We start from the raw sequence: 57,671 nt of genomic DNA on the forward strand, positions 1-57,671 counted from the left end.
AGGACTTGCCAATGCGCTCTTTCAATCAAAGAACGCCAATGATCTTCACTTCAAACTGTACATTCTGTCCAGCCAGCGGATGATTGAAATCGAACAGTGCCGATTCTTCATCGATCTCGCACAGCATGCCGGCAAATCGGCCGCCACCGGGCGCGGCAAATTCCACCAGATCGCCGATCGCATATTGTTCATGCGGCGTAGAATTCTGCGCCAGCGTCTCGCGCGACAGACGGCGCAACAATTCCGGATTACGCGCACCAAAAGCCTGCTCGGGCGTCAGATGAAACACTGTATGCGCCCCCTCAGCCAGACCCAGCAAACAGTCTTCGAGAAACGGTGCCAGTTGGCCCGCTCCCAGCTGCAGGGTTGCCGGATTATCGGCAAAGGTGCTGACGATATCCTCACCCTGCTCCGACGCCAGACGGTAATGCAGCGTCAGATACGCGCCCTGCCCGATAACGGCCTGCGTGGCCTGTGATACATTCGTCATGCGATTCCCGGTTAGCCAGACTGGCACTATTTTAAGCCAGCTTGAGGGGCACTGCCTCTCGCAACCGTCTGAGAAAACAAAGAAGCGTGATTTGAAAGCGCTCACCTCCGCCGCTTTCCTTGCAAGACAGGAAACCCATGGCAATCACCGACTGGCCCGAAGACCAGCGTCCACGCGAACGCCTGATCCGTCACGGCGCCACCGCCCTTTCCAATGCCGAATTGCTGGCCGTGTTTCTGCGGGTTGGCGTAACCGGCAAAAGCGCCGTCGATCTCGGGCGCGACATGATCACGCATTTCGGCTCGCTAAACCGCATGTTCTCTGCCTCGCTGCAGGATTTCTCAAAATTGAACGGCTTGGGTGCAGCCAAATACGCGCAACTGCAAGCCGTCATCGAACTGGCGCGCCGTGCGCTGGCAGAAGAAATGCAACAAGGATCGATGCTGAATTCGCCGCAAACCGTCACCCAGTATTTACAACTCATGCTGGCCAATCAGCCGCACGAATCTTTTGTCGTACTGTTTCTCGACGTGAAGAATCGCCTGATCGCGTGCGAAGAACTGTTTCGCGGCACTCTGACCAGCGCCAGCGTCTATCCACGCGAAGTCGTCAAAGCGGCGCTCGCCCACAATGCAGCCAGCGTCATCCTTGCCCATAACCATCCGTCCGGCAGTGCCGAACCGAGCGCCGCCGATCATGCAGTCACGCAAACGCTCAAGCAGGCGCTGGCGCTGGTCGATATCCGCGTACTCGATCACATCATCGTGGCGACATCGCAGATTCACTCGTTTGCCGAGCATGGACAAATATAAGACGCAAATAAGATACGACCTGAATAAGCGACGAAAAACAGCGAATCGACTTGTTACTTTAGCTCCCCTAATTGTTAAATTATTTAAATACAACAAGACACAATTGTTTTACGCAAGTCATTGAATAATCGTATTTTTTTCGATATACTCTCGTTTTTTCCAAATCTGGAATCTTTTAGGGAGTACCACCATGGCACGTGTATGCCAAGTCACCGGGAAAGGGCCGATGGTCGGCAACAACGTTTCCCACGCCAACAACAAAACGAAACGTCGTTTCCTGCCTAACCTGCAGAACCGTCGCATCTTCGTTGAATCCGAAAATCGCTGGGTTTCGCTGCGCGTTTCCAACGCCGGTCTGCGCGTGATCGACAAGATCGGCATCGATGCCGTTCTGGCTGACATGCGCGCTCGTGGCGAAAAAGTCTAACTAGCAGAATAAAGAGGAACCATCATGGCGAAATCTGGCCGCGACAAAATCAAGCTGGAGTCGACCGCAGGTACGGGTCACTTCTACACCACCACGAAAAACAAGCGCACCATGCCTGAAAAAATGGCGATCATCAAATTTGATCCCAAGGCACGCAAGCACGTGGAATACAAGGAAACCAAGATCAAGTAATTGGTCTGGTTCGATGGAAAAAACCGCTCATTCGAGCGGTTTTTTTTCGCCCGCACCAGAAACATCTGAAAAAAGTCGGGGCAAAATCGTCCAGCGAAGACCTTGCAACGTTACCAAAACCTGAAATCAAGCCTGACGCATTTGCAACACTTGGCTCATTTGGTGAAAATCCGCAGGCCAAAATGAAAACGCCGCCCAAACAGCAGGCGGCGCAACATGGCATTCACTCAACGATCGGGCCGTCATCACTCCTTGATGAAGTGTTCCCGGTAGTAGCGTAGTTCTTCGATCGATTCGATGATATCGGCCAGCGCCGTGTGTTTCTGATGCTTTTTGAAACCGGATGCCAGTTCCGGTTTCCAGCGTTTGCACAGTTCCTTGAGCGTCGATACATCCAGATTGCGGTAGTGGAAGAAAGCTTCGAGCTTGGGCATACCACGCGCCATGAAGCGGCGATCCTGGCAAATCGTATTGCCGCACATCGGCGATTTACCCGCTGGCACGTACTTTTTCAGGAATTCGATCAAGGCCACTTCGGCGTCGGCTTCGGTCGTGGTCGATGCCTTGACGCGCTCGATCAAACCCGAACGGCCGTGCGTGCCCTTGTTCCAGGCATCCATGCCATCCATGATTTCGTCCGACTGGTGAATCGCAAAAACCGGGCCTTCGCCAATGATGTTCAACTCGGAATCGGTGACCACTACGGCAACTTCGATGATGCGGTCCTTGTCGGGATCGAGTCCGGTCATTTCCATATCGACCCAGACCAGATTGAATTCGTTGGGACGCAAAGGCGTGATGGAGGCCGATTCATTCGCTTGTGACATAATTGATTTCCTTGAATTCCATTAAGCAGTAGTAGTCATAAGCCGCCATTTTCTCACAGGAAAAGAATGACATCATTTGCCTTTACCGTTTTGTTCGTCGGCTTTCTGCTCCTCAGCATCGTCGTACGCTTCTGGCTGGCATCGCGCCACATTCGCCACATTCAGGCAAACCGCGCCGCTGTACCGCCTCAATTCGCCGGCCGCATTCCGCTTGAAGCGCACCAGCGCGCCGCCGACTATACGGTCGCCAAAACCAAGTTTGCCCTCTTCGTCATTCTGCTCAACAGTGCCGTTCTGATCGGCTTCACGCTGATGGGCGGCCTGCAATGGCTGGCAGAAACCTCGCTAGGCATTTTCGGCCCCGGCATTCGCTACCAACTGGCGCTGGTACTGGCCTTCGCGCTGATTTCGGGACTGATCGAACTGCCATTCGACTACTTCCGCCAGTTCCGGCTGGAAGCAGCCTTCGGCTTCAACCGCATGACGCCCGCCCTCTTCTTTACCGATTTGGTCAAGAGCACCATGATTTCGCTGGCGATCGGTTTGGGCCTGGTGTGGATCGTTCTGTTGCTGATGGAAAAATCCGGCGACCTCTGGTGGCTCTATGCATGGTTCGTCTGGTGCGGCTTCCAGTTACTGATGCTGGTGCTGGTGCCGCTGTTCATCGCACCGCTGTTCAACAAATTCAAGCCACTGGAAGATGAAAGCCTGAAATCGCGTATCGAAAATCTCATGAAACGTACTGGCTTCGCCGCCAGCGGTTTGTTCGTGATGGATGGTTCGCGCCGCAGCGCGCACGGCAATGCCTACTTTTCAGGCTTTGGTGCAGCCAAGCGCATCGTTTTCTTCGATACGCTACTCGAACGTCTCGCACCGCATGAAATCGAAGCCGTACTGGCGCATGAACTAGGCCATTTCAAGCTCAAGCACATCGTCAAGCGCATTGCGATGATGTTTGGCGCTTCACTGGTTTTTCTTGCGCTACTCGGCTATCTGAAAACGCAAACCTGGTTCTACACGGGGCTGGGCGTCGATCCCATGCTCAATGCCAGCAACGATGCGATGGCGCTGTTGCTGTTCGCCCTGATCCTGCCGGTGTTCGCCTTCCTGCTGTCACCGTTGACTTCGCTGGGCTCGCGCAAGCACGAGTTCGAGGCGGATGCATTTGCGGCGAAATATACGAATGCGCAAGATCTCGTCTCGGCACTCGTCAAACTGTATGAAGACAATGCCTCGACGCTGACGCCCGATCCACTGCATTCCGCGTTTTACGACTCGCATCCACCGGCCAGCGTACGCATCAATCGCCTGCTCGACCAACCTGCATGACCACGCTGGCAGACCTGCGCACCAGGCAATGCGTGCCGCAACGGCAAGCCTTGCCTGAGGCGCAAGTCAATGCACTGCTCGCCTTGCTGGATGATTGGCAACGCGAAGGAAAAACCATTGTGCGGACTCTCTCCTTTGCCGATTTCCACGCCACGATGGATTTCGTCGATCGTATCGCGGCGATCATCCATGCGCAGGACCATCATCCCGAGCTGACTGTCAGCTACAACCGTTGCGTGGTCCGCTATCACACGCATTCGGTCAATGACAATCAGGGTGGTCTCTCGGAAAACGATTTCATCTGTGCGGCGCGTATCGATGCGCTGTACGCCCCCAATCACGCCCAATAAGAATTACTCACAACATGCAGGGAACCGTCATTGCGGCGCATGGCCGTCACTACCTCGTGCAAACCGACACCGTACGATTGCAATGCGTTACACGCGGCAAGAAAAGCGATGTGGCCGTTGGCGATCACGTCGAGATCAAGCAGACTTCCGACAATCAGGGCGTGATCGAATCAATTGCCGAGCGCGAGACGTTTCTGTATCGCTCGGACCAGTATCGTTCCAAGCTGCTGGCCGCCAATGTCGATCAGCTATTTATCGTGGTGGCAACCGAACCGAGTTTCACCGATGACCTGGTATCGCGCGCGCTGGTCGCTGCCGAAGCTGCCGGTGTGAAGGCGCAACTGATCCTGAACAAGATCGACGTGACCGACAATCTGGCACGGGCGCGCGAGCGCGTCGCGGTCTATGCGGGCATCGGCTATACCGTCCATGAAGTCTCGGCACAAGCAAAACCCGACGCCACACGCGACCTGTTGATGCCGTTGCTACAAGGGCATCGAACCATCCTGATCGGCCAATCCGGCATGGGCAAATCGTCGCTGATCAACCTGATCGTGCCCAATGCCGACATCGCCGTGCGCGAGATTTCGGCGGCGCTCGATACCGGCAAGCACACGACGACCTTCACGCGCCAGTACGCGATCGACGACAACACGACCATTCTCGATTCGCCCGGCTTTCAGGAATTCGGTCTTTACCACCTGACAGAAGGCATGCTGGAACGCGCCTTCCCTGAATTTCGTCCGTATCTGGGTGGGTGCAAGTTTTATAACTGTCACCATGTCAGCGAACCGGATTGCGCGGTTCGACAGGCTGTGGAGAGCGGAGAAATCCCCGCCATGCGACATGCCCTCTACCTGCAACTGCTGCACGAATCCTCGCAAAAGCTTTATTGAGGCGTGGAGGTCATTACGCGAAATGTCGGTATTTGGCTGGCTTTCAAGACAAAATCCCTTATAATTTAAGCAGTTATCACAACCGGCGGCAGGCGCCAACCTAGCCGCCGTTTTTAATTATGGCAATCAAACACTTTCTGCAATTTTCCGATCTGAAGCTGGACGAATTCGAATATCTGATCGAACGCACCCGCACCATCAAACGGAAGTTCAAGAATTACGAACCCCACCCGACGCTGGCCGACCGCACGCTGGTCATGGTCTTCGAGAAAAACTCCACGCGTACCCGCCTGTCATTCGAAGCCGGCATGCACCAGATGGGTGGTGCTGCCATCTACCTGAATACACGCGACAGCCAGTTGGGACGTGGCGAACCGGTGGAAGATGCGGCACAAGTGATGTCACGCATGTGCGACGTCATCATGATCCGCACTTTCGGGCAGGACATCATCGAGCGATTCGCTGCCAATTCGCGCGTGCCGGTGATCAATGGCCTGACCAATGAACATCACCCCTGCCAGGTGCTGGCTGACGTCTTCACCTTCATCGAGCATCGTGGTTCGATCAAGGGCAAGACCGTGGCCTGGGTGGGCGATGCCAACAACATGCTCTATTCGTGGCTGCAGGCTGCGCAAGTATTCGATTTCCACGTCAACGTCTCGACGCCGAAACGCTACGAGATTGATCCTTCGCTGGTAGCCGAAGACAACACGCATTACACGCTGTTCGACTCCCCTTCCGACGCTTGCCAAGGCGCGCATTTGGTCACCACCGATGTCTGGACCAGCATGGGCTTCGAGGAAGAAAATGCCGCCCGCCTGAAAGCCTTCAGGGGCTGGATCGTGGATAGCGAAAAGATGCAGCGCGCCCAGCCCGATGCCCTATTCATGCACTGCCTGCCGGCGCATCGCGGCGAAGAGGTTTCCGCAGAAGTCATTGACGGCCCGCAATCGGTGGTCTGGGATGAAGCCGAAAACCGTCTGCACGTGCAAAAAGCCCTGCTCGAATATCTGGTCCTCGGCAAGCTCGACGCCTGAACCGCCTCCGATTTACTCTCATTCACGCCGAAGTACACATCATGTCGAAGATTCTTCAATCCGTTCCCGTCAATCAGAAAGTCGGCATTGCCTTTTCCGGCGGTCTCGATACCAGTGCTGCGCTGCACTGGATGCGCCAGAAAGGCGCCATTCCTTACGCTTACACGGCCAATCTGGGCCAGCCTGACGAATCGGATTACGACGCGATTCCGCGCAAAGCCAAGGAATACGGTGCCGAAGATGCACGCCTGATCGATTGCCGCGAACAGTTGGCAGCCGAAGGCATCGCCGCCCTGCAGAGTGGCGCATTCCACGTCACCACCGCGGGCCAGACTTACTTCAACACGACGCCGCTGGGCCGTGCCGTCACCGGCACCATGCTGGTCGCTGCGATGAAGGAAGACAACGTCGATATCTGGGGTGATGGCAGCACCTACAAGGGCAACGATATCGAGCGTTTCTACCGCTACGGCTTGCTGATCAATCCTGATCTGCGCATCTACAAACCGTGGCTCGACGACACCTTCATCAACGAACTCGGCGGCCGCAAGGAAATGTCGGAATTCCTGATCAAGTCGGGCTTCGACTACAAGATGTCGGTCGAGAAAGCGTACTCCACCGATTCCAACATGCTGGGCGCAACCCACGAAGCCAAGGATCTGGAATTCCTGAACACCGGCATCAAGATCGTGCAGCCGATCATGGGCGTGGCTTTCTGGCGCGATGACGTCGAAATCAAGCGCGAAGAAGTGACGATCCGTTTCGAAGAAGGCCGTCCGGTCGCGCTCAACGGCGTGACGTTCGCCAGCCTGACCGATTTGATCCTGGAAGCCAACAAGATCGGTGGCCGTCACGGCCTCGGTATGAGCGACCAGATCGAAAACCGTATCATCGAAGCCAAGAGCCGCGGCATCTATGAAGCACCAGGCCTGGCATTGCTGTTCATCGCCTACGAACGCCTGATCACCGGCATTCACAACGAAGACACCATCGAGCAGTATCGCGAGAACGGCCGCAAACTCGGCCGCCTGTTGTATCAGGGTCGCTGGTTCGATCCGCAAGCCATCATGCTGCGCGAAGCCTCGCAGCGCTGGGTTGCACGCGCCGTGACCGGCGAAGTGACGATCGAACTGCGTCGCGGCAACGACTATTCGCTGCTCAATACCGAATCGCCAAACCTGACCTATGCGCCAGAGCGCCTGTCGATGGAAAAGGTCGAGGATGCACCATTCTCGCCGATCGATCGTATCGGCCAGCTGACGATGCGTAATCTCGACATTACTGACACGCGCCACAAGCTCGGCATCTACAGCAAAGCTGGTCTGCTGAGCGGCAATTCCTCGGTCGCCCTGCCGCGCATCGGCAAGGACAGCGACAAATAATTTTTCCCATTTCACTACGCTAAAACCATGACCACTCAATTCGATAACGTTTCCGTCGTCAAGAAGGCCAACATCTACTTCGACGGCAAATGCGTCTCGCACTCGGTAGTGTTCGCCGACGGCACCAAGAAAACCATCGGCGTCATCTTTCCTTCGTCATTGAAATTCAATACCGGCGCTGCCGAAATCATGGAACTGAATGCCGGCAAATGCCGCATTCGCCTCGCCGGTGAAAGCGAATGGCAAGCCTATGAAGGTGGCCAGCAATTCAATGTGCCAGCCAATTCGAGCTTCGATATCGAAACCATCGAAACGCTGGATTACGTTTGCCACTTCGTCTGATCGCATTCGTCATACCCATTCAAAAGCCCGGTTCAGCCGGGCTTTTGTTTGCATAAATGACGATGCTGACATGCGCGAATGCTATACTGCACGCCATGAAAAACGGAAACCAAGACCTCGTTTGCCATTGGTGGCGCGCCTGAACCGGCGGCCCGTTTTCATTCATTTATCCAAAACGTGATGCCGCCCGTCCTGGCGGCATTGTTTTTTGGCACAGCAGGATTGGCGGCAAACTGAACAACCGGAGCACCCATGTCCCTGAATGCATCGTCGAGCAATACCCCTCCCATCGTTCTGACCGGCGATCGTCCGACCGGCCCATTGCACCTCGGCCACTACATCGGCTCGCTGAAGTCGCGCGTCGAATTGCAGCACACGACGCAGCAATTCATCCTGCTGGCCGATACGCAAGCGATGACGGACAATGTCGGCCGCCACCAGCGCGTGACCGAGAACGTGATGGAAGTCGCACTCGATTATCTGGCCGTCGGTATCGACCCGGAGAAATCAACGATCTTCATTCAGTCGCAAGTGCGCGAACTCTACGAGTTGTCGATGGTGTTGCTGAATCTGGTGACGGTATCGCGACTCGAACGTAACCCCACCATCAAGGAAGAAATCCGCTTGCGCGGTTTCGAGCGCGACATTCCGGCTGGTTTCCTGACCTATCCGGTTAGCCAGGCTGCCGACATCACAGCCTTCAAGGCGACGCTGGTGCCGGTTGGTAACGACCAGTTGCCGATGATCGAGCAAACCAACGAACTCGTGCGCCGCTTCAACAATGTGGTCGGCAAGGAAATTCTGGTCGAGTGCAAGGAAATGCTGTCGGCCACTAGCCGCCTGCCCGGCATCGATGGCAAGGCCAAGATGAGCAAATCGCTCGGCAATGCAATCCAGTTGGGTTCGACACCTGCCGAGATCAAGAAAGCCGTCAACAATATGTACACGGACCCGAATCACCTGCGCGTCGAAGATCCGGGCCAGGTCGAAGGCAACGTCGTGTTCTCTTTCCTCGATGCCTTCGATCCGAACAAGGACGAACTCGAAGAACTGAAAGCGCACTATCGTCGCGGTGGCCTGGGTGACAGTGTGGTCAAGCGTCGTCTGGAAGCGCAACTACAGGCAATGATCGAGCCGATCCGCACTCGTCGCGAGGAATTTGCCAAGGACAAGGGCGAAGTGCTGGCGATGCTCAAACGCGGTACCGAACGTGCGCGCACAGTTGCCGCGAAAACGCTGGATGAAGTGAATGCGTCGATGGGCCTCAACTACTTCGACTGAGCAAGACGAAGCATAAGAAAAATAAGAAAAGGCGATGGCATCCATCGCCTTTTTTATTACGTCGACAACCTGCAGCCGCGTTCGTCTACCCGGCAAACATGGCCGCGCGCAATGCCGTGCCATATGAAGAAAAAAGCCAGCAGACCGCCGCCAGGTGCAACAACACCGTGATCTTGTACATCGTCTGGAATGACGATTTGCCCGTTTTGTGGTGCAAGCGCGTCTGCGCCAACAAGCCGGCAGGCCAGCCCCCCATCAGGTCGAACAGGTGCAAACGTATTTCCGGTGTACGCCATGTCGCGTTGCGCGCCGCTTTCTTGTCGAGGGCATAAGCGACATAGGTGAGCAGATTGATGGTTGCCAGATAACCCAAGGCTTTCCACGATACGCCACCGAGAATGACGGCGATGCAGACGATCGTCAGATAAAACGCTCCCAGCCAACCCCATATGCTGCCCTGGCCTGCGCGAAGGGAAAGTCGTGGTGCCCCATGCGCTATCGCATCAGCAAATTGGGCTTGCTGCGCACATTCACGACCATTTTCAAAACCCGGCACATAGGTAACGACATCGCCCAGCGCGGGACGCCGCGCACGACGCGCGAATGCACTGATATGCAGGAACACACGCTTGCCACTGCCATTTTGCGTGATGAAGCCGAAACCCTGTTCGTCACGCCATTCCGTGATCTTGCCCTGATAGCGCATGGTCAGAGAAACACCGGCTCGGGTTCCAGCGTCACGCCGAAACGGTCATGCACGTCCGACTGAATTGCCTGCGACAGCGCGACGACATCGGCACCGGAAGCACCGCCACGATTGACCAGTACAAGCGCCTGATTCTCGTGCACACCAGCAGCACCGGCAATACGCCCTTTCCAGCCGCAGCGATCAATCAGCCAGCCGGCAGCCAGCTTGAACGTACCATCGGCTTGCGGATAGTGCACGAGATCGGGATGCGCCTGCAGCAAGGCTTCGCATTCGAGCGGTGTCACCACGGGATTCTTGAAGAAGCTGCCGGCATTACCGATCTTGCGTGGATCAGGCAATTTGCGTGAACGAATCGCGATGACCGCATCGGCAACCTGCCGTGGCGAAGCGGACGTCGCGGGCCCACCTGTTTCGCGCTCCAGCATATCGTGCAATTCCTTGTACCCTACTACGGGTTGCCACTCTGCAGGATGCGGGCAAAGGAACGTCACCGACAAAACCAGCCAATGCCCGGGATGATGTTTGAAAATGCTGTCACGATAGGCAAAGCGACAATCGCTGGCCGCCAATTGCAGAATCTCGCCACTCTGCCAATCCAGCACTTCAACCGATGCGATACGCTCCATGACTTCCAGACCATAGGCGCCGATATTCTGGATGGGCGATGCGCCAACGGTACCCGGAATCAGGGCCAGATTTTCGAGGCCCGGCACCTGCTGATCAATCAGATGCATGACGAACGCATGCCAGTTCTCGCCAGCGGCGGCCGTAACACGAATGCCGGCCGCATGCGTACGATCGATAGCCACACCACGCAAATCGACCTGAATGGTTAAGCCTGGCAAATCGCGCGTCAGCAGGATATTGCTGCCACCGCCCAGAAAGAATGCACCGCCTTCGGCGCGGCAATGCGCCATCAGATCGTCAAGCTGGGAACGTTGCTGCAGTACGGCAAACCGCTCTGCCTTGGCGTTGATGCCAAACGTGTTCAACGCACCCAGCGATTTCGCGGTTTCTATCGAAAGTTTCATAGCCCGTGATTATAGGCGCGTCCAGGCAAGCTGGCTTGACCCGAGCTGGTCCACACCATTCCACGCCATACGCGATGAATCGCAAGGATTTTGCAGACTGCAACGAACAAACGACGCAGTCGGCACGCTACAATGCGCGCTGCACAAGCAAGCTACAGGAGAAACACCATGCCCTCATTTGACACCGTATCCGAAGCCAACATGGTCGAAGTCCGCAACGCGGTCGATCAGGCAGGAAAAGAAATTTCGACGCGTTTCGACTTCAAGGGCAGCGATGCCCGCATCGAACAAAAGGATCGCGACCTGACCGTGTTTGCCGACTCCGAATTCCAGTTGAATCAAGTCCTCGATGTGTTGACCGGCAAACTGGTCAAGCGCAACGTGGACGTGCGTTTTCTAGATCGCGGCAAGATCGAGAAAATCGGTGGCGACAAGGTCAAGCAAGTCATCAAGATCAAGAACGGCATCGAAACCGAAGCGGCCAAGAAGATCGTCCGTATCATCAAGGACAGCAAGATGAAGGTTCAGGCCAGCATTCAGGGGGATGCTGTACGCGTGACTGGTGCCAAACGCGACGACCTGCAAGCAACGATGGCGATGCTGCGCAAGGAAGTCAGCGATCTGCCACTGGAATTCAACAACTTCCGCGACTGATCTCGCTTCATCCCTCACAGCGAAAGCGGCACAGCCGCTCATCCCGACCACACCGAGGTAATGCGCATGAAATTGCCGCTTTCGTTTCTCCTTCTCTCTCTGAGCCTTTCTGCTGCACAGGCAGCCGATATCAGCGTCGTCGGCCTGTTCCCGGGCAAGGCAGTGCTGGTGATCGATGGCAAGGCACCGAAAACCTATTCGGTCGGTGCCAAAGTCGCCCCAGAAGTAAAACTGGTCGATGTCGATCAAACCACCGCAACTTTCGAGACAGGCGGCAAGCGCCAGCGCTTCGACCTCGGCGCACACGTCAATCGCATGAGTGCCGCCACCAACAGCAGCGTGACGCTGAAGGCGGACGTTCAAGGTCATTTCGTGGTGCAGGGGCAAATCAATGGCGGTAGCATGCGCATGCTGGTCGATACAGGCGCGTCGATGGTGGCCATGCCGGCCAGCGATGCACGTCGTCTTGGCATTGACTATCGCAAAGGCAAACCCGTCTACATCAATACCGCAAACGGCGTGACAACCGCCTATCAAGTCATGCTGGACAGCGTGAAGGTCGGCGATATCACACTCAATCAGGTAGACGGTGTGGTGCAGGAAAGCGGTTTGCCGTTTGTGCTGCTAGGCATGTCTTTCCTCAAGCGAATGGAAATGCGGCGCGATGGCGATGAAATGGTGCTGACAAAGCGCTACTGAAATTTGTCCCGCAAGCACGCACCTCATGCGAAGACTTACCTGCAATACGCTTCGCTCAATTCTCAGTACAAATGAAAAAGGCCGGCAATGCCGGCCTTTTTCGTGATCACTTATCGGATCAGGCGTAGCTGCGCAAACGCAGCGAGAAATCGCGCAAGGCAACAATGCCCGACGATTCGGCGCGTGCGCACCAGTCTTGGAGTTGCTGCAGCAACTGGTCACGGCTGGCGTGCGAACGCTCCCACAGCCCGCCCAGTTCGACACGCATTTCATGCATGGTCTTGAGCTGGTTGCTGTGCTGGAACAGCGTCGTCAGTTGCTGCTTGTGCGGCTCTTGCAACTGGCTCGGCTCACGGCTCAACAACTTTCGCGAGGAACGCAGGAAACGCGATTCCAGCTTGGCTTTTTCCTTCAGATGTTCGACTTCCTCCGCCCAGATACGACGCAGCGATTTGGCATAGGTTGCCGTCACATCGTAGCGATTGGCGATCACCGACTGCAGGGTGTCGAAATCCAATTGTAACTTGCTGCGATCGAACTTCGGTTCCGGTACGACTTTCTTGACCTTGGCCAAACCCACGGCAGACAGCATGCGGATATACATCCAGCCGATGTCGATCTCGTACCATTTGCACGAAAACTTTGCCGAGGTGCCATAGGTATGGTGATTGTTGTGCAGTTCTTCACCGCCGATGATGATACCGATCGGGAACACATTGGTTGCCGCATCATTGCACTCGTAGTTGCGATAGCCCCAGTAGTGGCCGATACCATTGACCACGCCCGCGGCCCAGAATGGAATCCACGCCATCTGCACGGCCCAGACTGCCAAACCGACAGCGCCGAACATCAGCACATCCAGAATCAGCATGATGGACACGCCGAGCGCGCTGTGTTTGGTGTACAGGTTGCGCTCGATCCAGTCGTCCGGCGTGCCGTAACCGTACTTCTGCATCGTTTCTCTATTCTTGGCTTCCTGGCGATAGAGTTCTGCACCTTCGAAGAAGACCTTCTTGATGCCCTTGACGACCGGGCTGTGCGGATCCTCTTCAGTTTCGCATTTGGCGTGATGCTTGCGGTGGATGGCAACCCATTCCTTGGTCACCATGCCGGTGGTCATCCACAACCAGAAACGGAAGAAATGGGCCGCAATTGGATGCAGGTCAAGGCCGCGGTGCGTGGCACTGCGGTGCAGGTAAATGGTGACGCCACAGATCGTGATATGCGTCACGATCAGCGTGAAAAAGAAAATTTCCCAACCGGTAGCGCGGGTCAGGCCATTAGCAAGAAAATCGAGTACTGCGTCCAAGATGATATCTCTCCGAGCGACTGCCAAAATTGGCATGGTCCATATCTGGTGCCAGGATCGCGAATTACGAGAGGCACAAGTGTAAAAGTTACAGAGGGGATTGTAACCGTTTTAAGGCTGCAAGTCCTTGTTTGGAAAGGATTGTTGCGCATTTAGATGATCGCGGAAGCCAATGTATTGCTCTTCCGCCAACCTGATTTCACGCCGGGCAGCCGGCACCTGAATGCCATTCGCCTGAAAGGCTTGCCAGATGGCACGATTGACTTCCGACAATGCACCGCCGCGATGGTCGGGCGAATTGACGAAAAAACCCAGTTGCAGCTCGATGCCGTCTGGCATGAATGACAGCATGGTCGCGCCCGGCAGGCGATCCGGCCCTTTGCGCACGCGCTCCACGCTACGCGCCGCGTCTTCCATCAGGCGCAAGGCCAGCTCGGCATCCGAACGATAATCGATGACGATGCGCGTGGTCGCCTGCACTACGTGGTCAGTCAGTGTCATGTTCTGCACGGCAGCAGACACCAGCATGTCATTCGGCAGCACGGTATCTGTACCATCGCCGCCGCGCAACACCGTATAACGCGTGTTGATCTGTGCGACCTTGCCGCTGAATTTATCCACCGTCACCGCATCGCCAATCGACAGGCTGCGTTCAAGCAAGATCACAAAACCCGACACATAGCTGCTCGCCAGCTTTTGCAAACCCAGGCCCAAACCAACGCCCAATGCGCCGCTGAAGACCGACAACACGGTCAGATCGATGCCGACCATCGACAGGCTGAACAGCAAGGCCAGCAAGATCAGCAAACCCTTGCCCATGCGCGACAGCACGGCGCGCATCGACGAATGCATGCTGTCGAGCTTCATCAGACGCTCTTCCAGTAATGCCGAAGCCCACAAGGCCAGCAACATCGTCACGCTGACCGAGACGATGGCCTGCAATACCGTCAACAGCGAGACGCGGTTACGCCCCAGCGGGACATAGCTCGCTTCCAGCACATGCACGAGCTCCGGCAACAGGCCGGTGATATGCAAGGCGACAACGCACCACACCAGCGTTGCAAAACTGCGTTCGAACAGTACGACCATGCCGCCGACTCGCCCGCCACGCGCGAACACGCGATGCAACAGGTGAAAAGCCATGCGGATCAACGCGAAGGAACCAAACAATGGTGCCGCCAGGCGCAACAAATCGACGCTGTACCAGCGCTGCAAAATACCGCTGGAGACAATCAGCAACAACAATGTCAGCAAGGGCCACAGGATGCGACCGGCCGTTTCCGCAGCCAGATGCAAACGCGTGGTGCCACCACTGTTTCTGCTCTCTTCTGCCCGCGCAGCAAGCGCATTGCGCACCAGACGCGCCAGCAACCAGCCAAGGCCGACGCTGACAATCAGGGCTGCCAGTTGCCAGCGCAATCCCGGATTACCCAAATCAGTGGAAAGGTCCTGCCAGAGCGAAGAAAGCAGATTGTTGTTCATTGCCTGTAGAGAAATTACTTCTTGAAAATCACTTCTTGCGTTCGAGAACCGCAGCGAAGAAACCATCGGTCTGGTGCTTGTGCGGCAACAGTTTCAGATAGTCGCTCATTTCAAGATCGATCTTTTGCTCGGCAAGAACCTCGTGCATGGGTCGCAAGCTAAAGTCTTCACGTGCTGCCAGGAATTGCGCAACGATGCCTTCGTTTTCTTCATCGAGAATACTGCAGGTCGCATAGACCAGACGACCGCCCGGCTTCACGAGGCGCGCTGCCGCATTCAGGATGGACAATTGCTTCTCGTTGAGTTCCGCAACAGCCTGCGGCGTCTGGCGCCATTTGACGTCAGGATTACGGCGCAAGGTACCCAAACCGCTGCAAGGCGCATCGACCAATACGCGGTCGATCTTGCCGGCCAGGCGCTTCACCTTGGCATCGTTTTCATGCGCAATCGCGACCGGGTGCACATTCGACAAACCGCTGCGTGCCAGACGCGGCTTCAACTTGGCCAAGCGCTTGTCCGACACATCGAAAGCATAGAGACGACCGGTATTGCGCATCGCCGCGCCCAGCGACAAAGTCTTGCCGCCAGCACCGGCGCAAAAATCGACGATCATCTCGCCGCGCTTGGCACCGACGATCTGCGACAGCACCTGACTGCCTTCATCCTGCACTTCGATCGAACCGTTCTTGAACAAGGGCAGGTTCTGCAAGGCCGGTTTCTTGATGATACGAATGCCGAGCGGTGCGTAAGGCATCGCTTCGCACAGGATCGGCGCTTCTGCCAGTTCCGCAACCACGGCAGCGCGGTCCGCCTTGATGGCATTGACGCGCAAGTCGAGCGGTGCAGGACGATTCATCGCTTGTGCCAGTTCCAGCGTGGCGGCTTCGCCATCGCGCTCGACCAGTTTGGCAAACAGCCATTCCGGCAGATTGGCACGCAACGCGGCAGGCAAGGTCGTGCGATCGATCTGCATCACGCGTTCCAGCCAGACGCGTTCCTCTTCCGACAAGCCTGCCAGCGCATCGACACCGGCCGCATCTGCCAGACCCAGCAAGGTCATGCGTCGCATCATCGGGCCGACGCCGGATTCGACAAAATTGGTATAGACGGATTTGTTGCGCAACAAACCGTAGACCGCTTCGGCGATTACGCCGCGCTCGCGACCACCAAGACGCGGATGCTCGCGAAAATAGCGTGACAGGGTGCTGTCGGCAGGGCCAGTGAAACGCAAGACTTCTCGCAGGACTTCTTCGGTACTGGCAATGATTGCGGGAGGCAATCTCATAGTAAATCCTTCAACTGATAAAGAGTGATCGTACCCGGAGCAACGATGCTCAAGGTGAAAAAAGGGCTTGCGGCGGCACCGCGTCTACAGGCAATTGAATACGCACCTGCCCGTCGACAATCGTCAAACGCTCTTCGATGAACCAGCGCACGGCCTGCGGATACAAACGATGTTCGCTATCGAGCACGCGCGCAGCCAGACTCTGTTCGCTATCATCGGGCAGTACCGGCACGGCAACTTGCGAAACGATCGGCCCGTGATCGAGCTTTGGCGTCACGAAATGCACGGTGGCACCATGCACACGCACGCCAGCCTGCAAGGCTTGCCGATGCGTCGCCATGCCGACAAAGCTGGGCAACAACGAAGGGTGAATGTTCAGCATGCGCCCCTGATAATGCAGTACGAACGCGTCGGTCAGGATGCGCATGAACCCGGCCAGCACGACCAGATCCGGTGCGAAATCGTCAATCGCCTGCTGAAGCGCGGCATCGAAGGAAGCGCGGTCCGGATAATCGGCGCTGGGCACGACCCGCGTCGGCACACCCATTTCAGCGGCAATCACCAAACCTGGTGCATCGGCACTGTTACTGATGACGGCGGCAAACTCGGCAGGCCATTGTTCATCGGCGGCAGCGCGAAGAATCGCCTGCATGTTGCTGCCGCGCCCCGAAATCAGCATGACGATTCTTTTCATGGCGCGCATTGTACCGCAGGCCCCTCATCAGCCGGAATACAAGCGAGCGCAACGCTGCCCTGCCGACATCCATAACGCTGCAACCGCATAAATGACAACGGCTGCACCGGGCAGCCGTGAAAGAGTCTGACGCCGGGACGGCAATCGTCGCGGAAATTACTGGAAAGAATAAAAGACGCGGAACGCCACCTTCTTGTCAGCCCAGAAATCCGCCGCGTCGCGGAACACATCCAGCAGGGTTTCGCGCGCTTCCTTGTCGAACTTTGGCGTATTCGGCAATTGTTCCAGCACAACGAGGAAACCGGGCTGCGGCCCCGCCTTGTGCGCCAGGCTGGTCAGGCAGTCCGACAAGGCATCGAAGTTCTTGCCGAAATGACGCGGGAAATGAAATGCCTCGGCAATCGCGGCCAATACCTGCTGCTTGGTTGTGGCGTGTGCGCAGTGCGCGTAGAGAAAGTGCTGTCCGAGCGCCGCAGCTTCGGCCTGCAAGTCCGTCGCGCGGAAGGCACGGATCGACTGCACGACATTCGGCGGGACGGTTTTGAACAAACTCATGTATTCCACTCTCCAGCAAAAGATCCTACCGCCATCCTCATTCGATCACCCGGCGGAAGGTACGGTAATGATCGGCCGTGTAATAGATTTCCGCCGTCGTGCGCGGTTCGCCGCCCGTGATCAGGCGTCTGGCGCCACGATTGCGGGCACGTGGGGTTTTCACGGTGAATTCGCGATAATACCCGCGCTTGCGTTGTGGTAAAACCTTTTCGTAGTTGCCGAACACCGATCCATCCTTTTCATAAGGATAGGGGCCACCCTGTCGGATCATTTGCAAAGTAGCAATTGCTTCCGGTGGCAACTCACGATATGTCACCGTGCCGGAAACACCGCTTTCAAACGAAAAAGCGTTAAAAGAAAGTAATAATGTAGCGAAAAACAGCCAAAACCGTGGCATTAATTTATTGCGCATCGTATTCTCTGTTACTTTCAATATCATTCAACTGCGTTCAGGTTGGTAAGCCTTATGCCCCTTTGGCTGCCGGGTTTTCGCCTTCCACCCAGCGCATCGCCGCCTCATTTTCCGGCGGACAGTCAAAAAATGCCAGAATTTCATTCTTGTGCGCCAAGGCATCCTTGCGTCCCAGTGCCATCAACTCTGTCGTGTAGCTGCGTTCAAACAGCAGATAGGAAGCCAGCGCCGCGCCGCGAATCTCCGTAGCACCAATGGCGCTCAACAGCATGCGCACCGGGCGCGGCAGACTACCGACATGCTGGCTGGCGATGGTATCGAGCCGTTCGGACGGCGCGATCGTCAGCATTTCCACCGGCCGCAATGTGGTCAGCGCGCGCTGTTCGGGCGTCAGGACAGACAAGGTCTGGTTGACGCGATTGAGGCGTTCGATATCGGCAGAAATGCTATCGAGAAAAATACTCGACATCGCATGCCCGGCGATTTGCGCCAGACTCGGATATTGCGCATGGATCGCCGGATCGACGGCCGGTTCCAGCAGGCGGCCGGCACCGATCACCAGAATCTTGTCTGCTCCGAGATGAATCGCTGGCGAAATCGGCGCCACCTGCCGCATCGAACCATCGCCGAAATACTCGCGGCGTCCTTCGCAGAACAAGGGCGTCGCCGGAAAAATCAGGGGAATCGCGGAAGACGCCAGCAAATGATCGACACCAATCTGTGCCGGCACCGCAAAACGCTGCGTACGCACCCAAGGCTTGATGTCCGCTTCGGTTTGATAAAACGTGATGTGCCGACCCGCCGTATACGATGAAGCCGTACTTGCCAGCGCATGCAATTTGCCATCGGCGAGTGCCGCATCGAGCCGCGGCAGATTGAGCATGCGATTGAGCAGGCTGACGAGCGGTGTATTGTCGAGCAGCGAAACCGGCGGATTGGCTTTCCACGAGCGCAGCAACCAACCGAAAGACAGGAGCGACAGCCAGCGCGCCCCGCTACGCAACACGCCTAGCGAATCGGCGCGATAAACCTGCTCGGCCGTGATGTGTTCCCATGCACCGACGATGCGCTGCATGCCCTTGCCGAAATCGTCAGCATGACAGGCCAGGGCCGTCGCATTGATGGCACCGGCGGAGGTGCCGCAGATAATGTCATAAGGATTGCGCTCCGGTTGCCAGCCAGCCTCCAGCAACATACCCGTGATGGCGTGCAACACGCCGACCTGATAAGCCGCCCGCGCCCCGCCTCCCGTCAAGACCAAACCGATTTTCTTAGCGTCTCCCATGCGCCCCATTATTCAAGCGTTTGCCATTTGCGGCAAGCTTCGCGACTCACTCGCCCATTGCGATGCCTTCACGCCGCGGATCGGCACCGCCGAACCAGAACGATTCGCCATGCACGCTCATACGCATGATGCCGTGCAAGCCCGAGGTCTGTTCTTCGACTTCGATCTCGTGCCCCTGTGCCTGCAACGCGGCAATCAGCGAGGGTGATACCCGATCGCGCTCGAGTTCGGTCGGACCATTGCGGCTACCGACGTTCGGCAGACTGATTGCCTGCTGCACGTTGAGCCCCCAATCCATCGTACCGATCAGCGTTTTGCTGACGTAGTTGATGATGGCAGAACCGCCGGGCGAACCGATCGCCATCACCAGCTTGCCGCTGTCTTTTTCGAAAACCAGTGTGGGCGACATCGAGCTGCGCGGCCGTTTGCCGGCCTCGACGCGATTGGCAACCGGGCCATGTTCGTCTACCGGCACCGACGAAAAATCGGTCAACTGGTTATTCAACAGAAAGCCGCGCACCATCTGGCGCGAACCGAAGCCGTTTTCAATCGTTGTGGTCATGGCGAGAACATTGCCGTAGCCATCGGCAATCGACATATGCGAGGTGGAAGGCAATTCTGCTGCACGATCTCGCCCCCATGCCAGTTTCCGCATGCCCGGCGGCGTACCGGCTTCTGCCGTTCCCATCGAACGGCTAGTGATCAAGGTTGCACGTTGCGCCAAGTAAGCAGGATCGATCAGCGCTTTGCCACCATCCGGCAACGGTACAAAATCGGGGTCGGCGAGATAACGATTACGATCGGCATAAGCCAAGCGGCCCGCTTCACTGAACAGATGCACGGCTTGCGGCTGCCATGCGCCATCCACCGGCTGTAACTGCTGCAGATCGGTATGCGCAAGAATACCCAGCATCTGTGCAATCGTGATCGCGCCAGACGAAGGCGGCGGCATGCCGCACAAACGCCACAGTCGATATTCATGGCAGAAAGGTTCGCGCAGTTTGGCGCGATAGCCTTGCAGGTCGGCCAGCGTCATGTAGCCCGGATTGCTCGGATGTGCGTGCACCTTGGCGACAATATCCTGCGCAATCGCGCCTTGATAGAACGCATCGGCACCGCCCTTGGCAATAGTACGCAAGGTGGCGGCAAGTTCCGGATTCTTGAGCAGATAACCGACCGGAAGCGATTTGCCGGCGGAATCGTAAAAATAGGCAGCGGCAACCGGATCCTTGCGCAAGGCTTGCTCCTTGCTCAACAAGGTCGCCAGACGCGGACTCACCTGAAACCCTTTGTTGGCAAGCCGAATGGCAGGTTCGAACAACGTTGCCCACGGCAGGCGGCCATGCGCCCGATGCGCATCTTCCAGCATGCGCAGCACACCTGGCACGCCCACCGAGCGACCTCCGATTACGGCTTCGTAAAACGTCATCGGCGTGCCATCGCTCTTGAGGAACAATGTGGGATCGACCGCCGCCGGTGCCGTTTCGCGTCCGTCATAGGCTTGTACAACACGGCCATCGTAATGCATGAGGAAGGCGCCGCCACCAATGCCCGACGATTGCGGCTCCACCAGCGTCAACACCAGCTGCACGGCAATCGCCGCATCGACGGCGGAACCACCCTGCCGCAACATCCGTTCGCCCGCGGCCACCGCCAGCGGATTGGCTGCCACGACCATGTCCTTCTTCGTCAGCCAGCCCTGCTTTTCTTCATAGCCACTCGCACCTTCCGGGGCCAAGGTGATTGGATCGTGTTTCGCTTTCTTGGCGACTGGCTCACCAACTTGCCGAGCGGGTTGCTGCGCGCAGGCCGATAGCAGCCCGGCACACAGCATGGAAAGAAACGCGAGACGGAATCGATACGACATGGCGGCTCCTGCAGAATCACAAACCTGTGCAGTGTAACGGTTGCCAGAAAGGCAAAGGGGAACAGCAGCAGGACGGACATGAAAAAAGCGGACACCAGGTCCGCTTTCTTATCGATGCGTTGCAATCAAACGCGATGTCGATTGCGACTATCGCTCCGATCAGCCATTCAATGCAGCAAATGCCGCATCGCGAATCTGTTCGACCGGCCCGACGCCAGCGATCTTGCGATACTTGGGTGCACCGGGCTGGCCCGATTCGGCCCACTTGTTGTAGTACTCAACCAGCACTTCGGTCTGATTATGATAGATGTCGAGACGCTTCTTGACCGTTTCTTCCTTGTCGTCATCGCGCTGGATCAGTTCCTCGCCCGTCACGTCATCGCGACCTTCGGCTTTCGGCGGATTGAACTTGACGTGGTAGGTACGACCGGAAGCAGGATGCACGCGACGACCGCTCATGCGTTCGATGATCGCGCTGTCTGGCACATCGATTTCGAGTACGTAATCGATGGCAACGCCGGCTTCCTTCATTGCATCGGCTTGCGGAATCGTGCGGGGAAAACCGTCGAACAGATAACCGTTGGCGCAATCGGATTGCTTGAGACGATCTTTCACCAGACCGATGATGATGTCATCCGAAACGAGACCGCCCTCGTCCATGATTTTCTTGGCAGCCAGCCCCAGCGGCGTGCCTTCCTTGACCGCAGCGCGCAGCATGTCGCCGGTCGAGATTTGCGGAATGTTGTACTTGTCCTTGATGAAACCAGCTTGCGTGCCTTTACCGGCACCAGGCGCTCCTAAAAGGATGAGGCGCATGAAATCTTCCTAAATGAGTTTGAATCGATGACCGCAGGACCGTCGCAGCCCCGGGGAAGTCTGAATCATGAATTGGCTTGTCAGCAGATGCCGGAATTTACCATAAAAAGGGGACCAAAGCCGTATTTCATAGCAAAGCGACAATACCAATCTTGCAGCAAACTTACTATGTATCTTCCGGCAGGTACAACCAATTCAGGCGTAATGACGACGCACGCGCGCCAGATCGTCCGGCGTATCCACGCCAGCGGCGGGTGCATCATCGGTGACGTGCACGGCAATCGGTACGCCATGCCATAACACGCGCAATTGCTCGAGCGCCTCGATCTGCTCAAGCGGCGACTGTTCGAGCGTCGGATACGCCTGCAGGAAATCATTGCGATACGCATAAAGGCCGATGTGCCGCAATGGCGCATAACCGGCAGGCAAGACTTGCTGTGTCTGCGCAAAACCATCGCGGTGCCAGGGAATTGTGGCGCGCGAAAAATACAGCGCACGTCCGTCTCGATCAAGGACGACCTTGACGACATTCGGATTGAAGGTTTCGGCCACATCGTGAATCGGATGTGCTGCCGTCGCCATCGGCACTGCCGTACCAATCAGTTTCGCTGTCGCGGCAATCAGTGCCGGATCAATCAACGGCTCGTCGCCCTGCACATTCACAACCACGGCATCCTGCGACAAACCGATTGCCGCCGCCACTTCTGCGATGCGGTCGGTACCGGAAGGATGATCACTGCGCGTCATGCAGGCTTGCACGCCATGCTGCGCGCAAGCCGCCAGAATATCGGCGTGATCAGTTGCAACGATGATGCGCGCTGCCCCCGATTGCGCGGCACGCTCGGCCACGCGCACGATCATCGGCTTGCCGCCGAGATCGGCGAGCGGCTTGTTCGGCAAACGGGTGGAAGCGAGACGAGCGGGAATGATGACGGTGAAAGACATGCAAACTTCCGAAAAACGGGAAACGAAGTGCCTCGGAGTTAGTCGGCAGCAGGCGTCAGTTGCAGATCGCGCGCCTGATCTGCCCACATGATCGGGATGCCGTCACGAATCGGATACGCGAGGCGATCGGCCTTGCAGATCAGTTCCTTCGCTTTCTTGTCGTGTTCGAGCGGACCTTTGCAGATCGGGCAAACCAGGATGTCAAGCAATCGAGTGTCCACGGAGTTTCTCCACTATGCGTTCGGCGAAGGCGCCTTCGATTTGCGCCGTCACGGGAACGACCCAGATACGCGGGTCGTTTTTCAATGTTTCATGTTGGCGACATTTTACTGCATCCTTCTCGGTGATCAGGATGACTTCCGTCTGTGAATCGGCAAACGGATTCGTCGCAAAATCGTGATGATCCGGCAAAGGCAGGCGTTCGAATTGCAAGCCGGAGGCCTGCAACATATCGAAGAACCGCGCCGGATTGCCGATGCCCGCTGCCGCCAGCAACGATGGTATCGCAGCAAATGCAGCAAGCGGCTGTCGCTGTTGCGAATCGCTCAGGCGCTCTGCAAATGCACCATGCAATTGCATCGTGATTGCATGGTCCGGCACACCGGGTGCCGGCAAACCGCCATTGATCACGGTGAAATCGCGCGGGCGCGAAGCCGGTTCACGCAGCGGGCCGGCTGGCAACAGCCAGCCATTGCCCACACCGCGGCGATCAAACAGGATGATTTCGATATCACGTGCCAGACGGTAATGCTGCAACCCGTCATCGGAGATGATGACATCGACGAAAGGATGCGCCGCCAGCAAAGCCCGTGCCGCCGCCACGCGATCGCGCCCGACCACCACCGGACAGGCGGCGCGCTGCGCGATCAGTAAAGGCTCATCCCCGACTTTGGATGGCAAGGCATCCGGTGCCACCGTTTTGATGACGGTATTGTCGGCACCGTAACCGCGCGAAATCACTCCCGGATGAAAACCCGCATCGCGCAAGGCTTGCACCAGCCAGATCGTCAAAGGCGTCTTGCCAGTGCCACCCACGAAGATATTGCCGACCACGACGACCGGCACTGGCAACTTGCCGCTTTCCGCGCTTTCTGCCAAGTCACGCTGGCGACGCGATGCGGCAATGCGACCGAACAGGCAAGCCAGTGGCAGCATCGCATGGGCGAAGACACCACGCCGCATCCAGTTGCGCGTGAGGAAAGCTTCGAGTCGGGAATGTATGTGTGCCACGAGCCTATCCTTGCATTACTGCCAGCGAGCATGCCGGCCGCGCTGGTGGATCGCAAAAGAGCGTATCGAACAACACCAGCGGAAGCCCACGACTACTTCTTGCCGCGGGTCTGTGCAACGAAGGTCACCTTGGCGTAGCCCGCAATGCGTGCGGCATCCAGCACGTTGACGACCGTCTGGTGCGTTGCCGTGGCATCGGCAGCAATCGCAATCACGGGATCGGCATTTTTACGATTGGAAGCATTGACTGCGGCCGTCAATTCAGCCGCCAAACCCTCGGCATTCTGCACCGCCACGCGTTGGTTGTTGATGGTGTAGCGATTTTGCGCATCGATGCCGACATTGATTTGCAGCGGCTGCTCTTGCGCTTTTTCGGCATCGGCCGTCGGCAGCGTGATCTGCAATGCGGTGAACTTGCTGAAAGTGGTCGTCACCATCAGGAAGATCAAAATCACGAGCAGCACATCAATGAACGGAATCAGGTTGATTTCCGGATCTTCGCGGCCGTGGCGTTTGCGGAAGTTCATGCGGGTATCCGTTGCGCCTTACTTGCGGTTGCCATGCACGATATCGACAAACTTCACCGCCTGCTGCTCCATCTCGACCACGAAGGTATCCACCAGCGCGCGGAAGTGACGATAGAACACCAGCGCGGGCATGGCGATGGCGATACCGAAGCCCGTGTTGTAGAGCGCAATCGAAATACCATGCGCCAGTTGGCCGGGATTGGAGCCGGTGCCCGAAGCATTTTGCGAACCGAAAATCTCGATCATGCCCACGATCGTGCCGAACAAACCCATCAGCGGCGCCAGCGAAGCGATCGTACCCAGCGTGGTGAGGAAGCGTTCGAGCTCATGCGCAGTGGCCTGCCCTGCTTCTTCGATCGACTCCTTCATCACTTCCCGTGGCGAATCGACGTTGCGCAGGCCCGCTGCCAATACACGGCCCAGCGGGGAATTCTGTTCGAGCGTGGCGACCACGTTCGCGTCGATCTTGCCATTGTGATAGACACGAATGACTTCTTGCAGCAGGGTCGGCGGCAAGATGCGATTGCGGCGCAGGTACAGCAGGCGTTCAACGATGAGCGTCAGTGCGATGACCGAAGCCAGCAGCAGAAAGTAGATCGGCCAGCCTGCCGCTTGGATGATGGCGAGCAAAATGAGCTCCTTCGTTGAATCGGGTAGGAATAGTTACGGATGGAGAATGTAACGTTTTGGCACAGGCGAAGCAAGGTTTCGACAAGGCAAACAAGTCAAATGCAATACACGCGCCCTTAAAGCAACAGTCTAGCAAGGCATGCGCAGGACTTATCCCTGCCTTAAAAGTTATACACGGTTATGCAGTTTTTCTGTGGACAAGATTGTGAGCAACCAGTGTGAACACATGACAATACATTGATTACAAAGGATATTTTTTGACTGCTTCAGAAAAAAGCAGTTCCGACTTTTCCACAGCGTGAAAATTGGCAGCATTACCATGCTGCCGACCTGATCAAACAATACGTTTAGGGGTAACGAATGACAAAAAGCGGCCATGAAGCCCGCTTTTTTATTTTCATACCGTGCCGTCAATCTCAACGAACGACATGCGGCTCATCAATCACGTCCGCTGCGGGAACCAATCCATTCAAACACAACGATCAAAAGGTTTCCCAATCATCGTCCTTGCCTGCAGCTTGAGGCGCATGCGCAATCGCTGGCGATGCCTTACGTACTGGCAGGGCTGGTTTCTGTGTGACATGGGAAACCGCCGTCTTGGCCGGTTGGGCGATTGCCGCCAGCGAGGAAGCGCCTTGCGCCGTTCCCAACTGGAATACGCTAACCAGTTCGACCAGACGCGAACCCTGCTGGTTGAGGCTTTCAGCCGCTGCTGCCGACTCTTCCACCAAGGCTGCATTTTGCTGCGTCACCTGATCCAGCTGGCTGACGGCATCGCTAACTTGCGATACGCCCTGCGTTTGTTCATGCGTTGCACTACCGATCTCACCGATCAGGTCAGCCACACGGCGCACTTGGTTGACGATCTCATCCATCGTGGCACCCGCCTCTTCCACTAATTGCGAACCGGACTCGACCTTGGAAACACTTTCCTCGATCAGGCTCTTGATCTCCTTCGCAGCTTGGGCAGAACGTTGTGCCAGCGTACGTACTTCCGATGCAACGACGGCAAAACCGCGCCCCTGCTCGCCTGCGCGTGCGGCTTCAACCGCGGCATTCAACGCCAGGATATTCGTCTGGAAAGCGATCGAATCAATCACGCCGATGATCTCGCTAATCTTGCGTGAACTGGTCGTGATGTCATCCATCGTGCGCACCACATTGCCAACCACTTCGCCGCCACGGCTAGCCGTTTCGCTTGCAGAAGTAGCGAGTTGCGTCGCGGTCTTGACGGTTTCCGCATTGTTCTTGATCGTGGAGCTCATCTCTTCCATGGAAGCCGCCGTTTCTTCTAGGTTCGACGCTTGCTCTTCAGTACGCTGACTGAGATCGGCATTTCCGACGGCAATCTGGCCTGCTCCAGTCGCAATCGATTCACTGCTCTTGCGAACTTCACTCACGATCTGCGCCAGGTTGCTACGCATTGCCCCCATTGCTGCCAACACGCTGCTGGTATCGCCACGGCGCAGTTCAACGTCGACAGCAAGATTGCCCTTGGCAACCTGCTGTGCCACTTCGGTAGCATAGGAAGGTTCCCCGCCGATTTGAGCTTTGACGGTACGAGTAATGATCCTCGCAACAAAAGCGCCCAACACCGCAGAAGCCACTGCAAGGATCAACATGATGCGACCGGCACCAGCAATGCTTGTTTCTGCCTGATTGCCCGCCGCCGCGGTTTGATTGATCTGAAATTTACTCAATGCTTCGATGGCGTTGAAGTAGGCATTTTGCTGCTGCCGCATCTCGCCCATGAGCAAATCACGCGCTTCCTCCATTTTGTTAGCGAGCCCAAGCGTGACGACTCGCGGAACAGATTGCTTGTAATACGCCAAACTCGTATCCATCACCGTTTTCAGTAATGCACGCCCCTCCTCCGAATTAATCGCTTTCTGCAAATCGACAATTGTTTTCTCGTTCAATGCCAATACTTCGTCGATACGGGCTTTTTCCTTCAACATGGAAGCCTCGTCTTCCAACAAAGCCAGATTGCGTGTCGCCCGTGCGACAAGATTGGCGTTGTCCTGCAACTCCTTCAGTCTCAACACGTTTGGCAGACGGTTTTCCGTAATGTCATTGACGTTCTCGCCAATTCCGCTCAATTGCACACGTCCAAAAATCGCAACCATGAAACCGATAGCGATGATCAGGAAAAATCCCGAACCCAGCATCGTTCCCAATTTCATGTTTTTGAGGATATTCATATTTTTTTCCCTATGTTTTTATTAGCACGACGTCATTAGCTTTAGCCAACAACATATTTCCACAAGGAAACAAATCAAGAATAACGCTTTCACGAATGAATAAACGGCTATTTGAAGTAGAACCAGATTAAAAAATATTAAATCTTGTTAATTCACGAAATAGGTAACGATTTCAAGGTTTTTTAGACCGACCGGCCAATGATCGCCACCATAAATATGGTATTTATCTAAACCCGTTTGCATAACTTCCTATTCCAAATGCAAAGGACATAAAAAAAGCCATGTCACAGACATGGCTTTAGATAAATCGTTGATGCGTCGAATTAATCGCGAATTCCTCTGAATACGGCACATTGTCGAAATGCCTCTTCGGATAGCGGAATGTCCTTGCTCTTGCAATACTTGGATGTCAGCTTCAACAGTTCCTTGATATCGCGACCGCTGCACTTGGCGTAAACATCGCTCAGGCGGTCGATCAACGCGTCCGACAGATCGGCATGGAATTGCGTCGACAGCGATTTCCACAAGCGCATCGCATCAGCCTTGGGCGGCACTTCATACTGGATCGTGGCAATGCAGCGCGATAGAATTGCATCGTCAACATCGCCAATGCGGTTGGTGGTCATGAACAGCAAACCCTTGAAGTATTCAAGCGTGCGCAGGAATTCGGCAACGATGGCGTTATGCTGCAGATCATTGTCGCGACAACGAATGTAGACATCTGCTTCGTCCAGCAGCAAGATGGAATCCCAACGCGCAGCACGACGCAGGATAGCGGAGAGGTTGCGCTCGACAGATTCAGCCGTAATGCCCAACTGCCCCGAATGTACGCGGTACAAAGGCTTGCGTACGATTTCCGAATACACCTCGGCCGTCAGCGTCTTGCCCAAGCCGGGCGCACCCTGGCAAAGAATCGTCGTCCCCCCCGATTTGCCTTCGACGAAGTCTTCCATTGTCACATTCATGCCGGCCGTCAGGATGTCGATCAGATCGCGATGTGCTGCTGGCAGTACAAGCTTTTCACGCAATTCCGGCTTGTATTCGTAAAGGCTGACGTTTTGCACGTGCACCCAGATGTTCTGGTGCAGTTCCAGATGGAACAGATTGAGGTAGCAATGCATCGGAATGCGTTCGAAGCCTTCCGCGTATTCCGCATCGCGCCAGAACTCGGCATCCGTCATCATCTCGAAGCGGCGATCGAGAATTTCCTCATCATTGACGCATTTGGCCGACATGCCTTCCTTCAGCGTCATCATCGAGACTTTTTCCTTGTCGTCGATGGTGAACGCGGCATTACGCGCAACGAACTGCTGGCCGAAGCGGCGCTGGTAATCGAGGAAGCGCTTGGCATGCAGTTCGTATTCCTGCTTGAATTCAGGGCACTCCTTGAAGTAACCCATCTCACCCAGCAGTTCTGGAATCGTGCGATTGACGATGTCGTGACGGTTGATGACGATGGCGTTCGTCATGCCGGTACGACGCAAACGCATATCGCTGACCTCTTCCTTCGCCGCTGCCTGCATGGTGTTGGCCAGCAGATCGACCACGACATACGGCGCGCCCTGATCCGGCACCATGTAGCGCAGACGATGAATCAGCCACGGTAGCAGCACGCCATCCTTGTTGCGCTTGTAGATCCAGCCATCGATCACATCACGCGCCAGATAAGCGGCCAAGCCCGGCACGACCTGTTCCAGATCAGGAATCTTTCGCGCCTGTGGCGCGTTGCGGATATTGTCCAGCGCCAGCATCTGGAACATCAGCGAACGTTGCTGATTCGACTTGGCCAGGTTGTATAGCGTATTGAGAGATTTGCCATCGAATAGACGGCTGGCCACGATCATGTGACCATGACACACGCCATGCTCGGCCAGACGCTTGGCCAGCGGCGATTGCGGCTCGATCATGCCGAGCAAGACATTGACCAGTGATTCGGGTATTTCAAAATCCATCACAGCTCCTGCGATTGGCGCGCTCATGCACGCTTCGAATGATTCCGCTACACGGTAACCATGCAACGAACGTGGGGCTCAGCGAGGAAGATTTGCCGATCCGGCAAGGCATCGCTGGAAAAACAAACGGCCTCCATCGCTGGAAGCCGCAACCTGACAAGGGCGGCGGGGATGACTCCCTCTGCTGAAGGGCTGCGCTCTCGTCAACAACATGGCGATCATAAAGCAATCCAGGATCACTGTGAAGCCACGCGCCCAAGTGCCCGACATGATACCGCGTCACCTGCAAAACGATGCTCACGCAGACGACCACGCCTCCATCGAACGGCTTATACTGACGGCCTTTCCCCTGCCCCGATATCGAACACCTGTGAGCAAAGGCATCCTGTTTTCCGTCATCGGCTCGACGCTGTTTGCCGTCCTCTATTACTACGCCACCCTGTTGACGCCTCTCGATGGCGAACAGATTTTCGGCTGGCGCACCTTGCTGACCGTTCCTTTCCTCACCGCTTTCATCTGGTGGCGCGGGCAAGAGAACATGGTATGGACACTGGCCCGGCGCATGACAACCCAACCGCTGCTGATCGGCGGTGCCTTGCTCACTTCAGCCCTGCTCGGCATCCAACTCTGGCTATTCATGTGGGCGCCGCTTCATGGCCGCGCCCTGAATGTCTCGCTCGGCTACTTCTTGCTGCCACTGACGATGCTACTGACGGGCCGGCTGCTGTATCGCGAACGTCTGACACGCTGGCAAAATCTGGCCGCAGTGGCAGCCGCCATTGGCGTGACAAACGAGTTTTATCACGTGGGTGTGCTGTCTTGGGAAACCATGCTGGTCGCACTCGGCTATCCGGTCTACTTCGTGCTGCGCCGCAAGATGGACGCTGCCAATCTTGGCGGTCTGTGGTTCGACATGGCCTTGCTGCTACCTGCCGGACTCTGGCTCATCATGACGGGTGCTGTCGGCTTCGACATGATCAGCGCTCATCAAGCGTTGTATGGGCTGATTCCCCTGCTCGGCATTCTGAGCTCGATGGCCCTCGTGTTTTACATGCTGGCAAGCCAGATGCTGCCAATGAGCCTATTCGGCCTTCTCGGCTATGTCGAGCCTGTGCTGCTGGTACTGGTTGCCTTGCTGTTGGGCGAAACCATCAGCGGTGCGCAGTGGATGACCTATATTCCTGTGTGGTGCGCTGTAACACTACTTGTGATCGAAGGTATTCTGAACCTCAACCGCAGACAAATTAGAAAGCGCAAATAAAAACCGCAGCACACGGCTGCGGTTTCAAGAGAAAGATTCAACGCTTTACAAAGCCGCCAATGCCTTGCCCAAGCCATCCAGCTTGACGTCCAGAACCATCACCTTTTCCGAACCCAAGGGACGGAAACCAACTTTCATCTGCTTGCCGCCAGTGAGCTGCTTTTTGACTGGATCCGTCAGCGCCATGCTTACCAGGCAACCAGCCGGAATGCAGGTCAGGAAAGGCAGCGTCGTTTCCGCACCGCCATCCACCTGATAAACGATACCCGGACGCAGATCGATACCGAATGGCAATTCGAAACTAAACACCATGCCTTCCGGCCCCTTCTGCGCGACCAAACGCAAGACACGCTGACCAGCAGCCTGCGGGTCTTTCTCATTCTTGGTTTCCAGAAGTTGGATCGCCTGGCACGTGTCCTTCTCGCCCACTTTGGCGCAAATGACTTCCCAGTTACCGTGCTTGGCCTTCTGTTTCCAGGCTGGTGCAGCCGATGCGTTTGCCGACGCTGCTGGCGTCTGGGCATAAGCAGTAGCTGCCATACCCAGAACTGCTGCAAACGTCAGTAAAGAGAATGCAGCCGCCATAGGGCTACGTACCATCACTTCACCTCCTCGGTTGCACCTTCTGCCAAACGAACACCGCCTTGGACTGTCACGATGTAAGTCAGCGAACGTGAACTTTCATCATTGGCGATTTGCCCGACAGCCTGATTGACAGCAGATTCGCTGACATTCTGGGTTCCAGCAGTACCACCTTGTTCTGCTGCGGAAGGCGTGAGGTTCACGAATTGCAGATTACCAAGGCCCAACTGACGCGACGAGGTCTTATCAGCAAGCGCCACAGACACCGGTTGCTGCACTTCAGCCGGCTTGATCAGTGGCATGGCGTTCTGATTCGCTACCGCAAACAAGGTCGGCAGATAGTTCTTGATGTTATCCACCGGACGACCGTACTGAATACGACCGCCAGCCGTGACATCGAGGAATGATTTGCCAACACGCGCATCGCCGTAGAACAAGGCATCGACGCCAACATTCACCTTGGTTGGGCCATATACACGCACAGGTTCTTCAAAAATCAGCGAACCGGTCAACGCGATCGATGGGCCCATGATGTTGATCGACCCAGCCCCCGTGCCACCGTACAGATTTTTCAGCGGCGCATTGCTACCGATTGCACCGCCGAAGGTCGTGACACCCGGCGTTCTGACCGTCACGTTATGTGGACCATCCAGCTTATCGTTAAACGTGATGGGACCGTTGGATGTGAAGACGGCATTGGCGCCAACCGTTACACCATCGTTAAAGGTTTGTGCACCGCTCGTACGAACCAGACCACCATTGATCACGACTTCGCCATCAGCATCCGTCGTAATACTTGCCAGTGCAGAACTGCCTCCAACAGCACCATTGAATGTTGTTGTACCAGCTGTAGCAACCGTCAATGAATGTGCTCCATTAACAGTACTGTTGAAAGTCACATCACCGTGATTACCTGTGCTCGTCAAGACGGTATTGGCGCCGAGAGCCACCGCATTGTCATAGGTTTGATCACCGGCAGTCTTCACACTTCCGCCATTGATCTGCACAGTACCTGCGCCCATGGTCGTCAGGCTAGCCAATTCGGTTGTCTCACCGACTGCTTGCGTGAAGCGTGTCGTACCATCGGTTTTGATCGTCAGATCATGATTGCCATCGACTGTCCCGGCAAATACGATATTGCCGCCGTTGGTCGACTCGAGAACCGTATCATCACCCAATGTGACCGGTGCGCCATAAGTCTGCGCCCCAACCGTCGTAACTTCACCACCATTCAGCAGAACGGTACCGTCCTTGCTCAGGCTGGTATCGAGGCTGGCCAAACGCTGGTTGTTATCACCGACCGGGCCGTGGAACTCAATGTCACCCGAGGTATCGATGACCAAAGATTGCACGCCATCGTCTTTGGCACGCACTGGGCCACCGAACACGATATCGCCTTGGCTATAGCTAGTCAGTTTGGTGTTCGCGCCAAGAATGACGGTTTCACCATAGCGTTGATCGCCATGTGTAATCACTGTGCCTTGTTCGAACGTCACAGTATTCGTCGCGCTTGGCAAGCCATCCGTCGTGATGCTCCACAACGGACGGTAAGTGCCAATAGCACCGCCGAATTCCGTTGCGCCTTGCGTATTTACCGTCAGTGATGCAACGGTACAAATCGCGGCATCGATATCGCCATCGAATCGGACCAAGCCTGCATTCGTGCTTTGCAAAATCGTGTCACGACCAAGGACGACCTTGTCACTGTTGTAGAGCTGCGCACCGGAGGTGGTCACGCTGCCGCCATTCATCAACAGCGTGCTTGTCGCATTTGCGACAGTCAGACTTGCCAATTGCGAGCTGGAGCCAATCGCACCCTCAAAGGTGGTATGACCATCTGTTGCGACCGTCAGCGCGCGGGGACCATCAATCGCACCATTGAATGTAATGCCGCCTGCACCGGTATTGTTGCGCGTCAGTACAGCATCCGCACCCAACGTCATACGACCGTTATAGGTTTGATCGCCGGTCGTCGTCGTTCCATTACCGACTGTGGTGACACCGCCACCATTCATTTCGATCGTGGTTGCCGTCGCAACCAAGCTCGTCAATGCGTCAGTGCCGCCAACCATTCCGCCAAATCGGAGTGTATTGTTTGCATTGGCGGTAAGGTCATGCGCACCATTGATCGTGCTACCGAACAGCAAGTTATTGCCGCTGTTCAGCGTTGCATTACCCGTCAGGGTAACGGCATCGCCATAGCTTTGATTACCAACAGTCGTAATGGCAGCACCATCCTGAATGATCGTGTGACCACCAGCATCTGTCGTCAACGACTGCGCCTTCACCAGAACCGGCAGGGTTACATCCTGACTGGTATTAATCGTCAAATTACCCAGTTCTGCAGTTTCACCAACATTGCCACCGAACGAAATGACACCATCACCTGCTGTCAGTGTTGTGCTACCGCTGTGAGCAGAAGACGCATTGTTCAGCGAGCCACCAAAGGTGATATTGCCGTTACCTGCTGCACCAGTACTCAGCGCGACCGAACCACTGACTGTAACTGCATTGGCAAAGCCAATGTTGGTGCCTGTCGTGGTGATATTGCCAGCCAGCTGCGCCGTACCGGCCCCATTTTGTACAAATCCGCCAGCCGCAGTGATATTGCTACCTGAACCCGTCGAGAACAATCCGGCGTTCGTGATCGTGGCCGAATTGGCAGTCAGCGTTCCATTGATAGCAAGCTCATTGCCGGTGAAAGCAAACGCGCCGCCAATGAATGTGTTTGTACCGCCCAGTGTCGTTTTGCCCGCGCCAGCTTGCTGTGTGAACGAAGTAGCTTTCATGCCCGATGTCGTGACATCCTTGGCAGAAACGATCGTCACATCACCCAGTGCATACGTATTACCGACCAGGCCACCGAACGCGACGTTGCCATCGGTACCAGCACGTACAGTCAAATTGCGCGTCGTGCTGTCCGAATCCAGGGTGCTGGAGAACGAAACCAAACCGCCCGCGGCTGCCGTGCCGCCATTGGTCGTATCGATCGTTACATTGGATGCCAAGGTCGTTGCTGAACGGAAGTAGATACCATTACCTGCGGTCGTCAGCGAACCATTGATCGTGATGCCATCCGTTGCTGTCAGATCGATATTTCCGGATGAGACAAATGCAGACGTATTCGTCAGCGTCAACGCATCCTTGGTCGCAAGCTTGATGTTGCCACCCCCCGTTGTGGTGTACGTCGCACTTGAAACCAGAGTCTTGCTGTTGATATTGATACCGTTAGTGCCACTCGTGCTGACGTTGCCGTTCAGCGTCGTCGTACCTTCGACGTTAGCGATTGTCAGGTTACCTGCATTGATCGCACCAACCGTCACATTGTTGACTGGATTCAGATTCACCGAACCACTTGCGTTGATCGCACCGGTGGATACGTTATTCACGGAAGACACGCTCAAGCCACCGATATTGCTGACCGTACCAACCTGGCCAAGCGTCACATTGCCGTATACCGTCGTATTGTTGGCGGTTCTTCTACTCGAATTAATCGACAAGCTATTGCTGCCATCGCCGTTGATCGCACCCAACGTCACGTTAGCGCCACCTGCGTTGATGGTCGCGGTTTTTGCACCACCGGACAAAGCGGACAACAGGACTGGATCGTTGATCGTGAGAGTACCGCCAGCACCGTTTGATCCGGTTGTGCCTGCACCATAACCGCCAAGCAGATTGATCGTCGTACCATCCAGCGTGACCGTACCACCACCTGCAGTCGCATCGACAAGCAATGTACCTGCAGCACCACCAGTAGAACCATCGGTCGAGTTATTTGAACCATTGGTGCTAATTGTCGCAGCACCTAGCTCGACATTTTGGCCGCGCAAGGCAATCGCACCACCTTGCCTTGAAACTGTACCGGATGAAGAGTAGCCATTGGAAATGACATTACCACCGACTGTCAGCGTGCCGCCCGACGATGTCAGATTGATCGCAGCACCATTTGTTTCAGCTCCAAGCGTATTGCTTGTTGCGTTGATTTCAGCAGTGGTCACCAGATTGCCGCTGCTGGTTACATTGATTGCACCACCTCTGCTGGTAATGCCATTGACTGTCGTCGCGCCCGTATTATTAACCGTCACCGCACCAACGCCATCAGCTTTGACAGCAAGCACACCGTCATTGACAACATCAACCGTTGAACCAGCGCTGATCACAGCCGTTGCAGCACCGGTATTGTCGACGCTGACAGCACCCGTTGACGTTGCGTTCAAGCCCAGCACGCCGTCATTCACAACCGCGATATTGCCACCAGAATTGCCTGTGAAATCAAGATCGCCTGCATTGACAAGACTGATACCGTTACGCGTTGTCGCGGTGAAGGTACCGATGTTGTTACTTGCATTCTCCAAGGTGGCGCTACCACCACCATTGGTGACAGAACCAAGTTTGATATCAAGCGTATCGACCTTGAGTGCGCCTGTCTGCGTTACCGATCCAGTCCAGCTATTCACGGACAACGAGGTGATAGGTCCATTGCCTTGTGTGAAATCAACGCTATCCAGACGAATATTGCCGCTGGTCGCATCGACTGATGAATTACGACCAATCACAAGATTCTTCGCTTGAATCTGAAGCAACTCGGTAGCGTTCAACGACAGAGTATTTGCTGCATCAGCACCACCGACGGTAATGTTGCGTCCTGCACTTGCAGTGCTCACTTCTACCGTGCCAGTACCATTTTTCGACGACAAGGTACTACCAGAATTAAGGATGAGGTCATCCACGCGAACTTTGACGTCTCCTGCCGTACTCGTAATAGTGCTGTTATTCCCCATCGTCAGCGAGCCGGTCCCATTGGAACGGACGCTGGCCTCACCACTTGTCGTCAATGTGGCATTGTCACCAAAAATGATATTACCGGCTGCGCGGATATTGCCACTGCCACCTTTGATATCAACACCATTATTGATGTTCACGTTACCGCTGGTTGCATTTACAGAGAACGCACCAGCAGTCAGATCGGAGTCTGCATCAACGGTAATGGAGTTACTACCGGTGAAGCTGAAAGCTGCGTTAGCAGTTGAATTGGCCGAAACAACGTAACCACTACCCGTACCGATTGCGGAGTACCTCAAACCGTCTTGATTATTTTCACCCTCAACGAGATACAACAGATTTGCACCACCGGAGGTCGATGATATCGACAGAGACCTCAAATTAATCAGCGCACTACCTGCCTCGTTGAACGCTCTGACATTGATCACGCCTGCCGAACTCACAGAGAACTTGTTTGCGCCTTGGGTCTGAATCGCTTGCCCTGCCGTACCAACTGCAGAGCCATTGAACGTGAACGAACCTTCGCTACTGACACCATTGATGGTCAACGATTGCGAACCATTCGACGTAATCGTGCCACCACTTTGCAGCGTCACATCGTCAGCATGATTAAAAATGGTATTGCCAGTAATCGTGGTGTTACCGCTCGTTGCCAGCGTCAATTGCGACGAGGCATGAATCTGATCGAGCAATGTATTTTGAATGGACAGACCACCCGTCGTATTGCCACCAAGCTCAATGGCACGTGCAGACGTAACTGTCCAATTATTGTTACCAGTTCCGCTTCCATCAGCCTTGCCGGTCAACCAGACGTGTCCACCACGAACCGTATTCGATCCGATAATGTTCATGGCGTCCGCTGCAATCGCGACGTTACCGCCAGACATTTGGATCGAGTCGGAAACCGTCAACGAACCGATGTCGTACAGACCCAATGTGCCAGAGCCGGTAATACCTGCACGCCCATTGACCGTACCAACGGTTAGAGATGGGCTACCGCCATTATCAAAGTAGAGGCCGGTCGTTACATTGGCTGCCAGCGTCCCGACATTGTTCTGTTTCGTCAGTACAGCCTCACCAGCCTGAGTCGACACGACCTCCAGACCTGAGGTCGTAATCACGCCTGAGCCCTGCTGGTCAATCGAACGCGCATTGGTTCCACTACCTGACTTACCTGTCAGAGCAACCGTACCAGTCGTATTAGTGATGCGTCCCGTACCAGTAAATGCCACACCATCGCTGTTAGCACCGCCGATGCTGTTATTGCTGCCGCCGGTACCATTAATTGCAATGCTTCCACTCGTACCTGTGACAGCACCAGAAATCAATACCCCTTCGTTGTCTCCGTTACCACTACCGCCGGTGCCCGTCACCGAGATCGAACCACTCGTAGCCGACACCGTGCCAGCAATCACGACACCATCATGATCCCCGGCATTTTGACTCGAAGTACCACCTTGTCCGGTGATCTCAATTGAACCGGTACCCGACGCTGAAACTGTTCCGCCAATACTGACACCGTATTGATTCGCCTGATCCGCATTGAAATTACCGCCATTCGTACCGCTACCACCACGGCCATTCAGAACAATACTGCCGTCACCAGTCTGGATATTGTTCTGGACATTTACACCCGTGAAATTACCTGAACTGCCGGTCGACTTCAGCGAGATCGCGCCGGTTGTCCCCGTAATCGCTTGTGAAACAGTAATACCGTACGCTGTCTCCAGCGCAAAGTTGGCAGCCCCGATATTGCTGGTCGCATTGACAATGATCGGCGCATTACCGACAAAGCGGAAATCCAGTGCATCCGTATTGGTCAGACTAATGTTATAGCTGCCTTTAACAGTTGGCGTCGTACCTTGATACCAGCTTGGGGCAGAACCGCTGCTGAGATTCAAGGTTGCCGAAGAAGTCACCGCATAACGGTAGTTGGCACCGTATGAAGTCGATGTAATGTACAGCTTGTCGAGGTTAGCCGCGCCATTGCTTGTGTTACGCGCTGCAACATTGATGTCGCTGGCAGATGCCAGCGTCAGGCTGGAAGCACCAACCGTTGTCAACGCCTGACCATTGGTACCGATACCGGTATTGGCATCGGCACCGCTAGCGGTGCTGGTCAGCGTCAGTACGCCATTATCAATACCGTTGAAACCGAGCTTGCCATTTGCACTGCCAAGGATGCCTTTGCTTGCCGTAATCGACATGGCATCTACATTGGCAAGGAAATCGCCCGTACTGGTCACGCTGCCGTTATTAGCCGTCAGAGTCAGTGCATCCGCCTTGATATGTTTTGCTTCGCTATCGGTGAGCGATAGCTTGCTGGCGTTCTCTGTGCCCAAGTCCACATCACCAGTGGCTGTGATCACAACATTTGTTGCGTTGATGTCAGCACCAATATCCATCTTGCCGATGTTATTGAAGTTAACATTGCCACCAGCAGTAATGGCCTGTTCGAGTTTGATATCTGTCACACCATTGAAGGTGACCGCGCCACTTGCACTGATACCATTTGTCGATTCAACGGCACCGACTGTCAACGTGCCGGTATTACCAGCATTGTTTAGCGTGAAGCTGCCATTGGTAACATCGGCAGCAACCTTCTTGACGTTGTTGCTGCTGCTGTTGAGCGCAACATTACCGTCACTGATCACTTCCAGAGCATCCGTCGTGATCCTGCCCGTATTCTGGGTAACCGAAGCTGCTTTCAGATGAACCGAGGCACCTTGCAATGTGCCGCTCAGGGCCAATGCATTATTACCGTTGTTGAATGTGATTGAATCGACTGCGGTTGCCGTTAACGAACCAGCACGGTTGTTGATGCCTTCCAACGTAATATCGCCGCCGCTGTTCAGATTGACTGAATTAACGTCAAAGCTGTTTGTCTGCGTAATGTTGCCTTTTGCGGTCACGGCCAGCGAGCCAGCGGCAACGCTTTCATCCAGGCTGACGTCACCACCATACACGGTCACCGCACCAGTGTTCAGCGCCAATGCCTTGTCGATCGCGACATCGGCTTCGTTACCATTCTTGCCAATCGTCAGGCTGCTCACAGCGTTCAGTCCGCCGTTACCTGCATTAAAGGCAAAATCATCGGCAAAATCGGAAAGGCTGAATGCATTATCGAAACTGGTACCAGCCGAACGCACGGTCAGGTTACCGGTACTGCGTACATTGATCGCAGCGCCGCCCGAACCCCCTTCGGCTTGCAGGTTGTCGCCATTCAATGTCAGGTTGCCGGTGCCAGTGCCGATGTAACCGCCCGACAAATCGCTGGCGTAAGCCAAAGCACCATTGCTGGTGTGCGTCGTGATCGTCACGTCACGGTCGCCAGTCGTGGCACCGATCTGTCCGCCGTTATTGAATGCCAGCGCAAAATTGCCATCGCCCGCACCCGCACCGCCCGTCGCATTGATGGTGATCGCACCACCATCTGAAGTAATCATGCCGCTATCAGGCGCGCCATTCCCCTGGATGACAATACCCTGATTGCCATCACCTGCATTGTTACCACCCGTGCCAGTCACACTGACGGTACCCGAGCCACCTGCTGCAACAACCGCGTTAGAAATCTGCACACCGAACTGATCACCACGATCAGCGTTACCGCCACGGCCGCTGATCGTGATATTTCCACCTTGCGTGGTGACATCGGCGTTGCGCACGATAACACCGACAAAGTCACCCGACTGCTGGCCTTGATCCGCATTCAGCGTAATGCTGCCCGTCTCGGTCGTAACATCAGAATTGATATTCAGATTGCGTGCTGTCAGAGAAACCGTACCAGCACCACCAGTCGATACACCGCTCACGCCACCGATATCCGTGACGGTCAATGCAGCAGTATTTAAATTACGGAACGCAATATTGCCGGAATCGGAACTTGCAGCAATCGTTTCAACGGCATTGCTGCCATTAGTAAGCGTAACGTTACCGGTTTCTGTTTCGAGCTTTAGTCCACCGCCAACGATCTGGCTACCATTCGACTGGCTGATATTGCCGGTTGTGGTCGTCAGATTGATCTGGCCGTTAGCGCCTGCAGTGCCCGTACTTGCACCACCCGTTGCCAACAGATCTCCGTTATTGAGCGTAATGCCGGTTGTACCGCTGATCGTGATGGAACCTGCAGCACCACCGGCAGCAGTGCTGCCTGTGGCCGCGGCGGAGCCACTTGTATTGATGACCGCTTGATTGCCGAGAATGACGCTGCCGTCAGCAGCATTCAGATTGACATTGCCGCCCACACGACCAGCACCACTGGTGGATGTGCCGCCGTTGGCATTGATCGTTGCATTGAGTTCGATATTGCCGGTCGCGGCCGTAGCTGTAAAGTTACCGCCTTTGGTGTTGTTTGCACCAACCGAATTGATATCGGCATTGATGTAGATACTACCGGTTGCATCAAGCGTCAGCCCTTTGCCGCTGCTCCATGTAATCGCATCCTTGACAGTAATCGTACCTTCGCATGCGGCTGCCGCACAAGCTGACTGAACAGTAATGTCTGTCGTTGCCAATGCAGCTTCCAGGATATCTGTACGCAGGAACGAGAAATCATGTGCCGGATTTGGATTTGTGCCTGACGTGAAGTCGGCAAACGTACCGCCGTTTTGCGTGATCCAGCCAGACGTATTGACTTTGCCAATCGTCAGATTGGTCGGATCCAGCAACAGCGTACCTGTTTTGCCTTTGGCTGCTGTTGTATCGACCGTCCCCTGGAAGTCAAGGAATTGCTCGCCTGATACTTCGACCAAACCACCGTTACCACCTTCTGCTCCACCCTTGGCTTCGATCGTGCCGCTAAATGCCGTACGATCATCGGACCAGACGATGACCTTACCGCCATCGCCCGACTGCGTCGCGTTCGCGCGCACCGTCGCACCTTCGCTGACGAAGGTCATTTGTGCATTGTTGACCGCTGCATTCTTGCCTTGATAATCACCTCCCAGCAGTACCGTACCGCCGCCGGTCGCACCAGAAGCATCAATCACGGCGCCATCAAGAATACCAACGCGTTTGCCGGTGACTTCGATATGACCGCCCTTGCCTTCCGCTGAACTTGCGTTCAACGTACCGCTGTTGGTGACCGTGCCGCCATCAGCCAGCAGACGAATCGTGCCGCCGTCGCCACGTCCCAGACTGGTCGCTTCGATGATGCCTTCGTTATTGATAGCCTGAGTAGCAAGTTCACCCGCCGTTTTGACCGTCATCAAAACGCTACCACCATCGACTTTAATCAAACCACCGTTGCGAATGTAGGCATCGACCGCTGCTTCATCCACCTCAATTTTTGCGGGGCCGCCCAGGTCCAAGCGTATCTTTCGACCAAATCCCATCAGCACTTCGCCGCCACGCACGCGAATGTCGCCAACGTTTTCTATTTTCGCGGCTATCAGCGCGACGAAACCACCGTCGGCCGCCTTGATGCTACCTTGGTTGATGACCGCTTTGGTAGAGTCGCCTTCAAGACGCATATTGCCGGCCATGAAATCTTCATTGCTCATGTTGAGCGTGGAAGCCAGCAAGGACGCCACTTCCACTTTGGAAGTTGGTCCAAACAAAATGCCATTAGGATTCAACAAAACGACGCGGCCATTGGCGCTGATCGTCCCACGAATGATCGAAGGATCGCCACCTAACACACGATTCAGCGCAATCGCATCTGCCGATGGTTGGATGTATTGGACGCTGTTGCCACTGCCAATGCTGTAGCTGGTCCAGTCAATCACCATCTTGTTGCTGTTCTGGTTGATCACCATGTGACCATCGGATGGCGTATTGATCTGGCCGCTACCAGCCGTAACTTGTCCACCAGTCGGCAATTCCGCTAACGCCCCGGCATGACAAATCACCAGAATACTGCCAGCGGCAAGATGCGCAAGGCCGCGTGAACTACCACGCGTCGATTTGGTTTTACCCTTGCCACGCGTATGTTCCGAAGCAACCTGCCATTCGCGCAGTACCGCATTCCAGACAACACGGAAAATACGATTGAGTGAGCCGTGACCGTTCATGTTTTGTACCTTTTAGGTGAATTCTGTATTTCTGTATATGGTTCTATTGATTCGTGTGTAAGCAGAGAAAGATCAGAAGCGCTTGATGATGGAAGCCCAGATACGCGCCCCGCGTTCGTTCGGCTCAACCTGCGATGGCGAACCCGATTCTGCCCAAGATGCGGTCACGTCCACAGTCCAGCCAAGGTTGTTGTAACGCGCGCCTACGCCGTAACCGGACAAAGTGCGCTTGAGTGTGGTCGTCAGGTTCGAGGCATGGCCCTTGTCGTAGAAGACATAAGGCGAGACGTTGTATTGCGTTAGGTTGTAAGCGAGTTCGGTCTGCGCGGACCAACCACGATGACCGCTGAACTCACCCACGGGGAAAGCGCGTACCGCACTCGGACCTGAAATCGGCAGGAATTCGGTCGCGTCAATATTGTCGTTAGTATATTGGCCGGATGCCTTAATGCTGGCCTGCAAGCGATCCGTCACGCGTTGAATACGTGCGATATCCAGATTCGTCTTGCGGAAACTGTCGTCACGGCTGGCCGTCGGCAGATTGTCGCTACCGACGCGTGCCGCCGTGTATGTCAGCGCACCAAACGTCACAGCACCACCATTGAACCGATCGCGCACATCGAAGTTGAGTGCCAGCGGCAAGGTGTTGATGTTGTAACGCTCGCGTGCCCCGATCTCATTGGTGTAACGCTTGTTCTGCACACCACCACTGAATATGAGATTGGCATTTTGCGAACGCACCAGCGGATAGCTAACCAACGCGCCCAGAATATTTGCCTGGCCCTTGAAGCCAGCACCCGTCATCCAGTCACCGCTCAATCGGTACGAGCTGTGGACAGCCGACAGATCCAGACGCAAACCGTTTGGCATCAATGGCATGCTGTAACCTAACGCCACAAGACCAGTGTTGCCATCGGTCAGCAAACCTGTCACACGTAGGTCATCGCCGAGCATCAGATTATGCGCACGCGCCACATCGGCACGCGCACGATACAGACCAGTGTAACGGCTGCCGTGGTTGTCTAAACCAAGCGACGCACGAGTACGCTGACTTTCCACCAGACGTACCTCCAAATCGCCGCTTCCTACTTCCGCGCCCGGACGTACAATCGGGACCGCGGTATAGCCGGGCAAGTCGTTCATGATCAGTGCAATACGCTCGATTTCCGCAGCACTGATGACTTCACCCTTTTTGAGCGGCGTTAGATAAGCCTGCGCTTCGCGATCAGGCGCTTGCACGCCATTTTTTTCGAGGGTCGCTGCAACTTCGCCATAACGACCTTCGACGATATTCATGGTGATCACACCATTCGCCACATCCTGACGCGGCAAATATGCGCGTGCAAACGGGTACCCAGATGCACGGTAATAGGTGCTGACACGATTGGCGATTTCCTGCAATCCAGCCAGATCCGCCGATTGCCCCAGATACGGCTTCACAAACTCAGCTAATTGCGCATCGCTAAGTTTGGTATTTCCCTGAAAACGAATCGCTTTCAAAACGAATGTCTCACCACCGGATGTTGCTGTACGCGGCAAGGGCGAACCATCGAGATTGAATGAGGGTGATGCCTCAGGCGGCGCTAGACGCGGCTTGGTCTCCGGGTACAACACACTTGCATCAGGTAACTGTTGTGCGTTTGATTGAACAAAGGGCACCAACAGCATTAAGGCCAGAGAGATTTTTAAGCGTGGAAGCATGAAAGGAGATCCGAGATAGCAAGACAAAAATGAAGGGAACGGCTAGCGGTGAACGTTGAAAAGCGGCTTTATGAAACTCTCAAACCACCAGGATTTATTCGCGGCAAGATTAACGCAAGGCAACCAGTCGAGAGGGAGAATTTGAAGATTCAGTTGGATAAATCCGACAAAAATGTTAAAAATTGTAGAAACTAACAACAAAGATTTTCAGAGTGACATCGTTATTAATATTTAACAAATATCGGTAAATTTTATGGTTTGGGAAGAATGTTTCGCCGCAAAGAAATGGAGGATCTGAAACAAAAGATGCTCAGTTCCCACGTTCCAAGAAAAAGGTGTTAGCCCATGCTCGAATACGGTGATGCATCGCTCACATACAGGTCCGAATATGCGATCACATCACACTTTCCACTTAACTCACCGCCGAATCTATCAATGCACAATCTTCACTGAATGAAGGAGATTTGGTTCGCACTGAAGCACCTCGGGCACGCGAAAACATCTGATTCATTCCTGCATCTAATGTAAAAACGCTAGATTAGGGCCTAGCGAATATTGCTTTAAGGGAATATAGCGAAGGGATAGAGGGCGAAACTAAGCAAACCTAAGCAAACCTTTGTCATTACGACATGATTGCGAGAGCAGATGCAAAAGCATCGACATGGGAATGCCCAGGGAGAGCAAGAGTGAGAGAAGCTAATGGTTGGGATTGGTTACCGCATCGAAGAACCATCTGCGCCGCGACTGCTATGCATAGGAATCACGCATCACGGTAATAACGTGCCTTTCGGTCCACGTGTCGGATTCTTTTCGGTGTGCAGACTAAAGAGCCATCAAGAAGTCAGCAGCGCAGGCATCTGGTTGGATAATGTCCTCGCATCACGCTGAGTAGTCGGCGAAACATTAACGACGCCGTTTGCCGAATCACTGTCCAGCTTGAACGTCGCAACCAAGTGAACCAGATGGTTGGCCTGCCCCTGTAAAGCTTCTGCAGCCGCAGCAGCTTCTTCAACCAAGGCCGCATTCTGCTGCGTCACCTGATCCATTTGCATGACAGCCTGATTAATCTGCTCGATGCCATCGGTCTGCTCATGGCTGGCCATGCTGATTTCTCCCATGATGTCGGTCACGCGGCGTACGCCGTCCACCACTTCCTGCATGGTCGAGCCTGCCTCATCGACCAGGCGCGAACCGGCAGCAATACGTTCGACCGAATCACCAATCAAGGTCTTGATTTCCTTGGCGGCATTGGCAGAACGCTGCGCCAGGGTACGCACTTCGGCGGCCACCACCGCAAAGCCCTTACCTTGCTCACCCGCACGCGCCGCTTCGACTGCCGCGTTGAGCGCAAGAATGTTGGTTTGAAAGGCGATGCCATCAATCACACCGATGATGTCCACAATCTTGTTTGCCGATCCATTGATGGCGCCCATCGTATCGACTACTTCCGCGACGACCTTGCCGCCGCGCATGGCCACTTCTGATGCATTGACTGCCAGTTGATTGGCCTGCCGCGCATTGTCTGCATTCTGGCGAACTGTGGATGTCAGCTCTTCCATTGACGAAGCCGTTTCTTCAAGAGAGCTCGCTTGCTGTTCCGTGCGCGATGACAGATCCATGTTGCCGGTCGCAATTTCGTTTGAAGCCAGCGCAATGGCCTGCGTGCTGGTGCGCACATCGCCCACCAGATTGACCAGGCCTTCGTTCATGGATTTCAACGCCGCCAGCAGCTGCGCCGTTTCGTCCTTGCCCTTTACGTCGATATCGCTGGTGAGATCGCCACTCGCCACTTTTTCAGCGACGAAGACGGCTTTCGTCATCGGTCCGACGACCGACCTCGTCATGAAGAAGGCACACACCATACTGATCAGCAAGGTGCCCATTCCCAATCCGATCATCCAGTTTTGTGCCGATGCAATGAGCTGCTTCGACGTTTCACTGCTGTCGAGTACGAATTGATTCTGCAAGGCCTTCATGTCGACGATAATCTGCTGCACCGCATCCAACGCCGGCAAGGTCTCGGCTTGCATCAGTACGCGCGCCTGCTCTTTCTGCTGTTCGCGAATCAATTTGCCGACCTGGCCGAACGACGTCACGTATTTTCCGCGCGCCTCCTTGAAGTGCGCCAGCAGCGCCAGGCCTTTTTCGCTGACGATCAGCTTGTCCAGCGTTGCCACAGCATCGTCGATCGTTTTCTTGTTTTTGGCGATTGCCTCAAATAGCTGCGCCGTCTTGGCAGGATCGCTTTCGATGAAAAACTCCAGATTGCGGCGCGCATTTGCACGCATGGTGCTTTCGATCACGGCAACCGCTTCGGCCTTGACCCAGTCTTCATCAACCATGCGATGGTTGATATTGCCTACCTGGTCAAAGCGATAAAGCGCCACCGCAATCAGCACAACCATGAGCAAGGACACAAAACCAAAACCCAGCCCCAAGCGCGTGCCAATTTTCATATTCGACATATTCATTTTTTACTCCCTTCAACTTTCTTGCCAAATTCTTATTCAATGCGCTTGCTGATAAAGCATCGAGAATCCCGTACCATGCCCGCTTGCACATTCACGACACAAAGATGCATTTTGAATGCACATTCAAAGTGCGATTTAATCCAAATCAAATTTCACCTCGATTCCCCACGTGATGAACGCCCCCTCTCCAACAGTCATCAGCATCTCGGCCTTGAATCAATCCGTGGCGCGCATGCTGGAGCGCAGCTTTCCGCTCGCATGGATCTCGGGTGAAGTTTCCAACTTCACACGTGCTGCATCCGGTCACTGGTACTTCACGCTGAAAGACGATGCTGCCCAGGTGCGTGCCGTGATGTTTCGCGGACGCTCTCAATATGCAGATTTCATGCCACGCGAAGGCGATAAAGTCGAAGTACGCGCACTCGTAACGCTGTATGCGCCACGAGGCGACTATCAATTGAATGTCGAGGCGATTCGGCGGTCGGGCGTTGGTAATCTGTATGAGGCTTTCCTCCAACTGAAAGAAAAGCTGAATGCCGAAGGGCTGTTCGATCCTGCACGCAAACGCCAGTTGCCCGCATTCGTGCGGACCCTCGGCATCGTCACCAGCCCACAAGCCGCAGCCCTGCGTGATGTACTGACAACCTTGGCACGCCGTGCGCCGCATGTGAACGTGATTCTTTATCCAACGCCGGTACAGGGCGAAGGTGCTGCCATGAAGATTGCGCAAGCGATTGCGACTGCCTCTGCGCGTGCCGAATGCGACGTGCTGCTTGTCTGCCGGGGTGGCGGTAGCATCGAGGATTTGTGGGCGTTCAATCATGAAATCGTGGCGCGCACGATTGCGGGATCCGATTTGCCGGTCATCGCCGGCATCGGCCACGAAACGGATTTCACCATTGCCGACTTTGCCGCAGACATGCGTGCACCGACCCCAACGGCTGCGGCAGAGCTGGCGACCCTGCCGCGTGCCGACTGGCTCGCACGCCTCGAATCGCATGCCGATGATCTGCGCTTCGCCATGAAGCGCCACATCGGCGATACAGCGCAAACACTGGACTGGATGTCACGTCGCTTGATCAGCCCATCCGCCTACATTGGACAGGAACGCGCGCGACTGGGCGCCTTGCAGAATCAAATGCAGCATGCGACACGCATTCCGATCGATCGTGCACGTCTTTCACTGACACGCCTGACACATCGCTGGCAAAACCAGAAGCCAGACACGCGCGCCACTCGCCTCAACATCACGCGTGACGCGCGCAGCCTGCTAAGCGGCATGCAAGTCCAGATCAGGCAACGCCAGCAGCATCTGCGCGCCCTATCGGCGCAACTGGAAATGCTGAATCCGCAACGTACGCTGGAGCGTGGTTACGCAATCGTCAGTAATGAAAAGGGAGAAATTCTGCGCTCGCCTCAATCCCTGCAACCACGCAGTAATGTGATGGTGCGATTGGCGGAAGGGACGGCACAGGTGGGAATTGCAAGCGTACAGCAGCAGATTGAATAAAAAAATGAAATGGCAGGTGGCCTCATACAAGCAGCATCATGCGCATGCACGTTCCCGCATGTCTCCCCAATAGACACCGTTTTACCGATGCAGCAAACCACCGGCATGCACTGTTCCGCAATCCAATGAAGAGAACACGCTCAATCACGCTGGCGACCTAAATGCCCGCCATTGCAAGCGACGTGCGATAACCATCGATAACCAACAAGCCCACTGGCATTGTTTACATCATCAGCATGCGACTTGATGAAGCGCTACAGATTTTGCTGATCACAGACGCAGAAAATAATGAGAATTATTCTCATAAAATGAATTAACCATCTTCGTGAAAAGCCGCATCAATCCTCGCTCTCCGGGCCATGAGTCATTCTTGTGAAATTGACCTGCGTCGTGTGCAAGCAATCGATAACCGTTTTACAATGAGCGCCTTTGCAACACGATGTTTTACTATTTTTAATCTCACAAAGGACGACCATGGAACATACCCTGCCGGCACTGCCCTATGCGTTGGATGCACTTGCTCCACATATCTCGCAAGAGACGCTTGAATTCCACTATGGCAAGCATCATCAAACCTATGTGACGAATCTGAACAACCTGATCAAAGGTACCGAATTCGAAAACCTGTCCCTAGAAGAAATCATCAAGAAATCGTCCGGCGGCATTTTCAACAACTCCGCACAAGTCTGGAACCACACCTTCTTCTGGAACAGCCTGACGCCAAACGGCAAAGGTGCACCAGAAGGCGCGCTGGCTGATGCCATCAACGCAAAATGGGGTTCGTTCGACGCATTCAAGGAAGCCTTCACGAAATCGGCAGTTGGCAACTTCGGTTCGAGCTGGACCTGGCTGGTGAAAAAAGCCGACGGTTCGCTGGACATCGTCAACACCTCGAACGCTGCAACGCCACTGACCACCACCGACAAGGCACTGATCACCATCGATCTGTGGGAACACGCTTACTACATCGACTACCGCAACGCACGTCCGAAGTTCGTCGAGACTTTCTTCAAGCTCGCCAACTGGGACTTCGCTGCCAAGAACTTTGCCTGATCGATTTCGATCTCGCACAAAAAAGCCCCTGCTTCAGGGGCTTTTTTATTTCTCTCTCGTCTGGTTGCAAGACATGAGACTACGCATGTGAACAATAACTGCATCAGTACCGTTCAAGCCAATGCGCGTAGGGCGCCGGCAAGGTCCACGACGCACGATCAATCTTCAATTCTTTCGCCGCAAAATAAGCCCAGTGTGGATTGGCAAGATGCGCGCGACCGACCATGACAACGTCGAGTTGCTGATCACTGACCACGCGTTCGGCGATTTCCGGCGTTCCAAAACCCCATGCCGATGAAACCGGCACATTTGCCTCGCGACGCACGCGCTCCGCAATCGGTCCGAGAAACGCCGGTCCCCATGGAATAGACGTATCAGGAATCGTGAACCCGATGCTCACGCTGATCATGTCCATGCCCGAAGCCTTGAACTCCCGCACCAGGCCAATCGACTCAAGCAGAGTCTGCTCGTCGCGCCCATCGTATTCAATCACGCCAAACCGGACGGTCAACGGCAGATTCTCCGGCCAGACTTCCCGCACGGCGCGTAGCGTTTCCAGAAGAAAGCGCGCACGGTTCTCGACGCTGCCGCCATAGATATCATCACGTTGATTGGCGTGCGCCGAAAAGAAACTCTGCGCCAGATAGCCATGCGCAAAATGCAATTCCAGCCATTCGAAACCGACATCGCGTGCGCGTTTTGCCGCATCCACGAAGTTCTGACGTACACGGGCGATGTCTTCTTGCGTCATTGCACGTGGCTGCCGTGGCAAACCTTTACCGAAGGCGATTGCCGATGGCGCAATCGTTTCCCAACCGCGCGGATCGTTTTCGGCAAGGTGATCGTCGCCTTCCCATGGCCGATTCGCGCTCGCCTTTCTGCCCGCATGGGCAATCTGGATACCAGGCACTGCACCTGCTTCCTTGATGGCATGCACGATCGGTGCGAATGCCTGCGCCAGATCGTCATTCCAGATCCCGGTACAACCGGGCGTAATACGACCCTCTGCCGACACTGCCGTCGCTTCGACGATCACAAGCCCGGCACCACCACGTGCCATGCTGGCGTAATGCGAGAGATGCCAATCATTGACGCGTCCATCGACGGCAAGATACTGGCACATGGGTGGAATGGCGATGCGGTTGCGCAGCGTGACATCTTTAAGCGTAAAGGGTTGAAACAAAGCAGACATGGAATGGCCTTTGCAAAATGAATGAAAGTTCTCATTATTCGTTATTTCGAATATATACGAACAATGGAATGAGTATAGTCCAAAGTGTATGATGTTGCTCATGCGCCCCTTCAAACACCCTGCTGCCAGCGAACTTTCCCTCGAACGCGTGCTATATGCGTTGAGCGACTCCATTCGTCTGGACATTGTTCGCCATCTCGCTCGCGTCGAATGCGCTTCCTGTGGCGAACTTGATGGCGGCAGGCCGAAGTCCACGGTGTCGCATCATTTCAAGGTGCTACGCGAAGCAGGACTGGTGCATACGGAAAACACCGGCACCACGCACATGAATACCCTGCGCCGTACCGAGATCGAAAGCCGATTTCCGGGATTGCTGGATGCCATTCTGTCGCAGAAAAATACCTGAGCTTCAAGTGACAAGCACGAGAGCCTGCCTGATCTTGGCAAGCTTTTTATTTTTGCAGCAGTCAAATTGCGTCTGGCGCGAACCACTCCTCGATCTGCCAGACCGATGATGCACCATCCCAATCCAGCACCGCCCGCTCGCCATCACGGCGCAGATTGACGGCAATCTGTTTTCCTTCCAGCCACGGCAAGGTGGCATGTTGCACGGTCCAGCCTGTATCGGTACGAAGACCAAACGCAATCTCGAAATCCAGCAAGGCACGCAACTGTTCGTCATCGAAGCTGGACAAATCCGTATCCAATGGCAGATCGGAAGGAAATGCCTTACGGCGGGCGCGTGCGTGCATGACGTAAGGCCCGGCAACCAACAGTAGTCGTAGCGCACTTCCTTCCTCGCGTCGCAGAACCAACGCGCCTTGCTCAGATGTGGCTTGATGCACCCAATGTTCCAGGTAATCGGCACAGACACCCTGTTCGATCAACAGGCCTGCGGAGAAACGCATGGCCCCCACGTCGGGTAGCGACGCCGGTGGCTGATAATCGATCAGGCGATGCCAGCGACAAATGTCGTCCTGTCCATTTGCATCGATCTGTGTGATGCCGGCAAAACCCTGCTGGCATGCGAGCGATTCAAGCTGGGCACGATCACATTCGGCCAGGGACGACACGCCCGAGAAATCACCGCGCCTTGCAGGAATGCGAATATCGGCATGCCAGCGTGCAGTCTGTAACCAGAAGACGACAGTCGAGACATCTTCCATCGCAGCCGTCTTCAGCAAGGTACGTCGCCAGACACCACGATAACGCGCGGGAACCGGCGGCAACGAGAGAAGCGCCGTCATTCGTGCCACGCAGGAAAAACTTGCAGCGTTCGGTAAAACGCAAAATCATGATTGGGCGAGATGACGGCGTTGTCCTGCCTGGCCAGTTGCTTGAGTTTGCGAATACTATCGACGGCAAGATCGTGACGATCGCACCAGCAGGCACCGGGCGCGATCTCATCCTCGATGTTCTCACGCAAATCGGCCGCATCGCCGGCGAGCAAAACCGGCGGACCTTTCGGTAGCTCGATCCACATTGACATATGGCCTGCCGTATGGCCGGGTGTCGCAATTGCCTGCACACCATCGGTCAATGCATACTCGCCGTCGGTCACATGCAGCGTGCCATGCGCAGTGAAATCGTCGGCAAATACCGCCACGTCGTTTCCCGCACGTGCCGCATCGAGCTCGTCTTTCTGCACATGGATCTCGGCACCGCAGCCGCAGGCCTTGAGTTCGCCCAGACCACCGACATGATCGAAATGCAGATGCCCGACGAAGATCACATCCACATCAGCGGCAGTCAGGCCAAGCCGTGCCAGATGCGAAGGAATGCGCTGTTCCTCAGTCATTTCAGGCGCACCGAAAACAAAGGTCGCCGGATCGTAATAGCGTGCACGCAGTTGCGGATCGTGAATCTTGCTGTAATCGCAGCCGACGTCGTACAGAATGCGACCATTCGCGGTTTCGATCAGATAGGCAAGAATCGGCGCATCAATCATTTGCCCCGCTCCGCGACCATGCGTGGAAATCGACTTGTCGTAGCGATGCGTAGCCGTCAGCAAAGGCCATAATTTTCTGACACTGGTCATGGCAGTAAGACTTCGGCCTATGTGCGAATGCCGCGTACGATCTCCGCCGTCGATGCCACACGGCCGAAGATACCGCCTTCCACCGCGATCATGGCCAGTGCAGCTTCCTGCAAGGCAGGATTGCTGGCAGCACAACCATCACGCACAGTTACACAGGCAAAACCGCGATCGATGGCTTCTCGCAACGTCGAGTGAACACATACTTCCGTCGTCACGCCGCAGATGATCAGGGTTTCGATACGCTGCGCCAGAATCGATTCGAGAGATGTGCGATGAAAGGCACCGTAGCCGGGCTTGTCGATCACATCTTCATGTTCAAGCGGCTTTAATGCATCAATGATGTCGTGCCCGTATTCGCCACGCACCAATAGCCGGCCAAGCGGACCACGACTACCGATTTCGGCACCCGCCTGTCGACTGCGCAACAGCTTCTTCGGCGGGCAATCCGAGAGATCCGGCAGATGCCCCTCACGCGTATGGACCACACGCATGCCGGACGAACGTGCTGCCTGCAACAGGATGGCAATCCTGTCGATGACCGATGACAGGTTGCCGACATCGAGACCGGCTTGTGCCGCATAACCTCCGGCATCACAGAAATCACGCTGCATGTCGATGACGAGCAATGCCGTGGTTTCCGGATCAAAAATCAAAGGCGTTGTATTCATGTGGTTTGTCCCATCTGCTCCATGTCTTCTCCATTATTCGCTTCCACGAGGGTGGCTGCGGTGACCAATACACCACCGCCCGAAGCCTTCAGGCCCATCACTTCACCACCGGTCAAAACGGCAGAGACCATGGCTACCAGCAACACAAGCACCTGCAAAAGGTCGGGCAGCAGCCGCGAAGTACTGAAGCGCGTATCTGACGTTGCTATCGCAAGCATTCCTATCTGCTTGGCCTGCGGCCTCAAACCGCCGTCAGAAAGGACACACCCACTGCTCCGAGAAAACCATCTGCACGTCCCTGCTGCCCCGGTGAAAGGACCTCGCCATAATCCTGCGCCATGACGCGTCTGACACGATGGCGGTGAAAGCTCAGCAGCAACTCACGCACTGGAATGACTTGCGGACAACGATCGCCGAGCTGCTTGCGATGAAAAGCCGGTAGCTGGTGCCACGGCATGGCCGGCCGCTCGTGATGTGCATTGTGGAAGCCAAAATTCAGCCACAGCATGTTGAGGATGCGGCTCTCGATCCCGACGACATTGCTATAGGTATTGCATTGTTCGTAGGCACGGTCACGTATCTTGTCGCTAGGAATCGGTGTGTCATCGGCAATCGGATACGCATCGTAGGTGTGCTGAAAGCAATCTGCAAAGCGCAAGATCGTGATGAACACCAGATACGCTACACAGTAAAGCAACCAGCCGAACGGGGCATACCAGGCAAAAACAGCGAATGCCGTGACACGGACGGTGACAATAGCGATCATGCGCCAGCGTTTTGCTGCTGGCGCACCGCGACGAAATGGCAAGACCATTACGACCACATGCATCAACAATTCGACAGCCGGAATGTAGAGCCATTCCAGGGCAAGCACGAGCTTCAGCAACACGGGATGCGCACGTAGAAAGCCCTGTACATCGAAAGTGATCACGTCCGCGCGTTCGACGTGGTGACGCATGTGCTTGCGGCGCAAGTCCTCAAAACGCGCATAACAACTGCCGTTGATCCATGACATCAGCGTACCCCAGCGGGTATTGGCCTTGGCCGATTTGAAGATGGCGTGATGTGCAAACTCGTGAATGAAGTAGGCGGACCACGTCAACGTCAGTACGACCAAAGGGAAGCCGATAACATACGCAAACCACGATGGCACCATCAAGAGCGCGACACCGATTGGATAACCGAGCAGCACGACACCCAATGCAAGTACATTGGGCATCACACCGTCCTTGTAACGAAAATAGCCGGCAATCATGATCACATCGGTCGGCATCCAACACCGACCGTCCTTTCCTTATTTACCTGCCTGAATGGCTTTGATGAACTGCGGTGCGATGGTGTCGGTCGTGGATGGAATCTGACTGATCTGTCCCTTGTTCTTCAGAATGGTCGCGATGATCTCGCCACTCGTGTAATACGACGTCGTCTTGGTACCTGGCTCGAATGCCTGCATCATTTCCGCAAGCGGGATGTTGTAGACGCCAGCCAGTTGTTCTTTGACTTCTGCTGCTGAAATACCCATGAACTTGCCAATGATCTTGGCCGATTCATCGGGATGCGACTTCATGTAAGCCAAGCCATCGAGATAGGCACGAATCACACCTTCGATTTGCTTGGGGTTCGACGCGATGTATTTGTCATTGAAGACCAGCACATCGGCGATCAATCCCGGTGCTTGCCTGGACGAATAAAGAACGTGGAATTTCTTGCCGCCACCTTGACCGAGGATTTGCGACACACTGGGTTCATAAGTCACACCCGCCAGCAGACCAGATGCCATCGCAGCCGGCACGGCTTCCGGTGTCACGCTAACTGCTTGAATATCGTTTGCTGTCAGTCCATTCGATTTCAATGCATACGACAGCAGAAATTCACATGGCGATAAAGGGTTGAAACCTACTTTCTTGCCTTTCAGATCCGCCACGCGCGTGATGCTGTTGGCAGCCATGATGGCATCGCCCCCATTCGAATAATCGATCGGCATCACCACCTTTTGCGAGATTCCCTTGGCGACCTGCCCGATGACCTGATCGTAGGTTTCCATTGCCCCCTGAATCGAGCCGCCTGCCAAGGCAGGTGGAATCAAGGCCGGATCGGCGAATACATTGAGCTTCACGCTCAGATCGTATTTTTTGAAAAAGTCTTTACTCTCTGCAACATAGAACGGGCCATAACCAATCCAGACAACGGTGCCGATATTGAGCTTGGTTGCTGCCTGCGACATCCCATGCGAAAGCAGCAATGCCACTGCAAGCACGCAAAGCCGCAGCAGTGGCATGGCACGTGAGCGGACAAGGAAGGAAGACGGCGTGAAATACGGGAATGACATGGCGTGGCTCCTGGTCGATGAAATGCGCAGGGAGAACGTTTGCGATCGTTCTCCCGGGCTTTTATCCCTCCGTGGAGCCCCGCATCAGCGAGGCCGGAACACTCTCGGACCAGACATTCGCTGCACTTATGCAACGAATCGGAACCCTAGTCTTCCTGATAATGAGATGGTTGCCACGAACATCGCAACCGTTCTCCTGCATGCGTTTAACTAGCAATTACGATGCCAATGCAGATCGCTATTTTTTCTGAGAATTTTCACGTGTTTGAGGCAATGGAATGCCAGCCGGCATCTTCCGGCACTACTTTCGTGAATGTCATGCACTAGCGTGCGACGTGCGCCCATTGAAGGCGCACGTCGCCATCATCAGAAGCCGTAACTCAAACCGGCAACGATGCGGTTGCTCTGGCTGATACCGAAACGGTTTTCACCACCGATGATGCCGGTCAGGCTCCACGTAATACCGGTATTGGCAATCGGCTGCGAGAGGCCGACGATCAAATGCCGGAAGCCACCGCTGGTCGGTGCATTGCCTGCCACGCAACCTGAAACGGCAAAGCTTTCGCCGGCAGCACATGCTGTTCCCAGATACGTATCGTAGGTCCCCAGATACTTGCCTTCCTTGTTGTAGGTGTAGTAACCGAGCGATGCCGTGAACATCAGCGAATTGACCAAAGGCTTGCTGTAATTAAGCGTCCAGTAGGTGTCCCCTTTGTTACCCCATACCGTATCGTTGAGCAAGGTCTGTGCACTCAGTTCGAAATCCGAATAGCTGACAGCCAGCTTGCTTTCCACGCCATTGGCGTTCTTGCCGTTGTAGTAGGCATAACCGATCAGGCCGGCGTTGTAACCGAAATCACCAACCTTGCCCTTGTATCCGGCATAGAAATCGTTTTCGATGGATTTATCCTGCTGAAAATCCAGCGTGCCGCTGCGATCCGAATAGGAACGCCCAAGCTGCTTGTACGAATAATTGATCGTCGAAGCCCAGTAACCCGCGTAAAACCCGGATGGATGGGTGTAATCGAGCCCCCATTGCAAGGCCGCACGATTGGACTCTGGCGCATCGGCACCTTCATTACCCAAACCCGGCTTGCTCGGACCATAGGTGGTGGTGATACCGCGCAACACATACTTGCTTACGACATCTACGTGACCTGTCCAACTGGGAGCGTCGCTCCCTTCCTGCGCATGAGCACCGGCCCCTGCTGCAAACATCCCCACACTTGCGAGCGCCAGAACGATGGAACGATAGCGTGACATAACAAACTCCCTTTAGAAAAAGAACACAACCACGAATGAATGCAGGACCGCCCTGCCTTACTGCACACTTTCCTGAAGCACCGCCAGATGCTGCCCACCCGCAACGGGCGTCCCTTCGCCAACCAGCCATTCGGTCAATACGCCGCCCTCGTGCGCAACCAGCGGAATTTCCATCTTCATGGATTCGAGAATGGCGATCGTTTCACCCTCGGCGACGGTTTCGCCGACCTGCTTGACGATCTTCCAGACACTGCCGGGCACTACGGCAGACAGATACCGACTGCCCGGCGGCAGATCGACAGGTGCTGCGTTGCTACTGGCCGCTTCTTCACCGACGAACTCGGCCTGACCACTGACACGCCAGCGTTCACGCTCCGCCTCGAATGCAGCTTGCTGCTTTTGCTTGAAGGTAGAGATCGACGACTGTTCGTCGGACAGGAAACGGTTGTAATCGGCCAGCGAAAACGTGGTCTCTTCGATGCGAACATCGAAACGCCCCAGCGGAAAATCGCGACGATGTTCGAGCAGTGTTTCTTCATCCACTTCATAGAAACGAATCTGATCGAAGAAGCGCAGCAACCAGGGCTTGCCATCACGGAAGCTGGCAGTCTGCCGATAGCGATTCCACATCTGGATCGTGCGTCCGACGAACTGATAGCCGCCCGGACCTTCCATACCGTAGACGCAGAGATAGGCTCCGCCGATACCAACCGCGTTTTCTGGTGTCCACGTACGTGCCGGGTTGTACTTCGTGGTGACGAGGCGATGCCGCGGATCGACAGGTGTGGCAACCGGCGCACCGAGATAGACATCGCCCAGGCCCAGCACCATGTAGCTGGCATTGAACAGCACGTTGTAGACATCGTCGATGCTGTCGAGACCGTTGATGCGACGAATGAACTCGATATTGCTTGGGCACCATGGCGCATCCGGACGCACCGTGGTCTGGTACTTCTGAATCGCCAGGCGCGTCTGGGCATCGTTCCATGCCAGCGGCAGATGCACGATGCGCGACGGCACCACCATCTGATCGACGGCAGGCAATGCCTTTGCCAATGCATCGACTTGCGCAATCAATGCCGCGCCCGAAATCTGGCGGTGATCGAAGTGCACCTGCAGCGAACGAATACCCGGCGTGAGATCAACCAGACCGTGCAGGCTG

General features: G+C 55.2%; 49 protein-coding genes and 1 riboswitch (1 of these 50 running past the window's edge). Of the genes, 16 read left to right on the plus strand and 33 right to left on the minus strand.

Annotation, left to right across the window (positions count from 1 at the left end; all coding sequences use genetic code 11):
* Nucleotides 1-25 precede the first annotated feature (25 nt).
* Nucleotides 26-490, minus strand: coding sequence for an FKBP-type peptidyl-prolyl cis-trans isomerase (locus tag QZ725_RS06300; protein ID WP_293777484.1), 465 nt, complete (start codon nucleotides 488-490; stop codon nucleotides 26-28).
* Nucleotides 491-627: 137 nt separating this feature from the next.
* Here QZ725_RS06300 and radC point away from each other — a divergent pair, with 137 nt between their 5' ends.
* The 3 genes from radC (at nucleotide 628) to rpmG (ending at nucleotide 1,921) form a co-directional block, all read left to right on the plus strand.
* Nucleotides 628-1,302: a DNA repair protein RadC gene (radC, locus tag QZ725_RS06305; protein ID WP_293777487.1), complete on the plus strand. Its 675-nt coding sequence runs from the start codon at nucleotides 628-630 to the stop codon at nucleotides 1,300-1,302.
* A 190-nt stretch (nucleotides 1,303-1,492) separates the two neighbouring features.
* Complete coding sequence (gene rpmB / locus QZ725_RS06310; RefSeq protein ID WP_136419918.1) at nucleotides 1,493-1,729, plus strand: 50S ribosomal protein L28; 237 nt, start codon at nucleotides 1,493-1,495, stop codon at nucleotides 1,727-1,729.
* Between the two features lie 24 nt (nucleotides 1,730-1,753).
* Nucleotides 1,754-1,921, plus strand: a complete 168-nt coding sequence (gene rpmG, locus QZ725_RS06315) for a 50S ribosomal protein L33 (RefSeq protein ID WP_188379232.1) — start codon at nucleotides 1,754-1,756, stop codon at nucleotides 1,919-1,921.
* Between the two features lie 245 nt (nucleotides 1,922-2,166).
* On the opposite strand, the gene orn is transcribed toward rpmG, so the two are convergent.
* Entirely contained in the window at nucleotides 2,167-2,748 is a 582-nt protein-coding gene (gene orn, locus QZ725_RS06320) for an oligoribonuclease (protein WP_293777494.1), read from the minus strand.
* A 66-nt stretch (nucleotides 2,749-2,814) separates the two neighbouring features.
* Between orn and QZ725_RS06325 the strand changes: the two genes are divergently transcribed.
* The 7 genes from QZ725_RS06325 (at nucleotide 2,815) to trpS (ending at nucleotide 9,365) form a co-directional block, all read left to right on the plus strand.
* A complete protein-coding gene (locus QZ725_RS06325) occupies nucleotides 2,815-4,077 on the plus strand; it encodes a M48 family metallopeptidase (RefSeq protein WP_293777496.1) in 1,263 nt (420 codons plus the stop codon).
* Nucleotides 4,074-4,427, plus strand: a complete 354-nt coding sequence (locus tag QZ725_RS06330; protein WP_293777498.1) for a 4a-hydroxytetrahydrobiopterin dehydratase — start codon at nucleotides 4,074-4,076, stop codon at nucleotides 4,425-4,427. Before QZ725_RS06325 ends, QZ725_RS06330 begins: the two co-directional genes overlap by 4 nt.
* Nucleotides 4,428-4,441: 14 nt before the next feature.
* On the plus strand, nucleotides 4,442-5,323 hold the full coding sequence (gene rsgA / locus QZ725_RS06335; RefSeq protein WP_293777500.1) for a ribosome small subunit-dependent GTPase A: 882 nt from the start codon (nucleotides 4,442-4,444) through the stop codon (nucleotides 5,321-5,323).
* 119 nt (nucleotides 5,324-5,442) lie between these two features.
* Nucleotides 5,443-6,360 (plus strand): ornithine carbamoyltransferase, encoded by a 918-nt coding sequence (gene argF, locus QZ725_RS06340; RefSeq protein WP_293777502.1) that lies wholly within the window; start codon nucleotides 5,443-5,445, stop codon nucleotides 6,358-6,360.
* A 41-nt stretch (nucleotides 6,361-6,401) separates the two neighbouring features.
* A complete protein-coding gene (argG, locus tag QZ725_RS06345) occupies nucleotides 6,402-7,742 on the plus strand; it encodes an argininosuccinate synthase (RefSeq protein WP_293777504.1) in 1,341 nt (446 codons plus the stop codon).
* A 27-nt stretch (nucleotides 7,743-7,769) separates the two neighbouring features.
* Nucleotides 7,770-8,084: a pyrimidine/purine nucleoside phosphorylase gene (locus QZ725_RS06350; protein WP_293777506.1), complete on the plus strand. Its 315-nt coding sequence runs from the start codon at nucleotides 7,770-7,772 to the stop codon at nucleotides 8,082-8,084.
* Between the two features lie 252 nt (nucleotides 8,085-8,336).
* Complete coding sequence (trpS, locus tag QZ725_RS06355; protein ID WP_293777508.1) at nucleotides 8,337-9,365, plus strand: tryptophan--tRNA ligase; 1,029 nt, start codon at nucleotides 8,337-8,339, stop codon at nucleotides 9,363-9,365.
* A gap of 85 nt (nucleotides 9,366-9,450) precedes the next feature.
* On the opposite strand, the gene QZ725_RS06360 is transcribed toward trpS, so the two are convergent.
* On the minus strand, nucleotides 9,451-10,071 hold the full coding sequence (locus QZ725_RS06360; RefSeq protein ID WP_293777510.1) for a cold shock and DUF1294 domain-containing protein: 621 nt from the start codon (nucleotides 10,069-10,071) through the stop codon (nucleotides 9,451-9,453).
* A 2-nt stretch (nucleotides 10,072-10,073) separates the two neighbouring features.
* The gene (gene murB, locus QZ725_RS06365) at nucleotides 10,074-11,105 is read right to left on the minus strand and encodes a UDP-N-acetylmuramate dehydrogenase (protein WP_293777512.1); all 1,032 of its coding nucleotides are present in this window, start codon (nucleotides 11,103-11,105) and stop codon (nucleotides 10,074-10,076) included.
* A gap of 168 nt (nucleotides 11,106-11,273) precedes the next feature.
* Between murB and QZ725_RS06370 the strand changes: the two genes are divergently transcribed.
* Complete coding sequence (locus QZ725_RS06370; RefSeq protein ID WP_293777515.1) at nucleotides 11,274-11,759, plus strand: YajQ family cyclic di-GMP-binding protein; 486 nt, start codon at nucleotides 11,274-11,276, stop codon at nucleotides 11,757-11,759.
* Nucleotides 11,760-11,825: 66 nt separating this feature from the next.
* Entirely contained in the window at nucleotides 11,826-12,458 is a 633-nt protein-coding gene (locus QZ725_RS06375; RefSeq protein WP_293777518.1) for a TIGR02281 family clan AA aspartic protease, read from the plus strand.
* A gap of 118 nt (nucleotides 12,459-12,576) precedes the next feature.
* On the opposite strand, the gene QZ725_RS06380 is transcribed toward QZ725_RS06375, so the two are convergent.
* The 16 genes from QZ725_RS06380 to QZ725_RS06455 all read right to left on the minus strand — a co-directional run bounded on the left by QZ725_RS06380 (nucleotide 12,577) and on the right by QZ725_RS06455 (nucleotide 29,648).
* Nucleotides 12,577-13,773, minus strand: coding sequence for a fatty acid desaturase (locus tag QZ725_RS06380; RefSeq protein ID WP_293777604.1), 1,197 nt, complete (start codon nucleotides 13,771-13,773; stop codon nucleotides 12,577-12,579).
* A gap of 105 nt (nucleotides 13,774-13,878) precedes the next feature.
* The gene (locus QZ725_RS06385; protein WP_293777521.1) at nucleotides 13,879-15,249 is read right to left on the minus strand and encodes a mechanosensitive ion channel domain-containing protein; all 1,371 of its coding nucleotides are present in this window, start codon (nucleotides 15,247-15,249) and stop codon (nucleotides 13,879-13,881) included.
* Between the two features lie 28 nt (nucleotides 15,250-15,277).
* Nucleotides 15,278-16,534 (minus strand): RsmB/NOP family class I SAM-dependent RNA methyltransferase, encoded by a 1,257-nt coding sequence (locus QZ725_RS06390; RefSeq protein ID WP_293777524.1) that lies wholly within the window; start codon nucleotides 16,532-16,534, stop codon nucleotides 15,278-15,280.
* A gap of 49 nt (nucleotides 16,535-16,583) precedes the next feature.
* The gene (gene purN / locus QZ725_RS06395) at nucleotides 16,584-17,228 is read right to left on the minus strand and encodes a phosphoribosylglycinamide formyltransferase (protein WP_293777526.1); all 645 of its coding nucleotides are present in this window, start codon (nucleotides 17,226-17,228) and stop codon (nucleotides 16,584-16,586) included.
* 156 nt (nucleotides 17,229-17,384) lie between these two features.
* Nucleotides 17,385-17,783: a barstar family protein gene (locus QZ725_RS06400; protein WP_293777527.1), complete on the minus strand. Its 399-nt coding sequence runs from the start codon at nucleotides 17,781-17,783 to the stop codon at nucleotides 17,385-17,387.
* 37 nt (nucleotides 17,784-17,820) lie between these two features.
* Nucleotides 17,821-18,222 (minus strand): ribonuclease, encoded by a 402-nt coding sequence (locus tag QZ725_RS06405; RefSeq protein WP_293777529.1) that lies wholly within the window; start codon nucleotides 18,220-18,222, stop codon nucleotides 17,821-17,823.
* 25 nt (nucleotides 18,223-18,247) lie between these two features.
* Nucleotides 18,248-19,480 carry a patatin-like phospholipase family protein gene (locus QZ725_RS06410; protein WP_293777532.1) on the minus strand — a complete coding sequence of 411 codons (1,233 nt, stop codon included), beginning with the start codon at nucleotides 19,478-19,480 and terminating at the stop codon, nucleotides 18,248-18,250.
* A 46-nt stretch (nucleotides 19,481-19,526) separates the two neighbouring features.
* A complete protein-coding gene (gene ggt, locus QZ725_RS06415) occupies nucleotides 19,527-21,347 on the minus strand; it encodes a gamma-glutamyltransferase (RefSeq protein WP_293777534.1) in 1,821 nt (606 codons plus the stop codon).
* A 159-nt stretch (nucleotides 21,348-21,506) separates the two neighbouring features.
* Nucleotides 21,507-22,163 carry an adenylate kinase gene (adk, locus tag QZ725_RS06420; RefSeq protein ID WP_293777536.1) on the minus strand — a complete coding sequence of 219 codons (657 nt, stop codon included), beginning with the start codon at nucleotides 22,161-22,163 and terminating at the stop codon, nucleotides 21,507-21,509.
* Nucleotides 22,164-22,358: 195 nt separating this feature from the next.
* Nucleotides 22,359-23,108 carry a 3-deoxy-manno-octulosonate cytidylyltransferase gene (kdsB, locus tag QZ725_RS06425; protein WP_293777540.1) on the minus strand — a complete coding sequence of 250 codons (750 nt, stop codon included), beginning with the start codon at nucleotides 23,106-23,108 and terminating at the stop codon, nucleotides 22,359-22,361.
* A gap of 38 nt (nucleotides 23,109-23,146) precedes the next feature.
* Nucleotides 23,147-23,329, minus strand: a complete 183-nt coding sequence (locus QZ725_RS06430; RefSeq protein WP_293777543.1) for a Trm112 family protein — start codon at nucleotides 23,327-23,329, stop codon at nucleotides 23,147-23,149.
* A complete protein-coding gene (gene lpxK / locus QZ725_RS06435) occupies nucleotides 23,310-24,290 on the minus strand; it encodes a tetraacyldisaccharide 4'-kinase (protein ID WP_293777606.1) in 981 nt (326 codons plus the stop codon). Before lpxK ends, QZ725_RS06430 begins: the two co-directional genes overlap by 20 nt.
* 140 nt (nucleotides 24,291-24,430) lie before the next feature.
* Nucleotides 24,431-24,865, minus strand: a complete 435-nt coding sequence (locus QZ725_RS06440; protein ID WP_293777546.1) for a biopolymer transporter ExbD — start codon at nucleotides 24,863-24,865, stop codon at nucleotides 24,431-24,433.
* An 18-nt stretch (nucleotides 24,866-24,883) separates the two neighbouring features.
* Nucleotides 24,884-25,495 carry a MotA/TolQ/ExbB proton channel family protein gene (locus QZ725_RS06445; RefSeq protein ID WP_293777548.1) on the minus strand — a complete coding sequence of 204 codons (612 nt, stop codon included), beginning with the start codon at nucleotides 25,493-25,495 and terminating at the stop codon, nucleotides 24,884-24,886.
* 482 nt (nucleotides 25,496-25,977) lie between these two features.
* Nucleotides 25,978-27,696: a methyl-accepting chemotaxis protein gene (locus QZ725_RS06450; protein WP_293777550.1), complete on the minus strand. Its 1,719-nt coding sequence runs from the start codon at nucleotides 27,694-27,696 to the stop codon at nucleotides 25,978-25,980.
* 323 nt (nucleotides 27,697-28,019) lie between these two features.
* The gene (locus tag QZ725_RS06455; protein WP_293777553.1) at nucleotides 28,020-29,648 is read right to left on the minus strand and encodes an ATP-binding protein; all 1,629 of its coding nucleotides are present in this window, start codon (nucleotides 29,646-29,648) and stop codon (nucleotides 28,020-28,022) included.
* A gap of 370 nt (nucleotides 29,649-30,018) precedes the next feature.
* Between QZ725_RS06455 and rarD the strand changes: the two genes are divergently transcribed.
* Nucleotides 30,019-30,909 (plus strand): EamA family transporter RarD, encoded by an 891-nt coding sequence (rarD, locus tag QZ725_RS06460; RefSeq protein WP_293777555.1) that lies wholly within the window; start codon nucleotides 30,019-30,021, stop codon nucleotides 30,907-30,909.
* Between the two features lie 45 nt (nucleotides 30,910-30,954).
* On the opposite strand, the gene QZ725_RS06465 is transcribed toward rarD, so the two are convergent.
* From QZ725_RS06465 to QZ725_RS06480, 4 genes are all read right to left on the minus strand, one after another.
* A complete protein-coding gene (locus tag QZ725_RS06465; protein WP_293777557.1) occupies nucleotides 30,955-31,509 on the minus strand; it encodes an invasion associated locus B family protein in 555 nt (184 codons plus the stop codon).
* A complete protein-coding gene (locus QZ725_RS06470) occupies nucleotides 31,509-42,284 on the minus strand; it encodes a filamentous hemagglutinin N-terminal domain-containing protein (RefSeq protein ID WP_293777560.1) in 10,776 nt (3,591 codons plus the stop codon). Before QZ725_RS06470 ends, QZ725_RS06465 begins: the two co-directional genes overlap by 1 nt.
* A gap of 72 nt (nucleotides 42,285-42,356) precedes the next feature.
* Nucleotides 42,357-43,898, minus strand: a complete 1,542-nt coding sequence (locus tag QZ725_RS06475) for a ShlB/FhaC/HecB family hemolysin secretion/activation protein (RefSeq protein WP_293777562.1) — start codon at nucleotides 43,896-43,898, stop codon at nucleotides 42,357-42,359.
* A gap of 920 nt (nucleotides 43,899-44,818) precedes the next feature.
* Nucleotides 44,819-46,456, minus strand: coding sequence for a methyl-accepting chemotaxis protein (locus QZ725_RS06480; RefSeq protein WP_293777564.1), 1,638 nt, complete (start codon nucleotides 46,454-46,456; stop codon nucleotides 44,819-44,821).
* Between the two features lie 172 nt (nucleotides 46,457-46,628).
* Between QZ725_RS06480 and xseA the strand changes: the two genes are divergently transcribed.
* Both xseA and sodB read left to right on the plus strand, forming a co-directional pair.
* Complete coding sequence (xseA, locus tag QZ725_RS06485) at nucleotides 46,629-47,966, plus strand: exodeoxyribonuclease VII large subunit (RefSeq protein ID WP_293777566.1); 1,338 nt, start codon at nucleotides 46,629-46,631, stop codon at nucleotides 47,964-47,966.
* Between the two features lie 474 nt (nucleotides 47,967-48,440).
* Nucleotides 48,441-49,019 (plus strand): superoxide dismutase [Fe], encoded by a 579-nt coding sequence (gene sodB / locus QZ725_RS06490; protein ID WP_293777569.1) that lies wholly within the window; start codon nucleotides 48,441-48,443, stop codon nucleotides 49,017-49,019.
* A 103-nt stretch (nucleotides 49,020-49,122) separates the two neighbouring features.
* Here the strand turns inward: sodB and QZ725_RS06495 are convergent, their stop codons facing one another.
* Nucleotides 49,123-50,211: an NADH:flavin oxidoreductase/NADH oxidase gene (locus QZ725_RS06495; RefSeq protein ID WP_293777571.1), complete on the minus strand. Its 1,089-nt coding sequence runs from the start codon at nucleotides 50,209-50,211 to the stop codon at nucleotides 49,123-49,125.
* Between the two features lie 100 nt (nucleotides 50,212-50,311).
* Between QZ725_RS06495 and QZ725_RS06500 the strand changes: the two genes are divergently transcribed.
* Nucleotides 50,312-50,617 (plus strand): helix-turn-helix domain-containing protein, encoded by a 306-nt coding sequence (locus QZ725_RS06500; RefSeq protein WP_293777574.1) that lies wholly within the window; start codon nucleotides 50,312-50,314, stop codon nucleotides 50,615-50,617.
* 61 nt (nucleotides 50,618-50,678) lie between these two features.
* Here the strand turns inward: QZ725_RS06500 and QZ725_RS06505 are convergent, their stop codons facing one another.
* The 8 genes from QZ725_RS06505 to uca form a co-directional block, all read right to left on the minus strand.
* A complete protein-coding gene (locus QZ725_RS06505) occupies nucleotides 50,679-51,458 on the minus strand; it encodes a hypothetical protein (protein ID WP_293777576.1) in 780 nt (259 codons plus the stop codon).
* Nucleotides 51,455-52,249, minus strand: coding sequence for an N-acyl homoserine lactonase family protein (locus tag QZ725_RS06510; protein WP_293777579.1), 795 nt, complete (start codon nucleotides 52,247-52,249; stop codon nucleotides 51,455-51,457). The genes QZ725_RS06505 and QZ725_RS06510 overlap by 4 nt, the downstream gene beginning before the upstream one ends.
* Nucleotides 52,250-52,266: 17 nt before the next feature.
* Complete coding sequence (locus tag QZ725_RS06515) at nucleotides 52,267-52,917, minus strand: isochorismatase family cysteine hydrolase (RefSeq protein ID WP_293777582.1); 651 nt, start codon at nucleotides 52,915-52,917, stop codon at nucleotides 52,267-52,269.
* Nucleotides 52,914-53,135, minus strand: a complete 222-nt coding sequence (locus tag QZ725_RS06520; RefSeq protein ID WP_293777585.1) for a hypothetical protein — start codon at nucleotides 53,133-53,135, stop codon at nucleotides 52,914-52,916. Before QZ725_RS06520 ends, QZ725_RS06515 begins: the two co-directional genes overlap by 4 nt.
* Nucleotides 53,136-53,158: 23 nt before the next feature.
* Nucleotides 53,159-54,190 carry a fatty acid desaturase gene (locus tag QZ725_RS06525; RefSeq protein ID WP_293777588.1) on the minus strand — a complete coding sequence of 344 codons (1,032 nt, stop codon included), beginning with the start codon at nucleotides 54,188-54,190 and terminating at the stop codon, nucleotides 53,159-53,161.
* Between the two features lie 21 nt (nucleotides 54,191-54,211).
* Nucleotides 54,212-55,246, minus strand: coding sequence for an ABC transporter substrate-binding protein (locus tag QZ725_RS06530; protein ID WP_293777591.1), 1,035 nt, complete (start codon nucleotides 55,244-55,246; stop codon nucleotides 54,212-54,214).
* 48 nt (nucleotides 55,247-55,294) lie between these two features.
* Nucleotides 55,295-55,407, minus strand: a riboswitch (guanidine-I (ykkC/yxkD leader).
* A gap of 205 nt (nucleotides 55,408-55,612) precedes the next feature.
* The gene (locus QZ725_RS06535) at nucleotides 55,613-56,509 is read right to left on the minus strand and encodes a TorF family putative porin (RefSeq protein WP_293777593.1); all 897 of its coding nucleotides are present in this window, start codon (nucleotides 56,507-56,509) and stop codon (nucleotides 55,613-55,615) included.
* A 57-nt stretch (nucleotides 56,510-56,566) separates the two neighbouring features.
* A protein-coding gene (uca, locus tag QZ725_RS06540) for an urea carboxylase (RefSeq protein WP_293777595.1) crosses the window boundary here: on the minus strand, nucleotides 56,567-57,671 show its final stretch. It continues 2,516 nt past the right edge of the window; the window shows 1,105 of its 3,621 coding nt (coding positions 2,517-3,621); its start codon lies off the right edge, out of view — the gene reads right to left on this strand; the stop codon is at nucleotides 56,567-56,569.

Source organism: uncultured Oxalicibacterium sp. (assembly GCF_913776015.1).
Lineage (GTDB): Bacteria > Pseudomonadota > Gammaproteobacteria > Burkholderiales > Burkholderiaceae_D > Oxalicibacterium.

Coding starts and splice junctions, on each gene's coding strand:
- QZ725_RS06350 (WP_293777506.1), top strand. CDS start 7,770: ATGACCACTCAATTCGATAACGTTTCCGTCGTCAAGAAGGCCAACATC.
- QZ725_RS06385 (WP_293777521.1), bottom strand. CDS start 15,249: ATGAACAACAATCTGCTTTCTTCGCTCTGGCAGGACCTTTCCACTGAT.
- QZ725_RS06520 (WP_293777585.1), bottom strand. CDS start 53,135: ATGCTTGCGATAGCAACGTCAGATACGCGCTTCAGTACTTCGCGGCTG.
- QZ725_RS06400 (WP_293777527.1), bottom strand. CDS start 17,783: ATGAGTTTGTTCAAAACCGTCCCGCCGAATGTCGTGCAGTCGATCCGT.
- QZ725_RS06325 (WP_293777496.1), top strand. CDS start 2,815: ATGACATCATTTGCCTTTACCGTTTTGTTCGTCGGCTTTCTGCTCCTC.
- QZ725_RS06465 (WP_293777557.1), bottom strand. CDS start 31,509: ATGGTACGTAGCCCTATGGCGGCTGCATTCTCTTTACTGACGTTTGCA.
- QZ725_RS06375 (WP_293777518.1), top strand. CDS start 11,826: ATGAAATTGCCGCTTTCGTTTCTCCTTCTCTCTCTGAGCCTTTCTGCT.
- QZ725_RS06505 (WP_293777576.1), bottom strand. CDS start 51,458: ATGACGGCGCTTCTCTCGTTGCCGCCGGTTCCCGCGCGTTATCGTGGT.
- argF (WP_293777502.1), top strand. CDS start 5,443: ATGGCAATCAAACACTTTCTGCAATTTTCCGATCTGAAGCTGGACGAA.
- QZ725_RS06510 (WP_293777579.1), bottom strand. CDS start 52,249: ATGACCAGTGTCAGAAAATTATGGCCTTTGCTGACGGCTACGCATCGC.
- QZ725_RS06500 (WP_293777574.1), top strand. CDS start 50,312: ATGCGCCCCTTCAAACACCCTGCTGCCAGCGAACTTTCCCTCGAACGC.
- radC (WP_293777487.1), top strand. CDS start 628: ATGGCAATCACCGACTGGCCCGAAGACCAGCGTCCACGCGAACGCCTG.
- orn (WP_293777494.1), bottom strand. CDS start 2,748: ATGTCACAAGCGAATGAATCGGCCTCCATCACGCCTTTGCGTCCCAAC.
- QZ725_RS06515 (WP_293777582.1), bottom strand. CDS start 52,917: ATGAATACAACGCCTTTGATTTTTGATCCGGAAACCACGGCATTGCTC.
- argG (WP_293777504.1), top strand. CDS start 6,402: ATGTCGAAGATTCTTCAATCCGTTCCCGTCAATCAGAAAGTCGGCATT.
- QZ725_RS06440 (WP_293777546.1), bottom strand. CDS start 24,865: ATGAACTTCCGCAAACGCCACGGCCGCGAAGATCCGGAAATCAACCTG.
- rpmG (WP_188379232.1), top strand. CDS start 1,754: ATGGCGAAATCTGGCCGCGACAAAATCAAGCTGGAGTCGACCGCAGGT.
- xseA (WP_293777566.1), top strand. CDS start 46,629: ATGAACGCCCCCTCTCCAACAGTCATCAGCATCTCGGCCTTGAATCAA.
- ggt (WP_293777534.1), bottom strand. CDS start 21,347: ATGTCGTATCGATTCCGTCTCGCGTTTCTTTCCATGCTGTGTGCCGGG.
- sodB (WP_293777569.1), top strand. CDS start 48,441: ATGGAACATACCCTGCCGGCACTGCCCTATGCGTTGGATGCACTTGCT.
- rsgA (WP_293777500.1), top strand. CDS start 4,442: ATGCAGGGAACCGTCATTGCGGCGCATGGCCGTCACTACCTCGTGCAA.
- purN (WP_293777526.1), bottom strand. CDS start 17,228: ATGAAAAGAATCGTCATGCTGATTTCGGGGCGCGGCAGCAACATGCAG.
- QZ725_RS06495 (WP_293777571.1), bottom strand. CDS start 50,211: ATGTCTGCTTTGTTTCAACCCTTTACGCTTAAAGATGTCACGCTGCGC.
- murB (WP_293777512.1), bottom strand. CDS start 11,105: ATGAAACTTTCGATAGAAACCGCGAAATCGCTGGGTGCGTTGAACACG.
- lpxK (WP_293777606.1), bottom strand. CDS start 24,290: ATGCGGCGTGGTGTCTTCGCCCATGCGATGCTGCCACTGGCTTGCCTG.
- QZ725_RS06535 (WP_293777593.1), bottom strand. CDS start 56,509: ATGTCACGCTATCGTTCCATCGTTCTGGCGCTCGCAAGTGTGGGGATG.
- QZ725_RS06480 (WP_293777564.1), bottom strand. CDS start 46,456: ATGAATATGTCGAATATGAAAATTGGCACGCGCTTGGGGCTGGGTTTT.
- adk (WP_293777536.1), bottom strand. CDS start 22,163: ATGCGCCTCATCCTTTTAGGAGCGCCTGGTGCCGGTAAAGGCACGCAA.
- QZ725_RS06390 (WP_293777524.1), bottom strand. CDS start 16,534: ATGAGATTGCCTCCCGCAATCATTGCCAGTACCGAAGAAGTCCTGCGA.
- QZ725_RS06370 (WP_293777515.1), top strand. CDS start 11,274: ATGCCCTCATTTGACACCGTATCCGAAGCCAACATGGTCGAAGTCCGC.
- trpS (WP_293777508.1), top strand. CDS start 8,337: ATGTCCCTGAATGCATCGTCGAGCAATACCCCTCCCATCGTTCTGACC.
- QZ725_RS06530 (WP_293777591.1), bottom strand. CDS start 55,246: ATGTCATTCCCGTATTTCACGCCGTCTTCCTTCCTTGTCCGCTCACGT.
- QZ725_RS06405 (WP_293777529.1), bottom strand. CDS start 18,222: ATGATATTGAAAGTAACAGAGAATACGATGCGCAATAAATTAATGCCA.
- QZ725_RS06525 (WP_293777588.1), bottom strand. CDS start 54,190: ATGCCGACCGATGTGATCATGATTGCCGGCTATTTTCGTTACAAGGAC.
- QZ725_RS06410 (WP_293777532.1), bottom strand. CDS start 19,480: ATGGGAGACGCTAAGAAAATCGGTTTGGTCTTGACGGGAGGCGGGGCG.
- rpmB (WP_136419918.1), top strand. CDS start 1,493: ATGGCACGTGTATGCCAAGTCACCGGGAAAGGGCCGATGGTCGGCAAC.
- QZ725_RS06450 (WP_293777550.1), bottom strand. CDS start 27,696: ATGAATATCCTCAAAAACATGAAATTGGGAACGATGCTGGGTTCGGGA.
- QZ725_RS06300 (WP_293777484.1), bottom strand. CDS start 490: ATGACGAATGTATCACAGGCCACGCAGGCCGTTATCGGGCAGGGCGCG.
- QZ725_RS06455 (WP_293777553.1), bottom strand. CDS start 29,648: ATGGATTTTGAAATACCCGAATCACTGGTCAATGTCTTGCTCGGCATG.
- QZ725_RS06330 (WP_293777498.1), top strand. CDS start 4,074: ATGACCACGCTGGCAGACCTGCGCACCAGGCAATGCGTGCCGCAACGG.
- QZ725_RS06470 (WP_293777560.1), bottom strand. CDS start 42,284: ATGAACGGTCACGGCTCACTCAATCGTATTTTCCGTGTTGTCTGGAAT.
- QZ725_RS06360 (WP_293777510.1), bottom strand. CDS start 10,071: ATGCGCTATCAGGGCAAGATCACGGAATGGCGTGACGAACAGGGTTTC.
- kdsB (WP_293777540.1), bottom strand. CDS start 23,108: ATGTCTTTCACCGTCATCATTCCCGCTCGTCTCGCTTCCACCCGTTTG.